Below are 57,671 nucleotides of genomic sequence, written 5' to 3'. Positions count from 1 at the left end.
CTGCCCGGCTGCCACACGCAGGCAGAGATTTTCCTCCTCGAGCACGGCATCCAGCAGGGCCTCGGTCCAGTTGGTGCCGCGGGCAAACAGCGCCGCCTCAAACGCGGCGACAGCGCCCGTCAGGGCGTCCTCATCCGCCGCCAGCGCCGCGTGCAGAGAGCGCAGCGGCTCCGCCGCCAGCAGGCCGCGGAACACCACAAGCCCATCCAAATGGGCCAGCCATTCATTACGAAGCATATTCATATTCCTTTCCCAAGAGATACACTCTTTACCACCAGTATAAACGCCGTGGCAAAAAGTTGCAAGATTTGTTGCGGAATTTTCAAACAAGTCTTGACAAATCTGCAAAAGTACGGTATAGTTTATCACACATTCAGACAATGCGTGGATGGGAAGTTAGTAACGGTCCCGCACCCTGCAGAGAGCTGCCGGTTGGTGCAAGGCAGCAGGGCAGCAGACCGCGAACTGATTCCGGAGCAGACCGTCCGAAATCACAGTAGGGCGGTACGGGCGCACCCGTTACAGTGCCGGGCCTTGTTGGAGGCCCATGAGGTGGGGGCACTGCCCCAATAAGAGTGGTACCGCAGAGCTATACACAGGCTTTGTCTCTTGGAATACAGGGGGCAAAGCCTGTTTTGTTTTATCCTTTGCCCCTCTTACGGGAGGCCGCCCTACAGACCCCCGGCAGGCCGTGCTAAAACCAGGAAGGAGCAGAAACATGAAATTGACCGGTTCACAGATCTTCGTCGAAGTGCTGGTCGAGCAGGGCGTTGACACCCTGTTCGGCTATCCCGGCGGCGCAGTGCTGAATCTGTACGATGAACTTTATAAAAACTCGGACCGCATCCGCCATGTGCTGACCGCCCATGAGCAGGGCGCGTCCCACGCGGCAGACGGCTACGCCCGCGCCACGGGCCGCACCGGCGTCGTGCTGGCCACCAGCGGCCCCGGTGCCACGAACCTCGTCACCGGCATTGCCACAGCCTACATGGACAGCGTGCCGATGGTCGCTTTCACCGGCAACGTCGCCACAACGCTGCTGGGCAAGGACTCCTTCCAGGAGGCCTACATTGAGGGCATCACGATGCCCATCACGAAGCACAACTACACGGTGCGCCGGGTCGAGGACCTGGCCGACACGATGCGCGCAGCCTTCCGCATTGCGCAGTCGGGCCGCAAGGGTCCCGTCCTCGTCGATATTCCAAAGGACATCACGGCTGCCTCCTGTGAGTTCACCCCCAAGGCGCCCGAGCTCATCCGCACCGTGACCCGGTATAATGAGGAGGACGTCAAAAAGGCCGCTCAGATGATCAACGAGTCGGAGCGCCCGATCGTCTACTTCGGCGGCGGCGTCCGCAGCGCGGCGGGCTGCCAGCCCCTGCGCGATTTGCTGGAAAAGACCGGCATGCCCGCCACCTACACCCTGATGGCCGCCGGTGTCCTCAGCTACGGTGAGCCGCACAACTTAGGGCTGCTGGGTATGCACGGCTGCTACGCCGCCAACAAAGCCATTGACGAGGCCGATTTGGTCATTGCCGTGGGCACACGGTTCAGTGACCGCGTGGCGCTGAACCCCGACAGCTTTGCCAAGCGCGCGAAAATCATCCAGATCGACATTGACCCCAGCGAGCTGGGCAAGAATGTGGACGTCGATTTAAGCCTGACCGGCGACGCCAGCTACATTTTGCAGGCCATTCTGCCCTACGTCGAAAAGACCGAGCACAAGCTCTGGATGGAGCAGATCCGCGGCTGGCAGAAGGACGACTACAAGCCTGTGGACAGCGACACCGAGCTGAAGCCGCACCAGATCATTGATGAGATCTGCAATCAGGCAGGCCCCGAGGCCGTTTACGTTACCGACGTCGGCCAGCACCAGATGTGGGCAGCGCAGTATCTGCACCACACGAAATCCCGCGGCTTCCTGACCAGCGGCGGTCTGGGCACAATGGGCTTCGGCTACGGCGCGGCCATCGGCGCACAGATGGCGCTGGGCCGTGACGCCCGCGTCATCATGCTGACGGGCGACGGCTCGTTCCACATGAACCTGAACGAGGTCTGCACTGCCGTCAGCTACGACCTGCCCATCATCACGGTAATTTTCAACAATCAGGTGCTCGGCATGGTGCGCCAGTGGCAGACGACCTTCTACGAGAAGCGCTACTCCGACACAGACCCGCACCGCAAGACCGACTTTGTCAAGCTGGCCGAGGGCTTCGGGGCCAAAGGCTACCGCGCTGCGACGCCCGCCGAGTTCAAGGCGGCGTTCGCCGACGCGATGAAGCAGAAGGGCCCGAGTTGGATCGACTGCCGCATCGGCAAGGACGAAAAGGTCCTGCCGATGATCCCCGGCGGCGGCACCGTCAACGACATCATCATGGAATGAGGTGACACGCATGGAACAGAACAACAACACCCGGCGGGTCATCAGCCTGCTGGTTGACAACAGCAACGGCGTTCTGGCGCGCATTTCCAGCCTGTTCTGCCGCCGCGGCTTCAACATCGACAGCCTGACGGTATCCGCCACGAATGACCCCTCGGTCAGCCGCATCACGGTCACACTGCGCGGCACCGAACAGGCGCTGAACCAGCTGATTTTACAGACCGAGCGCCTTGAGGTCACCCGACAGATCTTTGAGCTGGACCCCGACAAGAGCCTGCAGCGCGAACTGCTGCTTTTAAAGGTAGAGTGCGACAACCAGAACCGCGCCGAGCTGCGGGAAATTTCCAGCATTTACAAGGCAAAGATCATCGACCTGTCGCCCGACAGCATGATTTTTGAACTGACCGGCAAGCCGGATAAGATCGACGCCTTTTTGACCATGTTCAAGGGCTACAACATTCTGGAGCTCTGCCGCACCGGCGTCACCGCGCTGGAGCGCGGCGGCAAGCACGAGCACATGCAGAAGCTCGCGCAGGAGGTCGGGGAGGCGCAGCTGCCCCTGCCGGGGACGCATTGCCCACAGTGAAAGGCGGAGACCTTTCAAATAAAAAATAATAAATAAGAAATAATAAATGTGGTGGACCGCGCCACTGTCGCGCCGCTCAAAAAAATTGTTTTTGCCCTGCGGGGCAAAAACTCCACATTCTTTATTATTTATTATTTTTTATTTATTATTTGCCCAGTTTCCCATTAAAAATTTAAATATAAACTTAAAACGTCAAAAGGAGACACCACCATGGCTATCAACAAGTACTATGATTCCGACTGCAACCTCGGCGTGCTCGACGGCAAGACCGTTGCCGTTATCGGCTTCGGCTCCCAGGGCCACGCTCATTCCGAGAACCTGGCCGAGAGCGGCGTCAATGTCGTTGTCGGTCTGCGCAAGGGCTCTGCCCACTGGGAGAAGGCCTCCGAGTTCGCTGCCACCCATGAGAACTTCAAGGTCATGGAGGTCGAGGAGGCTGCCAAGGCCGGTGACGTTGTCATGATGCTGGTTCCCGACGAGCTGTGCGCCGACATCTACAACGCGCAGGTTGCCCCCTACATGACCGAGGGCAAGGCACTGGCCTTTGCCCACGGCTTCAACATCCACTTCAAGACCATCACCCCGCCGAAGAACGTTGACGTCATCATGATCGCTCCCAAGGGCCCCGGCCACATCGTCCGCCGCCTGTACACCGAGGGCGAGGGCTGCCCGTCCCTGATCTGCGTGGAGCAGGACTACACCGGCAAGGCCAAGGAGATTGCCCTGGCCTACGCCTCCGGCATCGGTGCCGGCCGCGCCGGCATCCTCGAGACGACCTTCAAGGAGGAGACCGAGACCGACCTGTTCGGTGAGCAGGCAGTGCTCTGCGGCGGCGTCTGCGAGCTGATCCAGGCTGGCTTCGACACGCTGGTCGAGGCCGGCTACGCCCCCGAGATGGCCTACTTTGAGACCTGCCACGAGATGAAGCTGATCGTTGACCTGATCAACGAGGGCGGCTTCTCCAAGATGCGTTACTCCATCTCCAACACCGCCGAGTACGGCGACTACCGCACCGGCAAGCGCCTCATCACCGAGGACACCCGCAAGGAGATGAAGCAGGTCCTGAAGGAGATCCAGGACGGCACCTTCGCCTCCGAGTTCCTGACCGAGATGAGCCCGAAGGGTGGCCGCAAGACCCACTTCCTCGCACAGCGCCGCATCGCCGCCAACCATCCCATCGAGAAGGTCGGCGCCGAGCTCCGCAAGATGATGAGCTGGCTGAAGAAGTAATTGTAAAATAGCCCCAAGCTCTGTAGGGGTCGATGCGAGCATCCACACCTACAATATTCGCATTACCGGCATCTCTGTAGGGGCCGGGCATGCCCGGCCCTCAACCTGACGGCGGCCACCCGTCACCGGATTTCTGCCGCAAGGTTGAGGGCGAGGCATGCCTCGCCCCTACTGGTGCCATGAGTTGAAAACGGAGAAAACCTATGAACAGCGATAACGTCAAAAAAGGCCCGGAGCGGGCACCAAACCGCAGCCTGTTTTATGCGCTGGGCTACACGCCGGAGGAGCTGGACCGTCCGCTGATCGGCGTCGTTTCCGCCTACAGCGAGATCGTCCCCGGCCACGCCCATCTGGATAAGATCGCCGATGCCGTCAAGGCTGGCGTGCGCATGGCAGGCGGCACCCCCATCCTCATCCCCGCCATCGGTGTCTGCGACGGCATCGCTATGGGCCATGTGGGCATGAAATACTCCCTCGCCAGCCGTGAACTGATCTGCGACAGCGTTGAGACGATGTTCATGGCCCACCAGCTGGACGGTCTGGTGCTGGTCCCCAACTGCGACAAGATCGTGCCCGGCATGGTCATGGCCGCCGTCCGCATGGATGTGCCCGCCGTGGTCTGCTCCGGCGGCCCGATGCTGGCAGGCCGCTACGGCGGCGAGGAGGTCAGCCTTTCTAAAATGTTCGAGGCTGTCGGCGCGTACAAGGCCGGTATGATCGACGACGCTCAGCTTGAGGACTGCACCTGCAACTGCTGCCCGGGCTGCGGCTCCTGCTCCGGCATGTACACGGCCAACAGCATGAACTGCCTGTGCGAGGCCATCGGCATCGCGCTGCCCGGCAACGGCACGATTCCCGCCGTCTACGCCAAGCGCCTGCAGCTGGCCAAGCACGCCGGTATGGCCATCATGGACCTGGTCAGCCGCGGCGTGACCGCGCGCCAGATCATCAACGAGCGCTCCATCCGCAACGCCCTGACCTGCGACATGGCGCTGGGCTGCTCCACCAACACGGTGCTGCACCTGCTGGCGATTGCGCAGGAGGCAGGCTGCCCGATTGACCTGAAGCTCTTTAACGAGATTTCCGCCAGAACGCCGAATCTCTGCCATCTGGCCCCCGCCGGCCCCACCCACATGCCCGACCTGTATGAGGCGGGCGGCATCCCGGCGGTGCAGGCTGAACTGGCGAAGAAGAACCTGCTCGACCTCGATGTTCCCACCGTCACCGGCAAAACGCTGGGAGAGAACATCCGCGGTGCGAAAATTCTCAACGACAAGGCGATCCGCTCCATCGACAACCCGTACAGTCAGACCGGCGGTCTGCAGATTCTGTGGGGCAACATTGCGCCGGACGGCTGCGTCGTCAAGCGCAGCGCCGTTGCGCCCGAAATGCAGGTCCACAGCGGCCCCGCGCGCGTCTTTGACAGCGAGGACACCGCGATTGCGGCTATCTACGCAGGTGACATCCACCCCGGCGACGTAGTGGTCATCCGCTACGAGGGCCCCAAGGGCGGCCCCGGTATGCGCGAGATGCTCAACCCCACCAGCGCACTGGCGGGCATGAAGCTGGATACCACGGTGGCACTCATCACGGATGGCCGCTTCTCCGGTGCGTCCCGCGGCGCGGCCATCGGCCACGTCAGCCCCGAGGCAGCCTCCGGCGGCCCCATCGGTCTGGTCAGGGAAGGGGACACCATCGAGATCGACATTCCGAATGCGTCCATCCACCTGGCCGTCAGCGACGACGAGCTTGCCGCCCGCAAGGCCGCCTACGTCCAGCCCGAGCCGAACATCAAGACCGGCTGGCTGGCACGGTACGCAAGGTTGGTCACCAGCGCCAATCTGGGTGCGGTGCTGAAGTAAATTCCAAAATAAAAAAGTGCTGCTTTCCGCAATGGATTGCAGCACTTTTTTGTTGCCCTGTAGGGGCGGCATATATGCCGCCCGCGGCCTTGCCTTAACCGCCCGTTTGCCTTACACGCCCCTTTAACGGTTCACACTGTAGGGAGGGGTGTGGGCACCCCGCCCTACAGTTCTCCCGTTCACCTTACTCGCTCATCTCTCCCGGGACACGTGCGCCGCCTGCGGGGCGTCGGGAACGCCGCCCCCTACAACCATCCGGAGAACAGGCAATGACGGCAAGGCCCCGCGGCGGCCAGAGGGCTGGCCGCCCTACGTCTCCGGCAAAAGCGCATACCGCGGTTATTTTGCCTCTGCGTGCGCCCTCGCCAATTCCAGATATTCTTCTTCGTTGGCCTTGATGGCGGCAGCCTGTGCCGCGCTGACGGGCCGCACGACCTTGCCGGGTATGCCGATGACAAGGCTCCCCGCGGGCACCTGCATGTTCTCCGGCACAAGCGCCCCCGCGGCGATCAGGCAGCCGTCCCCGATGACCGCGCCGTTCAAAATCGTCGCGTGCATCCCAATCAGGCAGCCGTCGCCCACCGTGCAGCCGTGCACAACGGCCCCGTGCCCGACGGACGTTCCGCGCCCCACCGTCACATCCAGCCCGGGGCCGGTGTGCAGCACGGCGTTGTCCTGCACGTTGGAGTTTTCCCCAATGGCAATGCGCCCGGTGTCCGCCCGCAGCACCGCGCCGTACCAGACGCTGCTGTTTTTCTCAAGCCGCACGCTGCCCGCCAGTGTGGCGTTTTCGGCCACAAACGCCGCGCCGTTGTCGGCAGGGGCATGGTGGTTTATTGTGATGAAAGCCATACTATTGCATCTCCGTTCTTTTCGCGCATTTCCGCACGTTGTAGGGGTCGGCGTCCTCGACGACCCGGGCCGTTCACGGCCACCGTCAGGTTTCGCGGGCGAGCACTGCTCACCCCTACGAATTTATTATAACGCACCCAAACAAAATTGCAAACACCCTGCCAAATGTGCTACAATATTCCCGTAACCACAAAGGAGTTGTATTATGGCAATCAAAATGATCTGCAGCGACATTGACGGTACGCTGCTGCAATATGGCCGCAAAAAGCTGGAGGGCGAAATTTTCGACCAGATTCGCGCCCTGCATGACCGCGGCATCCTGTTCTGCCCGGCATCCGGGCGGCAGTACACCAGCCTGCGCCTGCTGTTTGCGCCGGTGGCCGACTGCTGTGTTTTCCTGTGCGAGAACGGCGGCGTGCTGTTCAAGGACGAGCACTGCATTGCCGAGAACCCAATGCCCCGCGCACTGGCGGAGGAAATCGCCCACGACCTGTGGGACCGCAGCGACGGCCAGGGCGAGGTCATGCTCTCGGGCCAGAACTGCGCCTATCTGATGGAGCGCGGCCTCGGTATGCTGGACCGCATCCAATTTATCGGCAACCGTTACAAGGTCATCTCCGACCCGTCCGAGATCCCCGAGGAGATCGTCAAGGTGTCGGTCTACCTGCATGAGGGCGTGGAAAAGTACACGAACCGCTTTGTGCCGCGCTGGCAGCAGGCCAACTGCGCCGTGGCGGGCCCGTACTGGATCGACACGACCACCGCCAACAAGGGTGTCGGCGTCGAGTCGCTCTGCCGCGTGCTGGGCTTCGCCCATGACGAGGTCATGGCCTTCGGCGACAACTACAACGATGTGGCGATGCTTGACCTTGTCGGCACGCCTTACATCATGGACGGTGCCGCCGCGCCGCTGCGCGCACGCTACCCGCTGCACACGCCCCGCCCGGAGGATGTGCTGCGGGAATTTCTCCGGAAATGATGATTCAACCCATTTATGGACGAATCGTACACATTCCACACAATTTTTTATTCGAAATAACCAAAGATTCAGCTCGTTTTTGGAGCTTTTTCCGTTGACGTTGGCGGCAGAGTATGTTATTATAATAACAGCTTAATTATTTGCGCTGCGCCCTACCGCACCGCATCTATGGGAGGAAAAAGCTATGAAAGAATTCACCTATACAATCAAAGAGCCCGTTGGCATCCACGCACGTCCCGCCGGCATGCTGGCCAAGGAGGCCAAGACCTGCCAGAGCACCGTCACCATTGTTGACAAGAACGGCAAGTCCGTTGACGCCACCCGTCTCATGGCTCTGATGGGCATGGGCATCAAGTGCGGCGACACCGTCACCGTCAAGATCGAGGGTGCCGACGAGGACACCGCCGCCCCCGCTCTGGAGAAGTTCTTCAACGAGCATCTGTAATTCCGGCATCATGTACGGCCGCGGCCGCCGCAGCAAGACGGCAGCCGCGGTTTTGATTTGAAGGAGGCTCCCCAATGATCACGATTCAAGGCAAGGGCGTTTCCGCCGGTGTCGGCGTTGGCCCGCTTTACTTTTACCGCCGTGCCACGGCGGAGATCAAGCGCTACACGGTGGAGGATACCGACGCCGAGTGGCACCGCTTCAAGGGTGCGCAGACCGGCGCAATCGAGCAGCTGGGCGTGCTGGCCGAGCAGGCCCGCAAGGAGGCCGGCGACGAGGCCGCCATGCTGTTTGAGACCCACCAGATGATGGCCGAGGACCTCGACTTCGAGGAGGCCATTGAGGATCGCATCGTCAACCAGAAAATGAACGCCGAGGCCGCCGTCTCCGACACGTCAGAGCAGTTTGCCGAGATGTTTGCCTCGATGGACGACGCCTATATGCAGGCCCGCGCCGCCGACGTCAAGGATGTCAGCCAGCGCATTCTGGGCATCCTGTGCGGCATCGTGCAGGGCGGCATTGCGTCCGATGTGCCGGTGCTGCTCTGCGCTGACGACCTGGCCCCGTCCGAGACGATCCAGCTGGACAAGTCCAAGGTCCTGGGCTTCATCACGGCGGGCGGCTCCGGTTCGAGCCACACGGCCATTCTGGCCCGCACGCTGGGCATTCCCGCCATCGTCGGCATGGGCGACGCGCTCAAGCCCGAGCTGGAGGGCCGCGCCGCCATCGCGGACGGCAGCACCGGTGCGCTGGTCATCGACCCCGACGACGACACCCGTGACCGCCTGCTGAAAAAGCGCGACGAGCAGCTGCGCCTGCAGCGCCTGCTGGAAACGCTCAAGGGCCAGGCCAACGTAACGAAGGACGGCAAGACCATCCGCATCTACTGCAACATCGGCTCGCCCGAGGATGTGCATGCCGTGCAGGTCAACGACGGCGGCGGCATCGGCCTGTTCCGCTCCGAGTTCCTCTACCTGAACACGACGGACTATCCCACCGAGGATCAGCAGTTTGAAGCCTACAAGCAGGTGCTGTCTGACATGGACGGCAAGGAGGTCATCATCCGCACGCTGGACATCGGCGCGGACAAGCAGATCGGCTACTTTGACCTGCCTAAGGAGGATAACCCCGCCATGGGTATGCGCGCGCTGCGCATCTGCCTGACCCGGCCCGAGATCTTCAAGACCCAGCTGCGCGCCCTGTTCCGCGCGTCCGCATTCGGCAAGCTGGGCATTATGTTCCCGATGGTCACCTCCGTCTGGGAGGTCCGTGAGGCCAAGCGCATGTGCGAGGAGGTCCGCCGCGAGCTGAAAAACGAGGGCATCCCCTACAGCGAGGATGTGCAGATCGGCATTATGATCGAGACGCCCGCCGCGGCCATCAACAGTGACCGTCTGGCAAAGGAGGTCGACTTCTTCAGCATCGGCACGAACGATCTGACCCAGTACACGCTGGCCTGTGACCGTCAGAACAACGACCTGGGCCGCTTCTACGACCCGCATCACCCCGCGGTGCTGCGCCTGATCCGCCTTGTGACCGAGAACGCCCACAAGAACGGCATCTGGGTCGGCATCTGCGGTGAGCTGGGCGCAGACCTGACTCTGACCGAGACCTTCCTCGCCTTCGGCGTGGACGAGCTCTCCGTCACGCCGCGCTCCGTTCTGCCCCTGCGCAACGCCGTCCGCATGACGGACACCCGCGAGAGCAGCGAGCGGATTCTGTCTGACCTTGATTCGGATTATACGGCACGATAAAACGACAAAAGCTATAAATAGCGCGGACACCCGATGGAAATTGGGTGTCCGCGTTTTTATGTTATGCTTGTGGTAAACGGGCAAAGCCCCTCAGGCCTCGCAGGCTCGGCCAGCTCCCCGCATAGCGGGGAGCCTTTTTGCGCGGGCCTTGCCCGCGAGAAAGCCGCCCCACACAGTGGGGAGGTGGTCGAGCGCCAGCGATGACCGGAGGGGCTCTGGCCGTGTGCCTTTAGTATCGGTCAACCTTACTCCAGCTCAAAATCCCCAACTACCAGCAGTTCCAGGCTTGCGTCCGGGTCGGCAACAAGCCGCTTGGACTGGTTCAGAATGGCCTTTTCCAGCGTGTTGCGGGCCATGCGTCCGTTGCCGTTCGTGGCGGCGTCCTCGGCCTGCTTGCGGTCAAAGTAGGTGACCAGCGGCAGCTCACAGGCAGCGTCCAGCGTGTAGCCCTTGGATCTTGCAATCGAGCACAGAATCTTATACAGCTCCGCGCCCGTGTAGTCCGGGAACTCGATCTGATTCGGGAAACGGCTGGCCAGGCCGGAGTTCGCGCTCAAAAACAGCTGCATCTCCTTCGTGTAGCCCGCCAGAATCACGACGAGGTCGTCGCGGTGGTCCTCGATCCCCTTGACCAGCGTGTCAATCGCCTCAAGGCCGAAGCTGTCCTCACCGCCGCGGTAGAGGGCGTAGGCCTCGTCAATGAACAGCACGCCGCCCAGTGCGCTCTGGATGACCGAGTTCGTCAGCGGGGCCGTGTGGCCGACATAGCGGCCCACCAGATCGGCGCGGGTGACCTCCACGAGCTGGCCGCCGCGCAGTGCACCGATGGCCTTCAGGTACTTGGCCAGTATGCGGGCAATCGTCGTCTTGCCGGTGCCGGGGTTTCCGGTAAAGATCATGTGCATGTTGACCTCGGCAACCTTCAGGCCCTGGGCCTTGCGGCGCTGCTGGGCCTGCACGTTTTTAGCGATGTCACGCACATAACTCTTGATTTCATCCAGACCGATGATGCCGTCCAGCTCAGCCTCCACCGCGTCCACATCGCCGCGGTACTGCTGGGGCAGCAGCGCCAGCAGGTCAAAGGAGTCGCCGCCGTTCACGGCCATGCACAGCCTGCCGTTCTCCGCCGTCAGCGCGGCGGGCGTGCCGTCGGCGGGCGTCTCGTCGGCATCCAGCACGTACTCGGCAATCGCGCGGTAGACTGTCTCGCAGTAGTCGCGCATAGCCTGCATACCGCTGGTCTTGCCGTACTGCGACGCCAGCAGGTCGCGCACATCTGCGCCCATGGTCAGCGCCAGTCCGCACTGCCTGCGGGTGCGCTGGGCCAGATAATTCAGCTCCCGCGCGGCCACGGCGGCCAGCGCCTCGGGGGTGAACGCCTCGGTGCGGCAGATGTCGCCCGCAACGGCGTCCACAAACTTTGCCCCAAAGTGATCGGCCAGCGCGGTCTCGCCCTTGTTGGAGTAGAACACAAAATACTTGCCGCCGGCCTGCAGCTCGCCGATGGCTCCGGGGGCCAGCGCCGTGCCGACATCCACGAGGATGCCGCGCTGCAAAACGTACCGGCTCGACAATGCCAGCGTACCGTCCATCGCCAGCGTCGCCAGCATATTCAGGTAGTTGGCGGCACAGCTCTCGTAATGCTCAAAGGTCAGCACCTCGGCGTCGGACTGCAGCGCCGCGTAAAGGTCCTGCAAAAACAGCTTCTCCTGCGCGGGGCCGGGGTAGAGCGCCAGATCCAGCGTCTCCACGGCAGCGCTGTGCAGCACACCGCGGGCGGCCAGCTCGTCCACCACGCATTGCAGCGCATAGTGGCGGCCCGTGCCGTTGGGGCCGCAGAGCAGCATCACGCTGCGGGCGTGAGCAGTGTCGTCCGCCGTGCCCAGCACAAACGGGCGGCGGAACGCCTTGACCAGCGCCGAGACAAAGGCATCCTGCCCCAGCACCTGGGCCTTGATCTTTTCGGTCACTCCGGCAAAATCCGCCTTGGCGGGCACAGCCGGGGCAGGGGAGGGCGCGGCCACGGTGCCGCCCAGCAGACCGTCCTGCTTGAGCGACTTCGTCAGCTCGCTGCTCATCCTGCGCACGCTCTCCGCCGTGGCGGCCCCTGCCTTCTGCACGGCGTTCAGTGCGCTGCCCGCGGCAGTCTGGCGCTTCTGGGCCTCGGTCAGGGCGTCCAGCTGGGCCTGCATCTGCTGCACGGCGTCGTTGGCGTCCTCAGCCTGCTTCGGGGTCGCGGCGTACCTGCCGCCGCCCATCAGGCCGCGGACCCAGGCATCGTATTGGTCTTCCAGGCTCATCGTTTATCCTCGGTTTCCGGGCCGATGCAAGCATCGGCCCCTACAGATTTTTTAGGGAGCTTCACGGTGTAAAAATCCTTGACGCTGCACCCGGCGCGCCCGCCGCCTGCACAGGCGCAGGCACACGCGCAGCTGGACGCACACGCGCAGGCACAGCTGCTGGCACAGCCGGAATGGTTGCTGTGGTGGCGGCTCACACCGCCGCCGCGGGTCTTGCCGCCGCCCGCCCTGAACTCCGGCGGCGGGTCCGTGCGGTGGTAGCCGCTGGGCGGGGGTGCGGAGCGGGCGCAGCGGATCGTGTGAACGCCGTTCGTGTACCAGAACCAGTCGTCGGGGTCGATCCCGCTGCCGAAGCCGCCGCCCCACTCGGGGGACTGGGAGGCTATCGCAATGATGATGATGGCAATTGCCAGCAGGATGACGATCACCGTTGCCAGCACCCCGATGATCTCGTCCAGGTCCTCGCCGCTGTCATAGTCGTCGGTGGTCATGGCTGCGCCGGGGTCAAACGCCGCGGCGTTCGTGACAGGCACCGTCACATGCACCATGGCCTGCTGGCCGTGGCCCATCGCGCCGAAATCCCAGGTCAGGTAATCGCCGTCCACGCCGGTGTTATCGGCGACAAAGCCGTCGTAATTGTGCCAGCGCACCTGCATATTTTCAACGCTCAGGTCGTCGAACCAGCCGGGTGTAAACGCGAAGTTTGCCGTACCGTCATCGTTTTTTGTGAACAAATGGCTCTGGTGCACGCTGAATGCAAAATGTACGCTGCTCTCCCCGCCGTTGGCGGCGGCCACATCGGGCGCGTAGTAACGGTGACGGAACACGACCTTGGCGTAGCTGCCGCCGTCGCTCGTGTACTGTAAATCAGAGATCGTATCGGTCAGCGGGGTCAGCTCGTCCACGCTGGAATTGGCCAGGCCGATCTTGACCCAGCTCAAATAATCGGTCTTATCGCCGTCGATGACCTGCCAGTCGATGTCGTAGGTGATGTCGACGGAGCCGTCCTCCCGCGGGTCAACGGTCACAACATAGCTGCGGATGTAGTCCATGTCGCCGTCCTCGGCATAGGGGGCATCAGCCTCCGCGGCAGCGGCGGGCAGGGCCAGCAGCATACCGCAGGTCAGCACCGCGCACAAAAGCGCCAACCGGCGCAGAAAGTTCATCTTCATCAGCAGCCCTCCTGCATCGGGGTGGCCCCCAGCTGGCAGCGGCGCTCCATTTTGGCGCTCTCGCCGCGGATGGCGCGGCAGGCACCGCTGTGCCAGATGCGCGGCCAAGGGGTGCGCAGCATATTGCCCAGTCCCTTGCCGGTCAGCCAGCTCTGGCAGGGCAGCACCGTGCCGTCCGGCGCCACGGCCATGTTGGACAGACAGGCGCCGCAGCTGGGGATCTGGGTAAAGCCCAGCGTGCGCAGCGTCTCCTCGGGCAGCCAGCCGGGGCTTGTAAAGTTGATTTCCATGCCGTTTGCGGCGGCGTACTCCATGGCGGGGCGCAGTACATCCTCCAGCTCGGCGGGAGTCAGGCGCACGGCGCGGCTGGCGTCGCTTTCGGCATTGCCAGCAGGGATCAGCCCGCTGCAAGTCAGGTAGCGGACGCCCAGCTCATGCGCGAACCTGACCACCGACAGGTAGTCCCTGTTCAGGCTGCAAAGCGGTGTGTTCAGGCTGACGTTCAGGTCCGCAGCCAGCGCATTTTTGATGCCGTTCACCGTGTCGGTGTAGCCGTCCACGCCGACCAACGCGTTGTGGATGTCGGCATCGGCGGAGTAGAACGTGATCTGCACCGCGTCCAGGCTGGCGGCGTGCAGGTCCTTGCACATCATGCTGGTCAGCATCCGGCCATTGGTGTTCAGGCGGGTGACAAACCACTGTGCCGCCTGCACGAGCTTGACCAGATCGTGGCGCAGCGTCGGTTCGCCGCCCGTAAAGGTCAGCTGCGGAATGCCGGCGTTGCGGCATTTTTCAATGACGGCCAGCCACTGGTCGGTGTCCAACTCCGGCACGGCGGAAAGCGGCTGGTTGGCGGCGTAGCAGTGCAGGCATTTCTGGTTGCAGTGCCACGCGCCGTCCTTGACCATCGAGCTGACCATCAGGTCCATGCGGTGGGGCGCGGCCATCCGCGGTGCATAATCGGCCAGACTGACCGGTTCAATCGAGAGCGGCGGCTCGCCGCCGCGGGCAATCGTGCACAGGCAGTCCACAAGCGTTTTCAGGTCGCTCTCGATCTGCGCGTACTCGGTCTTGCGGTAAATCTTGCGGGTCGCAGCCACGGCCTGCGCGTTGATGGCGCTCCACTCCTCCGGGCGTATCTCCTTCCCGGTGTAGGGCTTTAAAGCCTCGATGAAGTTGGTCAGCAGAATGGCCCAGCTGACGTTGAGCGGCAGGATGTCCTGCCCATTCAGAATGGCCGTGAACGGCGTCTCGCGGTCCGGCTTATGGCAGGGCACAAGATGGATGCGCACAACGCCCGGCCCATCCGGGTCGAGCGTGATATGCCGCACCCGGTTCAGCCGCGCCCGCAGGAACATACGTTCCGCGTAGGTAAGGTGTTTTGAATATCTCATAAAGAGGTTCCCCTCGTAAATTTTGTTTGTAAGCAGCATGGTGATACTTATAGAAAGTATACCATATTTACGGAGTGATTACAACTGTATGCACAGAAAAAGCACCCGCCCAAAAGAGGACGGGTGCGATGCAAAGGCTTCCCCCGCGCAGGGGGAAGCTGTCCGCAAAGTGGACTGATGAGGGCCGGGTTTGCCGCAATTGCCCGATAGCGGGGTTGCTGCTTCGTAGGGGCCGGGTATGCCCGGCCCGCGGCCTTCTCGCGGAGGGCCTTGGCCCCCTCTGCGAGGGGGCTCCGCCCGCAGGCGGTGGGGGAGAGAGCCTCGCGGAAATCCGAAATATTTCGGGTAATGGTAAGGTTCTCTCCCTCCGGCCCTGCGGGGCCACCTCCCTCGCAGAGGGAGGCAAGGATTTTTCAAATTGCCCGGAAGCCCTTGCCCACGATCTCGCTGCTGTTCACAATCGTGATAAAGGCGTGGTCGTCCAGACCGCGGACGTGCAGGCGGAGCTTCTGGGCCTGGCCGCGGGTCAGGACTGTGGTCAGCACCCATTTTTCATCGTGGGTGTAGGCACCCTCGGCCTGTTCCATCGTGGCGGAACGGTGCAGGTCGTTCACGATAAAATCGCGCACCGGCTGCGGGTTGGAGGTGACCACCGTGCAGACCTTGCGCAGATTGATACTTTCAATCGCGCTGTCCGCGACGGTACTTTTCAAGATCATGCCCAGGATGCAGTACAGCCCTGTGGCAGGCCCGTAGAGATACGCGCCCACCAGCACAATACCAAGGTCACTGACCATCAGCGCGCGGCCAACGGGCATACTTGTGTACTTGTTCAGGATCATCGCCACAATATCTGTTCCGCCCGTGGACGCGCCGATGTTGAACACGATGGCCGCACCGACGGCGGACAGGATTACCGCGAAGCAGAGCTCCAGAAACGCATCGCTCGTCAGCGGCGCGGAAAGGGGGCAGACCCGCTCACACAGGCTGACGTAGAACGACAGCGCGAACGACGAGTAGATCGTCCACCCCATGGACCTGACGCCCAGAAAGACGAACCCCAGCACGACGAGCGCCGCGTTGATGAACCACATGAACGCGCCGACATTCCACCGCGGGAACAGCGTCGCCAGCACAATGGAGAGACCCGATGTGCCGCCGAACGCAAAGTGATTGGGCGTTTTGAAAACGGCGATGCCCACCGCCGTGGCGACCAGCCCCAGATTCAGCAGGAAGAAGAATTTCGCATCCTCCCACAGTTCGTGCAGGGTCAGGTGCTTTTTCAGCTGCGCCAGCATTGGAAACGCCTCCCCTTAAAATGTCAGGTTGCCGAACTCGGAGAGCTTGAGCGCTTCATTGTGCTGCTCGGCCCAGTTGATGCTCCACGGGCTGCCAAAGAGCAGCAGCGGGTTGCCCTTCATATCCTCGATGGCGCGGGTGTCGCTGGTCACGTCCAGATGCTTGATGTCCAGCTCCTCCGGGTCGTTCAGCACCCAGCGCAGATGCTCGTAGGGCAGGGTCTGCATACGGATGTCTACATTGTACTCGTTTTTCAGGCGGTACTCCAAAACCTCCAGCTGCAAAACGCCGACGACGCCGACAATGACCTCCTCCATGCCGGAGCCGAGGTCGCGGAAGATCTGGATCGCGCCCTCCTGGGCGATCTGCTCCATGCCCTTGACGAACTGCTTGCGCTTCATCGTATCGACCTGGGTCACACGGGCGAAGTGCTCGGGGGCGAACGTCGGGATGCCCGCAAACTGCACATGCTTTTTGCCGGTGCAGAGTGTGTCGCCGATGGAGAAGATGCCCGGGTCGAACAGGCCGATAATATCGCCCGCGTAGGCCTCGCTGACGATGGCGCGGTCATCGGCCATCAGGCTCGTGCCGGTGGCCAGCTTGATGTTCTTGCCCTCCTGCACGTGGAACGCCTCCATGCCGCGCTCAAACTTGCCGGAGCAGATGCGCAGGAACGCAATGCGGTCACGGTGGTTCTTGTTCATGTTGGCCTGGATCTTGAAGATAAAGCCGCTGAACTGCTCGCTGCACGGCTCGACCAGCTCACCGCTCTGCGCGTCCTTGCGGGGCAGCGGGGTGGGGGTCAGACGCAGGAACTCCTTCAAGAACGGCTCGACGCCGAAGTTCGTCAAAGCGGAACCGAAGAACACGGGGGACAGCTCGCCGTGCTGCACGGCGTCGAGGTCAAACTCCTCGGCAGCGCCGTCCAGCAGCTCGATGTCCTCGGCCAGCTTTTCATGGTTGGCAGCGCCGATCAGGTCGTCCAGGCGGGCGTCGCCCAGCTCGGCCTCGACCTCCTCGACCATCTTGACGCCGTTGGCGCGGCCATCGCTCTCAAAGGCCAGCACGCGCTTAGCATTGCGGTCATAGACGCCCTTGAAGTCCTTGCCGCAGCTGATGGGCCAGTTCATCGGGTAGGTCTTGATGCCGAGGATTTCTTCAATGTTCTCCATCAGCTCAAACGGGTCGCGGGCCTCGCGGTCCATCTTGTTGATGAAGGTGAAAATCGGGATGTGGCGCAGCGTGCAGACCTTGAACAGCTTGATGGTCTGGGCCTCAACGCCCTTGGCGGCGTCAATGACCATGACGGCGGAGTCCGCCGCCATCAGGGTGCGGTAGGTATCCTCACTGAAGTCCTGGTGGCCGGGCGTGTCCAGAATGTTGATGCACTTGCCCTGATAGTTGAACTGCAGAACAGACGAGGTAACGGAAATACCGCGCTGCTTTTCAATGTCCATCCAGTCGGACACCGCATGCTTGGCGCTCTGCTTGCCCTTGACCGAACCCGCGGTCTGGATGGCCCCACCGTAGAGCAGGAGCTTTTCGGTGAGTGTGGTTTTACCGGCGTCGGGGTGCGAGATGATCGCAAATGTGCGCCGGGATTCGATTTCTTCGCGCAATGATGCCATGATTACTCCCTTGGTGTTAAATGGTAAAAATCAGCTTGGCCAAAAGGCAGAGAATGTAGGGGCGAGCATTGCTCGCCCGCCAGCTTGACGGACACAGCGCCTTTCCGGGAAAGTCCCTGGTCTGATAAGCGGCCAGCGGGCGAGCAATGCTCGCCCCTACAAAAATCGCATGGCCGTTTGGGGTTATACAGTTATGAGGTCGTCACATCGGGGCACACTCCTCTATAATAATCCAATAGTATATAATACACGGTTTTGCGCAGAAATGCAACGGAAATTTTGCAGAGAGACATCGTCGTTTTGTATTATACCACCACATTATACAAAACGTATTGTATTTGCCATGTATAAAGCCGCGCGGGACGTCCACACTAACGGCATACACAACACCTTCACAAGTAAAGGACGGGGGAAGATGAACCACATCAAACAGTTTTTCAGGGAAAAAGGGCTGTATCTGTTCTGTCTGGCCATGGTGTTTGCAGCCACCGCGGCGGGCATTCTGGCGCTGCGCACGGTTGTCAGCAACGTGGCCGACCTGACGCGCACCCGCAAGGAAGCGCTGCAGAATGATTCCGCCTGGACACAGCCCGACACCGCCATCGACAAGCCCGCGCAGGACGTGCCCAAGCCGACGACCACACCCGCCGCAACGGAAAAGCCCTCGGCCACCCCTGCGCCTGCTGCAGCGCAGGCCCCGAAGGCCACTGCTGCGCCGCCCGCACAGACTGTCACCAAGCCCGGTTTCTGGGACGCGAAGCCGCTGGCGGCGTTCAGCGGCAATGAACTGGTCTACAGTGCGACCTTAGGCGACTGGCGCACCCACAACGGCGCAGACTACGCCGCCCCGGCAGGGGAGAGTGTGACCGCCGCCAAGGCGGGCAAGGTCGTCTCGGTGAGTGAGGACGCGCTGTGGGGCGGTGTGGTCGAGGTCGAGGACGCAAACGGCGTGACGTGGCGGTACTGCGGCGTCGCTGCCCCCGCCGTGAAGGCAGGGGACAGCGTGACAGCCGCCGCCGCGCTGGGCACCGCCGGCAGCATTCCCGCGGAGACCAGCGGTGACGCGCACATTCATTTGGAGTGCGTGAAGGACGGCGCGTATCTTGACCCGGAGGGGCTGATGTAATGGGAAACGGGCAGGAACCCTTCCGGTCTTCGCTGGCGCTCGACCACCTCCCCTGATGGGGAGGCTTTCACGCGGGCAAAGCCCACGCTAAAAGGCGCCCCATCAGGGGAGCTGGCCGAGCTTGCGAGGCCTGAGGGGTTCCTGCCCGTTTTCCGCTGCCCGCAACCTAAAAAGGCGTGCACCCACCCACGGGCACACGCCTTTTCTATTGCAATTTTACTGATACTCTTTCACATTCAGCATCCGGGTCGCGTTCAGCACGGCCAGCACCATGACGCCGACGTCCGCAAAGACGCCCCACCACATGTTGGTGATGCCAAGCGCGGTCAGGATCAGGCAGAGCGCCTTGACCGCCAGCGCAAAGACGATGTTCTGGTAGACAATGCGCATGCACTTGCGGGAGATGCGCATGGCCAGGCTGATCTTGGCCGGGTCGTCGTCCATCAGCACGATGTCGGCGGCCTCGATTGCGGCGTCACTGCCAAGCGCGCCCATCGCAATACCGATGTCGGCACGCATCAGGACCGGCGCGTCGTTGATGCCGTCGCCCACAAAGGCAAGCTCCTTCTTCTCGGGCTTCTGGGCCAGCAGCTTTTCGACCCACGCGACCTTGTCGGCGGGCAGCAGTCCCGCGTGCACCTCGTCGATGCCCAGATCCTTTGCGACCAGCTCAGCCACAGCGGGGGCGTCACCGGTCAGCATGACGGTGCGCACGCCCTGTGCCTGCAGGCCCTGCATGGCGGTCCTGGCGGTAGGCTTTTCCTCATCGGAAATCAGGATGGAGCCAAGGAACTGCCCGTCGCGGGCGACGTAGACAATCGTGCCTGCGCCCTCGGCGGCGGTGTAGTCAATATGCTCGCTCTCCATCAGGCGGGCGTTGCCGGCCAGCACGGTGCGGCCATCCACCTGCGTTTTCACGCCGTGACCCGCGATCTCCTGCGCGTCGGACGCACGCTTGGCGTCCAGACCCGGGCAGGCCTCGCGCAGGCTCTTGCTGATGGGATGGTTCGAGAAGCTCTCGGCCAGCGCCGCACTCTCGAGCAGGTCGGCCTCGGTCACGCCGTCGGCGGGGGTGGTGTGCGTGACCTTGAAAACTCCCTTCGTCAGGGTGCCGGTCTTGTCAAACACGGCCACGCCGGTCTTGGACAGGGCCTCGAGATAGTTGCCGCCCTTGACGAGGATACCGCACTTGGACGCGCCGCCGATACCGCCGAAGAAGGTCAGCGGGATCGAGATGACCAGTGCGCAGGGGCAGCTGATGACCAGGAAGGTCAGTGCGCGCATGAGCCAGTCAAGCCAGTTGCCCAGCAACAGCGGCGGCACAACCGCCAGCACCAGTGCGCCGATGCAGACAGCGGGGGTGTAGCAGCGGGCGAACTTCGTGATGAAGTTTTCAACCGGCGCTTTCTTCAGGCTGGAATTTTCCACCAGGTCAAGGATTTTTGCAACGGTGGACTCCCCATAAATCTTCGTGGTCCGGATGCGCAGCACACCGTCGGCGTTCACACAGCCGCTGATGACCTCATCCCCGGGGCGTACGGTGCGCGGGCGGCTCTCGCCGGTCAGAGCTGCGGTATTCAGGGTGGACTCACCGGTCAGGACCACGCCGTCCAGCGGGATCTTCTCACCGGGCTTGACGACGATGGTCGCGCCAATGGGCACATCATCGGGGTCAACGACGGAGACGCTGCCGTCCCCGGCCTCCAAATTCGCGCTGTCGGGACGGATGTCCATCAGCGCGGTGATGCTCGAACGGCTCTTGCCGACGGCGTAGGACTGGAACAACTCGCCGATCTGGTAGAACAGCATAACGGCCACGCCCTCGGCATACTCGCCGCAGCCGATGGCGCCGACCGTGGCGACGGCCATCAGGAAGTTTTCGTCAAAAACTTCGCCGTTCTTGATGCCCATGAACGCCTTGCGCAGGACATCATGGCCAATGACTAAATAGGGCACAAGCCACAGCACAAGCTGAACGAACCAGGGCAGCTCCACAAAATGGAACAGCAGTGCCAGCAGCACCGTGAGTACCGCCGCAGCGATAATGCGCTTCAGCGTCTTTTTCTGTTTCTTTGTCATGAGGGTAGCCTCCGTTTGGGGTATAAAAAGCGCCCATCGGCAGGATGGGCTGCTTTATGGCAGAACTTACAGCTCGATCTCGAAATCGGGCTCGACCTTCTTGGCGGTCTTGACGGCATCCTTCAGCACGGCGTCGAACTTGTCGTCGTCGGCCTCCAGCAGCAGCTTCTGGGCCATGAAGCTGACGCTGGCATTCTTGACGCCGGGCAGTGCCTTGATGGCGGTCTCAATTTTGGCGGCGCAGTTCGCGCAGTCGACTTCGATCTTGAATTTCTTCTGCATGGTGGCAGTCTCCTTTATATATAGTAATTTTTAATATGGGGTAACGTAGTTTGAAGGCTTCTCCCCGGGGGGGGAAGCTTTCAACAATTTTATTCCTCCGTATGCTCCATGCCCAGGGCGATCATGCTGCGGACGTGGTCATCGTCGAGGGAGTAGTACATGGCCTTGCCCTCGCGGCGGAACTTGACGAGCTTGCTGGTTTTCAGCAGCCGCAGCTGGTGGCTGACGGCACTCTGGGAGATGCCCACGACCTGGGCAATATCGTTGACGCAGAGTTTGCTCTCAAACAGCGCATACAAAATTTTGATGCGGGTGGAATCGCCAAAGACGCGGAACAGCTCGGCCAAATCATAAAGCACCTCGTCGTCGGGCAGGTCGTCCTGCAAACGGCGGATGGCGGCCTCGTCCAGCTGGGCGGACTCGGGGGAGCGTTCGGGCGTTTTTTCGCTCTCTGCCAATGTCATCATCCTTTCATATGTTTATTTGTTCATATGATACATCCTGAAATAGGTTTTGTCAAGCGAAAAACGCAAAAAAAATCCCCCGGATGCGAAAATTCTCGCATCCGGGGGGGTGCTTAGTCGGTAATGGGGGTAAAGCCTGGCTCGCCGGGCAAAATCATGGCGTTGTCTGCCAGCATTTTGCGGAATTCTTCTTCCGGGAAGTCGAACACGACTTCTTTGATCATGCTCGGCTCATGGACGAGGATCTTCCACGGTGCGCCGTCCGGCTGCTGCAAAAACAGGATGCCGGACACGCCGTCCAGGCTTTGGACGCCCTCGTCCGCCCAGAAGGCAGGGGAGGGGGTGACAAAATAGTGGTCGACCATTCGTCCGCCGGGGAAATCATGCTCAATGACCGCCGGGACCTCGCCCTCGGCCTGTTCGGCCTTGTATTGAAGATGCAGGTTGGAAAAGTCAGCAGCAGTCATAAGGTATTCCTTTCCGTTTCCTTGCCTCCCTCTGCGAGACAGACTCCCCCGACACGGGGGAGGTGGCGCTTGCGCCAGAAGGGGAGCGGTGGCCCCGCAGGGCCGGAGGAAGAGAGCTTCGCCATTGCCCGAAATATTTCGGACTGCCGCAAGGTTCTCTCCCCCACCCGCTGCGGCGGGAGCCCCCTCGCAGAGGGGGCCAAGGAGAGCACTATTTATCAAACACGCAGGCTGGCGCTCTCCGGCTCGTTGCTGCCCTCGTCGAACTCGTAGTCGTTGCCGGGCAGGATAGCGTTCAGCAGGATACCGGCGATGGCGGCGATGGCCAGACCGGACAGGTTGATGTTAACGCCCGCAATCGCAAACGTGATGCCGCCCACCGAGTTGAAGCCCAGGGCGCAGACCAGAATGACCGCGGCAATGATCAGGTTGCGGGAGTTGGTGAAGTCGACCTTGTTCTCGACAACGTTGCGCACGCCGATGGCGGAGATCATGCCGTACAGCACAAAGCTGATGCCGCCGACGATGCCGGAGGGGATCGTGTTGATAACGGCCTCAAACTTCGGGCAGAAGCTCAGGATCAGCGCAAACACAGCAGCAATGCGGATGACGAGGGGATCATAAATCTTCGTCAGGGCCAGAACGCCGGTGTTCTCGCCGTAGGTGGTGTTGGCGGGGCCGCCCAGCAGACCGGCCATGGCGGTAGCCAGACCGTCGCCCAGCAGGGTCTTGTTCAGGCCCGGGTCACGGATGTAGTTCTTGCCGGTGGTGGCGGAGATAGCGGCGATGTCGCCGATATGCTCCATCATGGTTGCCAGCGCGATGGGCACGATGGTGAACACAGCGCTGATGAAGGTCTCGCTGCCGTCAATAGCGAACAGCCCCATGGAATCCTTATGCAGGGGGATGCCGAACCAGGCCGCCGCACCGATGGTCTGGAAGTCAACAGCGCCGGTCACGAGCGCAACCGCGTAGGAGACCAGCACACCGATCAGGATGGGCAGGATCTTGACCATGCCCTTGCCCCAGATGTTGCAGACGATGACGGTAGCCAGCGCCACAAAGGCCAGCAGCCAGTTGGACTGGCAGTTGGAGATAGCACTCGGGGCCAGGATCAAGCCGATGGAGATGATGATGGGGCCGGTGACAACAGGCGGGAAGAAGCGCATCATCTTGCGGATGCCGAACGCGGTGATCAGGCCGCTGAACAGCACGTAGACCAGGCCGGACAGCGCCACAGCCGCACAGGCGTAGGGCAGATTCTCGGGATTGGCACCGCCGTTCGTCACGATGGTGAAGCCGCCCAGATACGCAAAGCTGGAGCCCAGGAACGCGGGCACCTTGCCCTTGCACAGGAAGTGGAACAGCAGCGTGCCCAGACCTGCGCAGAGCAGTGTGGTGCTGACGCTCAGGCCGGTCAGCAGAGGCACCAGCACGGTTGCGCCGAACATTGCAAACATGTGCTGTGCGCCGAGGATCAACAGCTTGGGCGTGCCCAGCTGTTTGGCATCATAGATGCCTTTCGAGTAATCGATTTTTTCTGCCATGAATGAAATCCTCCTCATAATGGCCGCAAAAAAAGGGGAGACCGCCGGTTTATCTTCAAACGCTACAGCCTCCCTTGCTTATCCTTAATAGTATAGCGGACTTGAGGGGAAAGTGCAAGATGCTGGGAAAAATTTGTCGCTTTGTTCGTGGGGACCGCCATGTAGGGGCCGCACGTGTGCGGCCCCTACTATCTTTTTGCCTAGAAGTATGCTATATTATAAATAAAAACCAATTTAGGAGAATGTTATATGCTGACCCCCGGCATCAAAGGACACGCGGCGCTGCGTGTCACCACCGAAAACACCGCGCTGGCCATGGGCAGCGGTGAGCTGCCCGTGCTGGCCACACCCGCCGTGGCGGCCCTGATCGAAAGGGCCTGCTGGCAGTCCGTTGCGGCAGAGCTGGAGCTTGACCAGGGCACCGTCGGCACGGCGCTGACGCTGGCCCACACAGCCCCCACGCCCGTGGGCATGGTCGTACACTGCGACTGCGAGCTGACCGCCGTCGAGGACCGCCGCCTGCACTTCACCGCCCGCGTCTACGACGACGTGACCGAAATCGCCGCCGCGACCCATGAGCGGTATATTGTGGACAACGAGCGCTTCACCCGCAAGGCCAACAGCAAGCTGACGGCACAGTCCTAAAGCCTTCCCCCGAGGGGCTGCGCCCGCAGGCGCGTGTCGGAGCGCAACCGCCGTAGACGGCTCTTGGCGCGTAGACTGAAGGTGGCCCCGCAGGGCCGGATGAGAGGTAAGCTCACCATAGCCGCCTTTTATAAGGAATGCCGCCGCGTAGGGGCCGGGCATGCCCGGCCCTCAGCAAAAAGGCAAAATCGCGTCTGTGGGAAGGCCGCGGGCCGGGCATGCCCGGCCCCTACCGTGCGGCCATTCGGCAAACGGGCTATACTGGCGCACCTGCCCCTCATCAGTCAGTGGTCGGGGCCACTGACAGCTTCCCCCAAGGGGGAAGCCGCCCTCAATAAATTGCCTCCTCCCGCCACTTTACCAGCTCTTTCACCGTCTCCTCACTCTCCACCCAGCCCTGTTCCGGGTCGGCGTGGGCGTCGGGGGCGTAGCGCTGCATCGTGCCGGGGCTGCGGCCCTGCAGATATTCCTGTGCCTGCTTCTGGCGGCTGGGTGCGGTGCGGCGCAGCAGCGTCTCTTTTTCAGCCTTGTTCATACAAATCACCTCTTTCGTCACTATTTTGCCCGGGGCTGCCGCTGGTCAAACCCGGAAAATCGTGGTATAGTATTTTATATTGCCATTTTTAAGGAGCTATCATTCTATGGAAGTCAAAATCAATCAGGTCGTTCTGCATCTGCTGGACCCCGGCGCATCGGAGCCGGTTCTGTCGGACCGCGCCATGGACATGGACGCTGACCTGTACGAGTATTACACCGCCACGCTTGAGCGCGCGTTCGCCAGCGACGAGGTAAAGAACTGCCGGTTCCTGCCGGACTCCGCTTTTGCCGCGGAGATGGCGCAGAATCAGGATTTCATCGACCTGTCCCGCCGCATTGCGGGCGTCATCTTTGAGCAGATGCTGCAATATCAGGCCATCCCGGCGGGCGATCTGGCCGTCGTGGACTTTACCGCCGACGGCGTGCCGTTCTACGGCGTGCTCAAGCTCAACTACCGCCCCGGCTACACCCACCACACCGAGCTGATGGGCAATGGCCGGTTCAGCAGCATGGTGCCGCAGCGCACGCTGCTGCCCGGCACGCCCAAGGCCGACGAAGCCGCGCTCATTGACCGCGCCAACGGCACGGTGCGTTTGATCGAGAAGAAGTTCACGCTGGACGACAGGAAGGACTTTTACCTGTCCACCCGCGTGTTCGGCTGCACGGAGGCTTTGCAGGAGAAAGCCAAGCTCAAGGCCGTCTGCGAGACCGCCGTGGCCGCCGTGAAGGAGGCCTACCCCGAGCCGGAGGCGCTGGACGATGTGCCCCCGTTTGACGGCGGCACCGAGACTGCCGTCGAGCTGCTGGTGCGCAACCAGGCCGTGGACAACCAGATCTCCGTCGAGGACGTGCGCGAGCGCATCCGGGAGAATTTTCCCCTGGCCGCCCCCAGGTTTGAGGAGGCGCTGGCCGAGACCGGCGTGCAGGAGAATGACCGCGTGACCGTGACCCCCGCGCGCATCAAAAAACTGGAAAGCCGCAGCTTCAAGACCGAGTCCGGCATTGAGATCAGGATTCCCGCCGAGCTGTGCAGCTCGGACGACGCCGTGGAGTTTATCCATTCGGCAACCGGCGGGCTGAGCTTATTGATTAAGGACGTATTGGTGTAAACATACGGCACTTTGCGGGCGGATATGGAATCCGCCCCTACGAATCACACCCGCAGGGGCGCATTCTATAGGCACCCGCACTCTGCCGCTCAGGATATGGGTATAGAGAAAGCAAACTATGGAAACAAAACAAAAAACGACCCTGACCCAGGGCAGTGTTGCCAGGGGAATGCTGCTGTTTGCGCTGCCGATTTTTATCAGCAACCTGTTCCAGCAGCTGTATAATGCCGCCGACTCGCTGATCGTCGGCAACTTTCTGGGCGGCGAGGCGCTCGCCGCTGTCGGCTCGTCAGGCAGCCTGATTTTTCTGCTGACCGGCTTTGTCAACGGTGTATCGTTGGGCGCGGGCGTCGTGGTCGCGCGGTATTTTGGCGCCAAGGACTGGGACAGAATGCGCCGCACGATCCACACCACCGTGGCGCTGGGCCTGGTGGCCGGTGTCGGGCTGACGGTGATCGGCGTGATCTTAACGCCGCAGATCCTGCGCTGGATGGGCACGCCGGACGACGTGCTCGTCAACTCCATCGCCTACTTCCGTATGTACTTCATCGGCTCAATTGCCGTTGTCATGTATAACGTAGGTGCAAGTATTCTGCAATCCGTCGGCGACAGCAAGAGCCCGATGCGGTATTTAATTGCTGCCTCTCTCATCAACATCGTGCTCGATCTGATCCTCGTCGGCTGGCTGCGCATGGGCGTGGCCGCGGCGGCGTTCGCAACGATTGCCTCCCAGACGGTCAGCGCCGTTCTGGCATTTGCCAAGCTGACGCGCTCCCAAGAGGCGTGGGCCGTGCATTGGAGCGAGGTAAAATTTGACGGTCCGTCGCTAAAGGCTGTCATCGTGCAGGGCCTGCCGTCCGGCATCCAGAACTCGGTCATCTCGATTGCCAACGTCATTGTGCAGTCCAACATCAACTCGTTCGGTGCACAGGCCATGGCCGGGTGCGGCGCGTACAGCAAGGTGGAGGGCTTCGCCTTCCTGCCCGTGACCTGCTTTGCCATGGCACTGGCGACGTTCGTCAGCCAGAACGTCGGCGCGGGCCAGCCGGACCGCGTGAAGAAGGGCATGAAGTTCGGGTGTCTGTGCTCGGTGCTCATGGCCGAGGTCGTCGGCGCCACCATCTACGCTGCGTCGCCGTGGCTCATCGGTGCTTTCAGCCGCGAGGCCGACGTCATCGCGTTCGGCGTGCGGCAGGCCCACACCATCACGCTGTTCTACTGCCTGCTGGCGTTCAGCCATTGCTGCGCGGGCATCCTGCGCGGTCTGGGCCGCCCCGTCGTGCCAATGATGGTCATGCTGGCGGTCTGGTGTCTGCTACGCATCACCTACATCACGGTCACGCTGCACTTCATCCGCAACATCGGCGTTGTGTTCTGGGCCTATCCGCTGACCTGGAGCATCTCGTCCGTGCTGTTTGCATGGTATATCCTCCATTGCCCCATCCCCAAGCTGGGCGGCGGCGCACCGGAGGTCAAGGCGTAAATTCTGTTTATAGAATAAAGATACCCCCGTCAGGTATGTGCGCCTGACGGGGGTATCCTTTGTTATTGCGGCGAACGGGCAAAGCCCCTCCGGTCATCGCTGCGCTTGACCACCTCCCCTGTAAGGGGAGGCTTTCCCGCGGGCAGGGCCCGCGCAAAAAGGCGCCCCTTACAGGGGAGCTGGCCGAGCCTGCGAGGCCTGAGGGGCTCTGCCCGCTTGCCTTAACGTACAGCCTTTACTTTTTGATCACAAAGCACGGCAGCGGCGCTGTCTGCGCCCAGTTTGCAAACTCGCAGACCAGCACGGTATACTGCGTCAGCGGCAGGGCCTTAAAAAACGCCAGCGCGGCCTGCTTCTCGGCGTCACCGATGACCTTTCCGCTGTAGAGCACCGCGGCCAGCACGCCGCCGGGGCGCAGAGCCTCCAGCGCCGCACGCATGGCGGGCACACTGCCGTCCGCCGTGGAATGCACATCATGCTCCGCACCCGGCAGCCAGCCGAAGTTGAACAGCACGCAGTCCGCCGTGCCGGGCTGCACCAGCTCAGCCAGGCGGGCGTGGTCGTGCAGCACCGCACGCCCCACTGCGCCATAGCCTGCCGCTGCCAGCCGCGCGTTTGTGTTATCAACGGCCTGCTGTTGAATATCCAGTCCCAGCACGTGCCCTGCCGGGCCAGCCAGCGTACACAGGAACTGCGTGTCGTGGCCGTTGCCGCAGGTGGCATCCACGTACAGCCCGCCGGGGGCGAGCCGTGTGGTCAAAAACGCATGGCAGAGCTGCACGGCGGACAGGTCGGGCACGCGGCGGCGCACCAGCTGGCTGCCGTCCGGGGCAAAGCCATATTTTTGCGCCAGCGCCCTGCCCGCGGCATCCCGGGGCAGGGGAGCCGTGAACCGCGTGGCCTGCTTTGGGTCCAGTCCGCCGTTTTGGCGCAGAAGCTCTTTCAACAGATAACTGCCGTAGCCGCGCCCGCGCCACCGGGGCACGACCTCCAACCGCAGGATGGTCGTGCCGTCCACGACGGCTGTGCCGATGGCCTCGTTTTCCTTATATAGAGTGTAGCAGCCTTTTTCCTGCCTGATCTGCATAGCATTACCCGTCGATTTCGTTGGTGTTCAGGTCGTAGTGTATCACGTCGCCCCATTTGCGGCGGATGACGATCTGCGCGGTCAGGTCGGTGTCGTCATAGACCAGCGACCACTGGGTGTTGCTGGTCACATCGTTGGGGCTGGGGTCCTGGGCGGCTGCCTGCAACGCCTTCCATGCGATATCCGCAGGAATATCCCCGTCGGGATCGCGCATTGCCAGCACTTCCATAATAGCGTCATAGCGCTCTTTTCCGTGGCCGTAGATGCCATTTCTCTGGTTTGGCTGCACCATGTAGGCATAGCAGCCGTAAAAATTCGTGATGGCCTGCATCGCCGTCCAGCGCAGCGGGCGGCCCTCCTGCTCCGGGTCATATTCCAGCACGCGGGCATCGCCGCTTGCATCAACGACAAAGAAGTGGTAGTCCCGCCCGGAGGTCGCAAACATATCGTAGCTGTCCAGCAGGTCAACGGCCTCCTGCGTCGTGGCGGCGCGGTCCAGCACCAGACGGATAGCAAGGGTGGTAAAAATCTTCTGCTTGCCGGTGCTCTGGTTGACCGGCTCGCTGTCCAGCGTCAGCACCGCGATGGAAACACCCTTTTCATTCATGCCGTCCAGACAGATGAACGGAGCGGTCAGGCAGGCGAGCTTTTTCGCCATGGATATGTCCGGCTGGTTGGCCGAGATATTATCCAGCGCGGCCAGCGCCACGGATTTGTAGCCGTCCTTCGGCGTACAATAAACCAGCATGGCCGAGGTGTCGCGCTTGAAATCATAGTTGCGGCCCATCAGGATATTCCCATCGGACACTGTCGCAAAGGCGCTGCATCCATAGTTCGGGGCTTTCATGCGGACCGGCAGCAGGGGAAGCGTTTCCTTTAAAATCGCGTCGATCATCGACTGGTTGTCGGTGATGCCGTAGTTGATGACATCGTCGATGGAATAATCATACGTGACATCCATGCGGTAAAGGTTATAGTCGTCATACGCGGTGATCTGCTCTATGCTGTTTACCGTGCGCAGCCGCCCGGCGTACAGCACGCCGAAGCCCGCCACTGCCAGCAGGATCAATACCAGAAGCACAACCAAAATACGCTTTAACATCCTTTTCATAGAAAACGCCTCCTTTATATGTGTTTTATGATTTGATTATATCATATTTTATTGTGCGGCGCAACGCTGCAAATTGTCATAATCTTCACCGTTTTTCACATACTTTTCACTCTCTGACGAAACCTATTTCACAATTAGCCTGTATACTGTAGGCATAGAAAGCGAAAGGAGACGACCACTATGAGCAACGAATACGATTACTCCGGTCTCTATAACAATACATCCGGCAGCGGTCAGCCGAACGGCCAGAACCCGCAGCCCGAGCAGAGCGCCCCCGCGCAGAACCAGCAGCCCCAACAGAGCAGCTACCCCAACGTAGGCTCCAGCGGTGCCAACACTGCCAACACGGCGCGCACAGATTATTCTTCCTACAATTCCGGCAGCACGTCCGGCCAGAATCCCCAGCAGGATTCCAACGGCTACACCAGCAGCTTCAGCGGCGGCAATGGCAATAACGGCGGCTACAACGGCTACAGCTATTCCAGCGCCCCGCAGCAGCCCCCCGTGCCCCAGAAGAAAAAGGGCAGCAAGGTCCTGCTCCGCGTGCTGGCCTGCGTCGGCGTGGCTGCGCTGGGCTTCGGCGGCGGTCTGGGCGGCGCTGTGGTCGCCAGCCGTGCGGGCCTGACAGGCAACCAGGTGGTCGTCCAGCAGGTAGAGCGCAGCACGGATGCCACCGCCGCAGGCAGCACCGATGGCACAAGCATGAGCGTGCAGCAGATCGCGTCTGTCGTCTCGCCCAGCGTTGTCGCCATCACCACCGAGCAGATGAGCAGCAGCCAGACCTGGTTCGGCGGCTACTACGTCCAGAGCGGTGCCGGTTCCGGCGTCATCATCAGCCAGGACGGCTACATCCTGACCTGCGCCCACGTCGTCAGCGGCGCGACCAGCGTAAAGGTGCAGCTGAACGGCAGCGACGAGAGCTACGACGCCACCGTCGTCGGTCAGGATTCCACCTCCGACATCGCGGTGCTGAAAATTGATGCTACGGGCCTGACCCCGGCAGTCATCGGCGACAGTGACGCCCTGGCCGTGGGCGAGGTCGCCGTCGCCGTCGGCAACCCGCTGGGCACGCTGTCCAACACTGTCACCGATGGCATCGTCAGTGCGCTGAACCGTCAGGTCACCGTGCAAAACAACGATATGACGCTGATTCAGACCGATGCGTCCATCAGTCCGGGCAACTCCGGCGGCGGCCTGTTCAATGCGAACGGCGAGCTGATCGGCATTGTCAATGCCAAGTCCAGCTACAGTGAGGCCGAGGGCATCGGCTTTGCGATCCCCATCAACACAGCCATGGAGATCGGCCGGCAGCTGATCGAGAACGGCAGCGTGGCTCGTCCCGCGCTGGGCGTCAAGATCATGGATGTGACCGACGCCCAGACCGCCCAGCAGCTGGGTGTCTCCACAATGGGCGTCTACGTTGTCGAAGTCACAAAGGGCAGCGGTGCCGACGCCGCCGGTGTACAGGCGGGTGACCGCGTGCTGGCCGTCGATGACACCGCCGTCAGTGATTCCTCCGCGTTGAAGAATTACCTGAAGGACAAGAGCATCAGCGACACCGTCAACCTCCAGGTCGAGCGCGACGGCAAGGTGCTGACGCTGGCTGTTACGCTTGGGTCCAGCGCACAGTAAAAACAATATAGAAACAGGGATGCAGACCGAAATCTGCATCCCTGTTTTTTGTTTGAATGGCTTCCCCCTCGGGGGAAGCTGTCAGCGGCCCCGCCCGCTGACTGATGAGGGGAAACCGTGCCATTATGGCCCGGCAGCGGGTTGCCGCCGGAAGTCTGCCCCTCTCAGGGGGGCGGCGTCCGCTCCTGACTCCTCACTCAGTTCTGATCTTTACTTTTTCCCACCAGTGCAGCCAGCACGCCAAAAATCAGGCTGGCCGCTATGCCGCCGGACGCCGCCGTCAGGCCGCCGGTAAACGCACCGGGCAGGCCGCACTCGTCCACGGCATTCTGCACGCCCTGGGCCAATAAATGCCCGAACCCCAGCAGCGGCACGCTGGCCCCCGCCCCGGCAAAATCCGCCAGCGGCTTGTACAGCCCGACAGCGCTTAAGATTACGCCCGCCACGACATACCCGGTCAGGATCCGGGCAGGGGAGAGCTTCGTGTAATCAATAAAAAGCTGCCCTACGACGCAGATCGCGCCGCCGACCACAAACGCCCAGACGTAACTCATACCGCACCTCCCAGCTCGACACAGTGGGCGATGCCCGGGATGCTCTCCCCCTGCAAAAACGTGGTCTGGCTCATCAGCGCACCCGTTGCCAGAAACAGCACGCGGCGCAGCTGCCCCGCGGCCAGCATCGGCAGGATCTTCCCGCACAGCACCGCCGCACTGCATCCAGCCCCGCTGCCGCCCGCCTGTACATTCTGACTGTTTGTATCATATAATAAGCAGCCGCAGTCCTTATGGTTGTCCAGCGGCAGCCCCTCTTTGGCCATCTGCTCATGCAGAAGTGCCGTACCGACCTCGCCCAAATCGCCCGTAAAGATCGCGTCAAAGTCCTGCGGGCTTGTCCCTGTGGCCGAAAAATAGCGCAGCAGCGTCGAGGCTGCCGCAGGCATCATCGCCGCACCCATGTTGTTGATGTCATGCACCGCAAAATCCTGCACGCGGCCAAACGTCACCGACAGCACCGGCACGCCCGCGCTGCCGTGCGCCCGCACCAGGCAGGCCCCCGCGGCGGTGGCTGTCCACTGGGCCGTGGGGGTGCGCTTGGCACCGTACTCCAGCGGCGTGCGGAATTGTCGCTCTGCCGCGCAAAAATGGCTGCTTGTCAGCGCCAGGACCCGCTCGGCCATGCCGCCCGCCGCAAACACCGCGGCAAGGCCCAGCGTCTCCGCCATGGTCGAGCACGCGCCGTAGATGCCCGCAAACGGGATGCCCAGTTCCCGCATCGTGTAGTTGCTGGCCGTACACTGGGCCTGCAGGTCGCCCGCAAACGCAATATCGACTTTGGAACGCGGAATATCCGCCTTGCGCAGACAGAGCTCCACGGCCTTGCGCTGCAAGAGGCTTTCGGCCTGCTCCCAGTTTTCGCAGCCCTGCTCGCCAAAAGCCGCGTCCTGCGTCACAAAGTCAAAGGCCGACGCCAGCGGGCCCTCGCTCTCCTTTTTGCCGCCTGCCGCGGCCCAGGCCGCCACGGTGGGCGGCGCGTCAAACAGCAGGGTATCGCCTCTGCGCGTCATCGGTCACCCCACCTTTCCCAGCAGCCAGTAGAGCACGCCCCACACAAAGCTGGCCAGCGTCCCAAACGCGATGACCGGCCCCGCGATACCGAAAATCCTCGCGCCTACACCGGTCACCCAGCCCTCGGCCTTGAATTCAATCGCCGGGCTGACGACGGAGTTTGCAAACCCTGTAATGGGCACCAGCGTCCCCGCGCCCGCCTTGGCGGCCAGCTTTTGGTACCAGCCCGGCAGTGTGAAAATGGCGGACAGAAAAATCAGCGCAATGCTCGTCAGCGTGCCCGCCAGCGTTTTGTCGTACCAAATCAGGAAAAATTGCCGCAGTGCCTCGCCGAGGGTGCAGATGGCCCCGCCGACCAAAAACGCCCACGCGCAGTCCCGCACCACGGGCGACGGCGGCGACGCGCGGCTGACCATCTCATCATATTGCCTGGGATCCAGTTTCACATTTCATTCCTCCCCTTTTTGGGGGTAGTATGTGCCTAGCTGCCGTAAAATATGACCTGCCCGCGATAATACGGGTGCGGCACCATGACCTTGTACAGCGTGCGCAGCTCTTTGCAAAGCACCGCGTCGGGGACCGTACCACCGCAGGGCAGGGCCAGCACGGCGTACCGCGTGCCGAACACCCGGCTTTCCAGCGCCGTGGCCCGCGCGCCTGCCCGCAGGTAAAACCCAATGCGCCGCCGCGCGGTGGACGGGTCGGGAGCCTCGGCGGGGTGCTCACATTCCAGCACCAGGTCGTGTACCCGCATGGCATCGTAGTCCCGGACCAGCCCCAGCGCCGCCGTGCCCACGCCGCTGCCGCGCAGGTCGTACCGCACGGCAAAGTAGTCCAGCAGCGCCGTGCGCTGGCCCGGCAGCACGACCTGCCACGCATAGGCCAGCCGTGCGCCCGCGTCATCGGTCAGAAGGAGCGGCTCGTAGACGCCGGACTCCAGCAGGCGTTGGATCTCGGCAAACGGCTTCAGCTCGGCGGCAGGGAAATCCCGCGGCAGGGCAGAGCGGTAGAGGTCCTCACATTCAGCAGCAGACAAGCGTGTGATTTGCATAGGGATTTCTCCTTTCTGTGATTGAATTATGGGGGAAAATACGGTATAATAGGTAAAAATGGGGTTATGGCGCAGTTCTCGGGCGGATATGGGATCCGCCCCTACGGGCATGTAGGGGCGGGCATTGCCCGCCCGCAGGCACATTGCGGCAGCCACCGCGTTCCGCGGGCGGCCATTGGCCGCCCCTGCAACGCGCCCGTTATTCGTAGGGGCGCATTCCGTATGCGCCCGCAAGCAATTTATAAAGGAGCCACCCACATGGAATGGACTGACATCAGCATCACCGTCGCCAAGCGCGACGCCGACACTGCCGAAGCCATCGCAACGATGGTTGCCAACGGCGGCATTTATATTGAGGACTACAGCGACCTGGAGCAGCAGGCGTGGGAGATCGCCCACGTTGATTTAATTGAACAAGACCTGCTGGACAAACCGCGTGACATCGTGATCGTACACATGTACCTTGCCCCTGACGAGAACCCCGCCGAGGTGCTGCCCCTGTTTGAGGAGCGGCTGAAAAACAGCGGCATCGGCTACCAGCTCAACACCACCGGCGTCGAGCAGGAGGACTGGCAGAACGCCTGGAAGAAGTACTACCACGCCATGGACATCGGCGAGCGCCTCGCCATCGTGCCCGGCTGGGAGGATTACCGGACGGACCGCATCAGGATCGTCATGGACCCCGGCATGGCCTTTGGCACCGGCACGCATGAGACGACCTCGCTCTGCCTCGAGACGCTGGACAGCCTTGTCAAGGGCGGGGAGCGCGTGCTCGACATCGGCACCGGCTCCGGCATTCTGGCCATTGCCGCGCTGAAATTAGGCGCAGACTCCGCCGAGGGCGTGGACATCGACCCCATGTGCGTGCGCACCGCGGGCGAGAACGCCGCGCGCAACGGCGTGGCGGACCGTTTTAAAGTCCTCGTCGGCGACCTGTCCGACAAGGCCAGCGGCCAGTACAACATCATCACGGCCAACATCGTGGCGGCTGCCATCCTGTCGCTGGCCCCGCATGTGCCGGTGCTCATGGCCCCGGGCGCACGGTTCATCGCCAGCGGCATCATCGACGAGCGCAAGGACGAGGTGCTGGCCGGGCTGAAGGCCGCAGGTCTCGAGCCTGTCGAGGTCAAGGAGAAGCGCGGCTGGGTCTGCATCATCTGCGAAAAGAAAGAGGCTTGATCTATGCCGCATCGTTATTTTACGCGGGAGCTGGCCGATGGCCGCGCCGCGCTGACCGGCAGCGACGCCCACCATCTGGCCGACGTCATGCGCGCCAGAATCGGTGAGGAGGTCGTGCTCTGCGGGCCGGACGGGCTGGAATACCTCGGCACGGTCACGGCCATCGAGCCGGGGCGGGTGGAGTTTTCCGTCACCGACGGCACGACGAGCAAGGCCGAGCCGGACTGCGCCGTGACGCTGTTTGCGGGCTACCCCAAGGCGGGCAAGCTGGAGGAGGTCATCCGCCACAGCGTCGAGCTGGGCGTGACCGAGGTCGTGCCGTTTTTCAGCCGGTATTGCGTAGCCACGCCAAAAAAAGAGGATGTCAAGAACGAGCGCTACAACCGCATTGCCGCCGAGGCCGCCAAGCAGGCGGGCCGCGCCATGCTGCCCCACGTGGCCCTGCCGTTGAACGATTTTGCCGCGGTTTGCAAAGCATTTGCGGATTTCGACGTTGTGCTGTTCTTTTACGAGGGTGGCGGCGCACCCCTGCGGGAGGTGCTGCACCCCGGGCAGTACAAGCGCGTTGCCATCGTGACCGGCAGCGAGGGCGGCTTCTCCGTCGAGGAGGCCGAGGCCGCGAAGGCCGCCGGGGCTGTGACCGTAGGGTTAGGCCCCCGCATTTTGCGCTGCGAGACCGCACCGTTAGCCGCGTTGACCTCTGTCATGCTGCTGACCGGGAATTTGGAATAACCGCAGCAAGCCATACTATGTAAAAAAGAACAGGAGCGTCACCGTGCGTGGTGATGCTCCTGTTTTTGTTGGTTGTATTGTAGGGGCCGGGCATGCCCGACCCGGGACGTATAAGGCAGGCGGGCGTTTGCGGGATGGCTTGTAGGGGCGGCATATATGCCGCCCGCGGCTTTCCTGGAACGGGTGCTGACGGGCAGGCTGCGGGCCGCACATGTGCGGCCCCTACGGCTCTATTGCCTTTTTACGGGCGCTAAGCGAACACGGGCGCGGAGGGGTCAAGACCCCTCCCTACGGAATGCCGTTCACGGCCGGTTTGTAGGGAGCGGTCTTGACCGCTCCGGGGAGGTGTGTGGCTGGCGCACAGCCCACGGGAGGTCATACATAGCGGCAAACGAGCAGAGCCCGCGAAAAAAGGCGCCCCACGAAGTGGGGAGCTGGCCGAGCCCGCGAGGTCTGAGGGGCTCTGGCCGTTCATGGCCATGAGAAACTCACCCTCACTTCGCCTTCACATACGCCCCGAACGCATTCGGCACGGGGTACACCTCTGCCAAATCCTCCGGCGCGGCCCAGACATACCCGTCGGGCAGAGCACAGGCAGGGGCGGTGCCCTTCCAGCCGCCGAGTTCCCAAATCTTGTGCGTAAATACGTGCTTTGCGGGGGGCAGAGGCTCGTCCAGCGCGGCCTGCACACCGATGCCCGCCAGTGCGGCGGTCAGCTCGTCCCGCGTCAGCGCTTTTTCCCACGCTGCGGGCTGCCACAATCCGGCCAGCAGTCCCCGTGCGGGGCGGCGCTGCAAAAGCAATCCCTGCTCACTTTCAATCAACGCCACCGTCACGGGCACCTTGCCCTTGGCCTTGGGCGCGGGCTTCACAGGCAGCTGGTCCGCCCGGCCAGCCGCATAGCCCCGGCACAAATCGGCCAGCGGGCATTCTTCACAGTGGGGCGTGCCGGGGATGCAGACCAGCGCACCCAGCTCCATCAGGGCCTCGTTGTAGGGGCCGGGCGTGGCCTTGGGCATCTGGTCCAGCACCCGCACGGTAAAGGCTTTCTTCGTTGCCGGGGCCATGACGTCCGCGTCGTCGTTGTACAGCCGCGCAAAAACGCGCAGGACGTTGCCGTCCACCGCGGGGACGGGGATGCCAAACGCAATGCTGGCCACCGCGCCCGCCGTGTAGTCACCGATGCCCGGCAGACTGCGCAGGGCGTCGTAGTCGGCGGGCAGGTCGCCGCCGTACTGCTCGCAGACGATGCGGGCAGCCTTCTGCATATTGTTGACGCGGTTGTAGTAGCCCAGCCCCTGCCACAGCTTGCGCAGGGCGTCCGGCTCACAGGCCGCCAGCGCGGCGGGGTCCGGCAAAGCCGCGATAAAGCGTTCATAATAGGGGATGGCCGCTGCCACGCGGGTCTGTTGGAGCATGATCTCGCTGACCCAGATATGGTACGCAGAAGGCTCCTGCCGGAAAGGCAGGAGCCTCTTGTTTGCGTCAAACCATTGCAGCAGCGGTGCGGCAATGGGCTGCATCAAAAACCACCGCAGGTACGGGGGAAGGGGATGACGTCGCGGATGTTGGGGATGCCGGTGACGTACATCAGCAGGCGCTCAAAGCCCAGTCCGTAGCCCGCATGCTTGACGCTGCCGTAGCGGCGCAGGTCGAGATACCAGTCGTAGTCGGCGGTGTTCAGGCCCAGCTCCTTCATGCGGGCTTCCAGCACATCGAGGCGCTCCTCACGCTGAGAGCCGCCGATCAGCTCACCGATGCCGGGAACCAGCATATCGGCGGCGGCCACGGTCTTGCCGTCCTCGTTCTGGCGCATGTAGAATGCCTTGATTTCCTTCGGGTAGTCGGTGACGAACACGGGCTTCTTGAAGATCTGCTCGGTCAGGTAGCGCTCGTGCTCGGTCTGCAGGTCGGTGCCCCACTCGACTTTATACTGGAAGTTGTCGTTGTTCTTCTTCAGCAGCTCGATGGCGTCGGTGTAGGTCACGCGGGCAAAGTCGCTGGATGCGACCAGCTCGAGGCGCTCGATCAGGCCCTTGTCAAAGAACTGGTTGAAGAAGGCCAGCTCGTCGGGGCAGTTGTCCAGCAGGTAGCGGATGACGTAGCGGGTCATGGCCTCGGCGGTCTCGAGATAGGTGTTCAGGTCGGCGAAGGCCATCTCGGGCTCGATCATCCAGAACTCGGCGGCATGGCGGGTGTCGTAGCTCTTCTCGGCGCGGAAGGTGGGGCCGAACGTGTAGACGTTGCCCAGCGCCATGGCCATGGCCTCGGCCTCCAGCTGGCCGGAAACGGTCAGGTTGACAGGACGCTTGAAGAAGTCCTTCGTGTAGTCAACGCCGCCCTCGTCGTTGCGGGGGATATCGTTGAGGTCAAGGGTGGTCACTTGGAACATCTCACCGGCACCTTCACAGTCAGAGCCTGTGAAAATCGGCGTATGCACGTAGGTAAAGCCGTGCTCATGGAAGAACTGGTGCAGGGCGAACGCCGCCTGGCCGCGCACGCGGAACGCAGCGTTGAAGGTGTTGGTGCGGGGGCGCAGGTGGGTCATGGTGCGCAGGTAGTCCATGCCCATCTTCTTTTTCTGCAGCGGATAGTCGCCGCCGCAGGGGCCGAGCACGGTGATTTCATCCGCATTGATCTCAAAGGGCTGCTTGGCACCCGGGGTCACAACAACGCTGCCGGTGACCTCAAAGCTCGTGTACAGACCGCACTTGGCGATCTCGGCATAGTTGGCGAGCTTGTCGGCCTGAAAAACGATCTGGACGGGCTTATAGCAGCTGCCGTCGGACAGCGAGATAAAGCCGATATTTTTAGAATCGCGCACAGTCTTGGCCCAGCCGCAGACGGTGACCTTGGTGCCGTCTGCAGGGGTGGCCTTGTACAGCGATGCAAGTTCCGTTCTCTGCATGGATAGTCCACTCCTCTTTATATATGAATGTTCCTATTGTAACAGGTATTTTATAAAAAGTAAAGAGCCGATATTTGCAGAGTTGCAGGGTTGCAGGGGTTGTAGGGGCCGGGCATGCCCGGCCCGGAGGTATCCCGCGGGCAGGCGTTTATGGGAAGGTGCAGGGCCGGACATGTCCGGCCCCTACCGCGCGGCGATGATGTTACGTTTGCGATGCTATGAAGGTCTGCGGGGCGTCGGGGACGCCGATTCCTACCGTAGGGGCGGATTCCATATCCGCCCGTGGGAGTGTGCGGCGGCGCAAGCTGCCCGGGAGGGATGAATCCCGCCCCTTGATTAAAACTGTAATAAGAGATTTTGAGATTTACCCTCCCAGCACCGCCGCCAGCGCCTTGGCGGCGTACTCTCCGGCGCGGAGGGCCTCGTCCAGCGTGTTCGCGTGGCCGCCGATCTCTATTAAAAGACTGCCTGTCGTTAAATCCTGATTGTAAAACCGATACCCGCACAGCACGGGGCGGGTCAGGCCCGGGTAGGCACTTTCCATAGCGGCCTCCCATTCGGCGGCAAAACGCAGATTGAGCCGCCAGTTAGGCAGGGCAATGCTGCTGCCGTTGCCGCACCCGGCAATGACCATGACCTGCGCCGTGCTCTCGCCGTCGATCTCGCACACGGGCTTGACCCGCGTGCCGTCGCTGTCCTCGATGGCATCGCGGTGGACATCCAGCACGACCTTTATAGAAGGGTAGCGCTCCAGATACGTCTGCACGCCCGCGCGGCTGCGCTTATAGCTGTCAGTGTAGCCGGGCGCGTCGTAGAGCGTTTCGTCGTGCAGCGTGCGGATGCCCGCCGCGTTGAGCACCTGCGCCATTTTCTCTCCGACGGCACACATATTCAGCGCCGTGCTTTTGCTGCGGGCCGTGTAGCCGGGGTCAAACACGGGATCCGGCCAGGTCTGGTAGCTCTCGGTGGCATGGGTGTGCATGATGAGCACCTGCGGCAGGGCACTATTCTTTTCAACGGCAAACGGTAAATTTTGCGTCGTCACGGCGGCGCGCAGGTCAGCGTCGGTGTGTTCGGTGCTGTTTCGGATGCTGCCTGCGGCCAGTGCCACATAACCGTCGCCGCTGCCCTGCCTGAGTGTCACGCTGCGGATGCGGCCCGCGTCGTCCAGCTCCGGCGCGGCGCTGGGCAGCGGCGTGGAAACGGGGGACGGCTCCGGCGTGGGCGTTGCCGCAGCTGTCGGAGCCGGGGAGGGCGTCGCCGTGGGCACGGGCGTGGGGCGGCGGTCCGGCTTCTGGGGCTTGTAGGCGGCCCGGGCGGCATCCGCTGGCCAGGCGATGGCCGCAGCCGCCGCGGGGTCCTGCAAAAACAGCGCCCCGCGCACGATCCACGCCCGCCCGGGGCAGACCGCACACGCGGCCAGAACCGCCGTCGCACTGCCCGCAAATGCGGCCCCGCACAGTGCAGCCGCCGCCCACCGGCGCAGCTTTTGCATGGCACACACCCCCTTGTACCAGAATTTTATGCGATTTTTTTGGTTTCTATGAAGTTTTTTTCAAAAAGCCCTTGCAACTTTGCAAAAAGTGTGGTAGGATAACTTGTACTGTTATGGGGAACCAAGGAGGTGGAACGAATGCCTAATATTAAATCTCAGAAGGATCGTGTTGTTCAGGCCAAGAAAGAGGCTCTGCACAACAAGGTCGTCAAGTCCAACCTGAAAACAGTGGTCAAGAAGGCAAACGCTGCCATCGACAGCAATGCTGCTGACAAGGAGACCGTCGTTAAGGTTGCTGTCTCTGCCATCGACTCTGCTAAGAGCAAGGGTGTTATCCATAAGAACACCGCTGCCCGCAAGATCAGCCGCATGGCTAAGCGCGCCAACAAGGCTGCCGCTCAGTAATTGATCGCATGAACAATGCCCGCCGTGGAAACACGGCGGGCATTTTCATTTTTTAAGTAGTAGGGGAGGGATTCATCCCTCCCGGGGCGTTTGGTGCTGCCGGTAGGTACACGGGAGGCATGAATGCCTCCCCCACAAGCTGCCGGTAGGGGCCGCACATGTGCGGCCCTGCACCTCGCGAAATCGCCCTGCTTATGGGAAGCCTGCGGGCCGGGCATGCCCGGCCCCTACAGCGCTACTGCGTCAGCTCCTGCTCCATCAGCAGCTTCTTCAGCGGCAATAGCGCCGCGGGCTCGGCGCTGAAGGTGCGGATGCCGAGCTTTAAATAGGCCGGCATGGCATCCACGGCGGCCACGGTGATACCGCAGAGGTAGACCTGTGCGCCGTGCTCCTGCGCCTGCTCCAGAATGCCGCTGACAAGGCGCAGCACGGCGGGGTTCGTCAGCTGGTTCACGGCGGCGGTGGGGTTCTGCACAAGGCCCAGCGTGTAGCGGGTCAGGTCCTCAATATCCACAGCCATCAGCTGCGCGCCGTGCTCCATCATATCCCCGGCCATGACCGCGGCGGACGGCATGTCCACAACGCAGCCCAGCATCATCGGGCCGGTCTCGCGGCCCTCGGCCAGCAGCTCGTCGCGGCAGGTGTTGACCTCCTTCACGCAGCGATCCCAGTCGGCCACATCTTTTATCATCGGGAACACGACCCGCAGGTCGCCGTCCGTGGCGGCGCGCAGCAGCGCCCGGATCTGCGGCTTGAACAGTCGGTTGCCGCGCAGGCGGTCCTGTGTCTCCCCGGCCCAGGGGGCGTCGTCGGCGGCGCGGGTATCGCAGGTGCGCAGCAGCACAGGCACGCCCTCGGCGCTTTTCAGCAGCTCGCGCAGACGGGTGGTCTGCACCTCGTCGCTCTGGTCGTACAGAATCGCGGTCTCGGTGCGCACAAGGCCGATGCCCGCCGCACCGCGCGTATGGGGCACGTCGCTGTCGCTGATGTTGCAGGTCGGCATCAGGCGGAAGGCCGTGCCGTCCTTCGTCAGGCAGGGCAGGGCGGCCACGGGGTCGGGCTTCTGGCCGTGCAGGCGGCTCAATGCAATTTTACAGTCCGCCTGGGCGATCTGCGTACCGTCCGGCTCCACAATAAGCGTGCCGTTGTCGGCGTCAAGGATCGCACGGTGGCCCACGGCCATGGCCGCAGTGCCGCCGCCCAGCTGTACCACCGCCGGGATGCCCATGCTGCGGGCCATGATGGCGGCATGGCTGACCGTGCTGTCCTGGTCGCTGGCCAGGCCCAGCACCATGCGGCGGTCCAGACTGAACAGGTCACTGGGGAAGAAGCGGTCCGCCACCAGGATGCTGGGGCGCTTCAGATGCAGGCGGCGGCGCGGGCGTCCGTCCAGAATATCCACCACGCGGCGGCAGACGTCGCAGACATCGACGCTGCGCTCCCGGATGTACTCATCATCGACGTTTTTCAGGCGGCCCGCAAAAATCTGCTCGGCGCGCTCGACGGCGGCAGCCCCGCCCGCACCGGCGGCGATATAGTCACCGATCTCGTTCGTGAAGGACTCGTCCTCCAGCAGGGCGATCTGGAACAGCAGAATATCCGCGTCCGGCCCCTTGGCGCGCTGGCTCAAACGGCGCAGCTCATCCTTGGCCAGCACGACGGCGACGTCGTAGAGGGCACGCTCCCGGAACGGGTCGCAGACGATGCGGTGCAGGCCGGTGGTGCCGTGGTCTATCTGCTCAACCGGGCCGACCACAATGCCGGTGGACGCCGGTACGCCGGTATAGGTGTGCATAGGATGCCTCCTTTTTTCTTCTTGGCCCCTCCGGGATGGGCTCCCGCAGGGTCGGATGAGGGGCGGGTTCGCCGCAGACACCCGTTAAAGGCTTACCGCCCGGTAGGGGCCGCACATGTGCGGCCCGCAGCTTTACGGCGGGCGCTCCTCTGCCATACACGCGCGGGGCTCCAAGGGGGAAGCCTTTTTACAAAATCGGCAGCTCGCCCAGGGTCTTGCTGACCAGGGCGGTCACGAATTCCTCGGGCACGGCGGCGGCGATGGCACGCTCGGTCACGAGGGTGTTGTCCCTGCCGTCCAGCAGGGCGGGGAAGCGGTCTGCCGGGTCCTTGTCAAAGCTGCCCATGAAGGTCGCGGCCAGCAGCTTCGGCGTGTAGGGCACATCCTCGGGCACGCCGACGCGCTCGGCGGCCAGCTCCAGCGGGGCCAGTGCGCCGCGGGTGGGCGCACTCGGGTTCGGTGCATAGGGCGCCGGGTAGTTTGCGCGCAGCCGCGCGTTTTTCTCCACAAGGTCAATTTCCGGTGCGCGGGCGCAGACCTCGGCCAGCAGCTTTTGGTATTGCTCGGCAAAGCGAGCCAGAAATTCCTCATTGTCGGGCAGCATGGCGTAGGCCGTGCCGCCACAGCGGCCAAACAGCCGCAGCGTGTCAAAGTAGCCCAGCGCAATGTTGCGCCCGGCGCGGGCGGGGTCAAAGTCCAGCGTCGGGCCCAGATCCCAATGGCTGCGCACGATGCGCGTCGGCAGGCCGGTGGTGTTGGGGCGTACAATGCCGATGCCGTCCACATCGACGCCGAGCAGCTCCGCTGCGCCCATTTTTGCGGCCAGATCCAGCGGCATATTGTCGCGCCAGCCGCCGTCAATGTACTTTACACCGTCAATTTCCCGCGGGCGCAGGGCCGGGAAGCAGGCACTGGACGCCAGCATATAGTCCTTTAACTGCCCTTCGGGGATGTCCTCGATGGGGCACTGCACGCTGCGCAGGCTGCCCAGCTCGGTCATGACAAGGCCGAAGTGGATAGGCGATGTGCGCACGGCGTCCTCGTCGATCAGACGGTCGATCATCTCGGCCAGCGGTTCAACGTTCAGTCCGCCGCTGCGGATGATGTCGAGGAAGAACGCGCGCAGCTCCTCGGGCTTGAGCGTTGCGGGGACTTCGAGAACATCGTGAATTTCCAGGCTGCGCCACAGGTCCTCGGCCTCCTGGATCTTGCCCATCGTGAACAGGCAGCCGTTCAGCGTGCCGACGCTTGCGCCCGTGATGATGTCAGGCGTCCAGTCCAGCTCCTGCAGAGCGCGCCAGACGCCGATCTGATAGCTGCCCTTGGCCCCGCCGCCAGCCAGCACCAGCGCACGTTTTCCGGTATGTTCCATCGGAAAAAAGCCCTCCTGTTTTGTAGTTTTATTCATTATAGCATTTTCTGTTTTAAGTTGCCATAGCAAACCGGGTCACAATCTGCGGAAATTGCGCAGTTTTTTCTAATTTTATAAGGTGCTTGCAATAGCAGGAGAAATGGAGTAAACTTAAAATACGCCCGTAGGGGAGGGATTCATCCCTCCCGTGGACTTAGCGACGCGGCACACGTCCCGGAGGGGTCAAGACCCCTCCCTACAGAATGACGTTTACGGGTGCTTTGTAGGGAGCGGTCTTGACCGCTCCGCAGGTACGCCGCGGCAGCCGCTGAATACCCGGGAGGGATGAATCCCTCCCCTACAAATATTGGGAGAGTGCAAACTATGCAGACCAAACCGATCCTCGTTGTCATGGCCGCCGGTATGGGCAGCCGCTACGGCGGACTCAAACAGATCGACCCCGTCGGCCCGTCCGGCGAGGCCATCCTCGACTACAGCCTGTACGATGCCCGCCGCGCCGGGTTCAAGACCGTCGTCTTTATCATCAAGCATGAGATCGAGCAGGCGTTTAAAGAGGCCGTCGGTGCCCGTGCCGTGCGCGCCGGGTTCGAGGTCCGCTACGCCTACCAGCAGCTGGAAAAGCTGCCCGAGGGCTTCACCGTGCCGGAGGGCCGCGTCAAGCCCTGGGGCACCGCCCATGCCATCCTCGTGGCCGAGGAGGCCATCGGCGACGCGCCGTTTGCGGTCATCAACGCCGACGACTACTACGGCCCGCAGGGCTTCAAGCTCATCTACGACTACCTGAGCACCCACGCCGACGGGGACCGCTACGCCTGGGCCATGGTCGGCTTCCTGCTGGGCAACACGGTCAGCACCAACGGCAGTGTCAGCCGCGGCGTCTGCGTGACCGACGAGAGCCGCAACCTCGTCAGCGTGACCGAGCGCACCTGCATCGAGCCCTACGCCGACGGCATCCATTACAGCGAGGACGGCGGCAAGAGCTGGGCCGACCTGCCCGCCGACTGTGTTGTCTCGATGAACCTGTGGGGCTTCACCCCCGCCTACGTGCAGGAGGCCAAGGCCGGTTTTGCCGCGTTCCTGCAGGCCAGCCTGCCCGTCAACCCGATGAAGTGCGAATATTACCTGCCCACCGTCGTGACGAACGCGCTGGAGGCCGGTAAGGCGGACGTCCATGTGCTGACCAGTGCCGACAAATGGCACGGCATCACCTACCGCGAGGACAAGCCCGAGCTGGTCGAAGCCCTGAAAAAGATGAGCGAGGATGGGCTGTACCCGGTGGATAGGCTGTTCTGAAAATCGTATAAAAATGCGGCCTCCTGCGCGGAGACCGCATTTTTGTTTTGCGTAGGGGAGGATTTATCCCTCCCGTGGAGTGGATGGCAGCCGCACACTTCCCCGGAGCGGTCAAGACCGCTCCCTACAAAGCACCCGTGAACGGCACATCGTAGGGAGGGGTCTTGACCCCTCCGTGAGGGTTTCCGGCCACGCAAACATTCCGGGCGGGATAAATCCCTCCCCTACAACCTTCCCATATACCTCATGCCGCCCTTGGCTCAAATGTACCCTTTGTCCTGCAGCAATCCGCGTAAAAACAGCAAAAAAATACCTTTAATATTTTACAAATGTTCGGGTTGTAATTGCCCTCTGCGTCGGGTATAATAAGGTTAGCACTATTGCTTTGTATGCACGCCCGCTGCGGCGTTTTTCACGAAAGATGCGTTGCAGCGCAGCATTTGCAAAAGGAGAACTACTATGATGAAGAAAACCACCTTCGGTGCCGTTCTGGCGTTCCTGTTTGCCGCTGCCGGTGCCCTGACCGCCGCCGCTCTCTATCTCTACCACCGTGAAAAGGAACTGGACGAGTACGAGCGCCTGCTGTTCAGCGACGACTACGAGGATGACGATTACGACGACGAGGATTCCACCACCTACGAGAACATCCCCTCCGCCCCCGCAGAGGAGAAGGAGTAAATGATCCTCAAGGCTTCCCCCGCGTGGGAAGCCTTTCTGCCACCACAACCCGGCTGGGCACCGACCTGACGGCGTCCGGCTTTTTGGCAATGCCATACTGCCACGGAGAAAACACAATATGCGTAAACTGCTGCTTTGGCTTGTGATGGTCGCCGTTATGATTGCCGCCATCCTGGGCGGAACGGCGGCTTTTCTTTACAGCCGCACCGGGACGGACGCCCTGCCGCAGGAGGCTGTCACCTTCGGTGAGCAGACCCTCGAGCCCAACGGCTGGAGCTGGGTCATCCCGGTGCTGGGCGATAAGGTCAACAAAACCTACGAAAGCCCGACGAATCTGACCGTGCAGAAGCTGGGCACCTTCACCGATACCGTGCCGCAGCTCGTCCTGCCCGACTGGGTCACCGCTGCCGAGCTTCAGATCACCGCGCCCGACGGCACGGTCTGGACCGGCGCACTGGCCGACTGCAATACCTATACCTATACACAAAACGGGGACTATCAGATCATCGTGACCGCGCACCACAGCAGTGCGGACAACCCCGGCGACCCCGTGGGCTGGTACGCCTACCGCGCCGGCTACACGATGGCGATGAACCCCAAGGTCACCCTGAGCACCGAGCGCGCGCCGCAGGGCAGCATCGTGGCTGTGCAGCTGTCCGGCATTCTGGACGGCGAGCCGAGCCTGGAGACCGATCTTGGCACCGTCTGGTTCCGCAAGACCGCCAGCGGCTACATGGGCTATATTCCCGTGACCTACAACGCCGAGGGCGGCGACCATACGCTGCACCTGACCTGCGGGAGTCTGGAAAAGGACATCACCCTGACCGTCACCCGCACCATGTATGATACGGTCACCGTCCCCGCCGAGGAGGACACCGGCGGCGGGGAGGAGTTCCGCAACGCTATATGGCCGCTGTACACAACGGGCAGCTCCGCCAAGCTCTGGAATGGCCGCTTTGAGGCCCCCAGCGCGGGCGCTGTCGCCATGGAGTACGGTGTCACCCAGATGGTGGACGGCCAGCGCAGCGGCCAGGCCACCGGCCTGACCTATGCCGCCGCGGACGGCGAGACCGTCACCGCCCCGCAGGCAGGCAACGTTGTCTTTGCGGGCACACTGACCCTGACCGGCGGCACGGTGGTCATCGACCACGGCTGCGGCGTAAAGAGCTACCTGTACGGGCTGGAGACTGTCGGCGTGGAGCGCGGGCAGAGTGTGTCCGCCGGCGACCCGCTGGGCACCGCCGGGACGGCCCACAACCTGATCTACGAGCTGCGCATCGGCAGCAAATCCACTGACCCGCAGACCGCGCTGGACGGAAACAGTGGTCTGCAATTCCGCGAGGCTGAATAAAATAGCTGCACACGGCACACCCGGCCTGCCGTGCCGCTGCCGTTTTGCCGGGCATCCATAAAGGTCCCTAAAAGAGTGAGTGTGAGTATGGAAGAAGATAAGAAATCCACTGCGGTACAGCCGGAGGAGGCCCCCAAGCCGAAGCCCCGGCGCCGCAAGGCAGCCAGCCCCCAGTCTGCCGCCGACACGCCCCCTGCGCCGACGGACAGCGCCGAGCTGCCCGCCGCAGACGGGCAGACCACGAAAAAGCCTGCCGCGTCCCCCAAGAAGCCGCGGGCCAAAAAAAACACAAAGACAACAAAAACCGCAAAGTCCAAGACGCCGAAGGCTGCTAAGACGGCGAAAAAAGCCCCGGCTGACGAGACCCCGGAGCACAAGGCTCCCGCACAGGACAGCCCCGTTCCCGCCGCGCCGGAGCTTGCCGAGCCCAAATCCGAAAGCAAGCCCGAACCGCCGGAGACCCCCGCCCGGGAGGACGCTGCCGCACCCACCGTGCCCGACGTCCCGAGTACCCCGGAGCTGCCCGAGCCTGCGGAAAAGGCCGAGCCCGCCGGGACGGAGCCCGAACCGACAGCGGACGCCCCTGCCGCCGACGATACGCCTGCGGCAGAAGCGCCCCCCGAGGCCGCCGCGGCAGACACAGCCGTCACCGACACGCCCGAGCAAACCGGGGACGTCCCCGCGGAGGACGCTGCCGAGCCGTCCGGCCTTGTTTTCAGCGATGACCTTGCCAACGATAAAGCCCTTGCCGCCGAGGCCGCCCGCATGGCGAACATCTCCCGCACGGCGCAGCTTTCGATTGCGCAGATCATGGCCGGGCTGGAGGAGGACCCCGCGCCGTCTGCGGGGCCTGCCCCGGCGCCCGAGGCACCGCAGCATGACAGCGCCGCCGCCGACGAGGACGACGAGCCGCAGGATACGATCCCGCAGGCCCTCGGGCGCGGTGTGTTCGGCATGTTCAAGTGGTTGCTCCTCGTTGTGCTGTTCGTGCTCATCATCGCAGGCGGCGGCGTAGCATGGCTTTACCGCAGCGCCACGCCTGACATGCTGCCCGAAGTCAAGGTCACCTTTGACGGCCAGGAGCTTGCTCCCACGGCCTACAAGTGGCACGTGCCGGTGGTCGGCAGCTTTTTCAGACGCACCTACGCCGAAACGCTCAATTCCTCTCCCGTTGTGCTCGAGGATGCCATATCCGACGCATCGCCGGATATTATCGTGACGCCGTCCGACTACAGCACCCAGCTGACCATCACCGACGCCGACAAGGAGACCGTGTACGAGGGCAGCGTCACCGGCTTCCGCAGTTATCTGTTTGCGGAGAACGGCACGTTTGACGCCAAGCTCGTCGTCACCGCGTCTGACAGCGCCGCCGAGGACCGCTCCAGCGTCACCGGCACCGAGACCTGGCAGTTCCGCTTCACCGTCGGCATCAAGCCGTCCGTCACGCTCTGCACACCGACGGTGCAGCAGGGCAGCGTGGCCGCCGTGCGTGTCGGCAGCACCATGAGCCGGACCGAACCGACGCTGACGGGCCCGCTGGAAAGCACAGGCTTCGTCAGGGCCGCCAACGGCTGGATCTGCTACCTGCCCATCCCGTGGAACGCCGAGACCGGAAACACCGAGCTGACCGTAACTGCCGACGGCTATACCGAAACGCTGACGCTGTCGGTCCGCGCGGCCTCCTACTCCTATAAGGATTACAGCGCCAAGTCCCAGCTGATGTCGCCCTACATCGGCGCGGACGACGCCCCCGATGCCGTCCGCAGGCTGCTGACGAATGACGGCGGCGAGATCCAGTGGGCCACGGGCGGCTTTGTGCAGCCGTTCCTGGACAGCTTTGACACGCCGCTGCTCTACGGCATGACCGAGTACGTGGGCCGTTCCTACAGCGAGCGCAGCACGAACTACGGCTACGGCGGGCGCACCTCGACAAATGTCGTCATCAAGCCGAAGAAGTCGAAGGATTCTATGATCGTGCCCGCCAGCGGCCATGTGCTGCTGGCCGAGGACCTTGGCGGCAGCTACGGCTACACCGTCGTCATCGACCACGGCGCGGGCCTCAGGAGCATCTTCTACGGCCTGACCGCACTGGACGTCGAGGCCGGGGACGATGTCAAGCAGGGCCAGCTGCTGGGCACCAGCGGCAGGACCGTTGTGGCCGAGCTGCGCATCGGCACCGTGCCCATCAACCCGCTCCTCGTCTGGCGCGGCCAGTGCGACGGGCTGAAATATTATTGAGTAAAAAGGCATCCATCTTTTAAGAAAAGGTGGGTGCCTTTTTTGCGTGCCGTGGCTTCCCCCTCGGGGGAAGCTGTCGCTGAAAGCGACTGATGAGGGCAGAGCCGCCGCAATTGCCCGTGAATTGGCAATAGGGCATACTCTGCCCTCATCCGGCCCTGCGGGCCACCTTCCCCCGACGGGGAAGGCAGAAGGCACAGGTACACGCGCCCCGGCATAGTATGGCGCAAATCAAACCGAGGTGAGCGCCTATGCCGAAAACATTTTGCGTGGTCGGGCACGATGCCCGCCAGCAGGCGGCGGCGCGCGTGCTGCGCCGTGCGGGTTACGGCGTGACCGCCGCCGACAATGCCGCCGCAGCCGATTACATTTTGCTGCCCATGTCCCAAGGCCGCGTCAGTGACGAGGTCGCCCGCGCACTGCAGGGTGCGGGGCAGGGGACGCTGATCTTAGCTGGCCGCCCCGGGATGCCGGTGCGGATGGCCGCGCGGGAGGCCGGGCTGCCGCTGATCGACTATTTTCTGCGGCCCGAGCTGGAATGCCTGAACGCCGTGCCCACCGCCGAGGGCTGTCTTGAGCTGCTGCTCCGCCTGCGGGAGCGCACGATCTGGGAGAGCGGCTTTCTCGTGCTGGGCTATGGCCGCGTCGGGCGTGCCGTAGCACGGCGGCTGGTGCTGCTGGGCGGGCGCGTCACCGTGGCCGCCCGCAGCCCCGAGCAGCGCGCCAATGCCCGCTGTGCCGGGTGCCGCGCCGCGCCTCTGACGGCCCTGCCCACACTGCTGCCCAGCTTTGACGCCGTCATCAACACGATCCCCGCGCCGGTGCTGCCCCGGGCCCTTCTGCAGCAGCTGCCGGGCGGGGCGCTCATCATTGACCTGGCCAGTCTGCCCGGCGGCACCGACTTTGCCGCCGCCGAGGAACTGGGTCTGCACGCCGAGCACGCCCTGGCCCTGCCGGGCCGCTGCGCGCCGCAGACAGCCGGGGCACTGATTGCACAGACCGTGCTGGCGATCCTGGAAGAACGTGATCCCGACGAAAGGAGCACCGCCCCATGACCACCCAATCCAAACGCACCATCGCCTTTGCGCTGTGCGGCAGCTTTTGCAGCTTTGCTGCGGTGCTGCCCCAGCTGCGTGTCCTGACTGCCCGCGGGTGGGACGTCCTGCCTGTTTTGAGTGCCAGCGCCGCCGGGCTGGATACCCGCTTCGGCACCGCGTCGGCCCTGCGGCAGACCTTATATGAAGTGACCGGCCACAGACCGCTGACGACCCTGCAGGCCGTTGAGCCGCTCGGCCCGCAGCGGCTTGCCGAGGCGCTCATCATCGCCCCGGCCACCGGCACCACGATGGCGCTGCTGGCCGCAGGCATCAGCTCGACCCCCGTGACGCTGGCCGCAAAAAGCCTTTTGCGCGGCGGACGGCCCGTGATTATCGCGCCGTCCACGAACGATGGGCTTTCGGGCAGTGCCCCGGCGCTGGGCCAGCTTTTGCAGCGGCGCAGCTACTATTTTGTGCCCTTCGGCCAGGACGACAGCTACAAAAAGCCGTGCAGCCTGAAAAGCGATTTCACGCTCCTGCCCGACACATTAGAGGCCGCGCTGCGCGGCGTGCAGATCCAGCCGCTGCTGCTGTAATAAGAGGGAGGGAGCGCGGCATATAACGGGGTAGAGATACCCCTTGCCTTCCCCCTTGGGGGAAGGTAGCCCCGCAGGGCCGGATGAGGGGAGAGTATGCGGCGGCCCGTTGACTGACAATGCCGCCCGGCCCGCGCGTGTAAGGCAGCCGGCTGTCTGCCGGAAGGCTGCGGGCCGCCTATATGCGGCCCCTACCGCGCATCCTCCCGCTTTCTGGCAATATCATAGGTTTAGGAGGCCCCGCTCATGCAGACGATCACCATCCACGGCAGACGCACCCTGCACGGCAGCATCCGGCCTGCCGCCGCCAAAAACAGCACCCTGCCGCTGCTGGCGGCGACGCTGCTCTGCGACGGCCCCTGCCGCCTGCAGGACGTCCCGCGTCTGGCCGACGTGGACACCAGCCTGGCGCTGCTGGACGCAGTCGGAGCCCGGGTGCGGTGCTGCGGGGCGGACCTCTGCACCCGTCCCGCGGACCGTCTCTGCGGTGACATCCCGGAGCATCTGGCCGGGGCCATGCGCAGCTCGGTATTTTATCTCGCGCCGCTGCTCTGCCGCGTCGGCTATGTGCGCCTGCCGCTGCCCGGGGGCTGCCGCCTCGGCCCGCGGCCCGTGGACATCCACCTGGCCGGGCTGGCCGCCATGGGGGCCGAGGTCGAATTGGAGGGCATTGCCGTCACGCTGCGGCGCACGGGGCCGCTGCATGGGGTGGATTTTACACTGCGGCTGCCCAGCGTCGGGGCCACAATGACCCTGCTGATGGCCGCCTGCTGCGCCGCGGGGCAGACCGTGCTGCGCGGCGCTGCGCAGGAGCCGGAGATCGGCGACATGATCGCGTTTCTGTCTGCCTGCGGGGCGGATATTCAGGGCGCGGGCACGCCGGTGCTGACCGTGCAGGGCGGCAGACCGCTGGGCGGAGCCTTTCACCGCCCGCTGCCGGACCGCATCGCCGCCGCGACCTACGCCGCCGCACTGGCGTGCGCGGGCGGACAGATCGAAATTGCGGGCTGCGACCCGGCCAGCTATGACTCGTTTCTGCGCTTTCTGGCCGGGACCGGCGTGCAGGTCAGCCGGGTCGGAGACTGCGTGCGGCTGGCCCGTGACCCCGCCGCGCCGCTGCGGGGCGGGGCGCACCTGCGGGCCGACGCCTGGCCCGCCTTTGCCACCGACACTGCGCCGCTGGCCGCCGCCGTGCTGCTGACGGCAGCGGGGGAGAGCGAAATTTACGACAGCCTGTTTGCCAACCGCTTTGCCTGTGCCGCGGGCTTTGCCGCCATGGGCGCGGCCTGCACGGTCAGGGGGCGGCAGCTGACGCTCCCGGGCGGGGCCGTCCTGCACGGGACGGACGTCACCGCGCCAGACCTGCGCGGCGGAGCGGCGCTTCTGGCGGCGGCACTGGCCGCGGACGGTGAGACCCGCCTGCGCGACCCCGGGCACATCCCCCGCGGGTATGAAAATTTACCCGCCGCACTGCGCGGGCTGGGGGCGGAGATCTCCTGAGACTGCCCGCAGACTGCCGCTCACGTTACACCACCGGGCCGGGCATGCCCGGCCCCTACGGGGGAGCCGCCCCGGCACATGGCCGATCACAGCAGCTCCGCTTCTCAATTTTTTCACATCCTTACACAAAGTATGTAGCTTTGCACTAAAAATACAGTCTCTATCGCGGTCTGCGTTGTCCAAAAGGGCAGGGCAGGCCGTATTTTTTTATGAATTTCTCGCTAAGGTATTGAAATTGCGCGGAAAATTTGCTATTCTTATAAACAGTTATATGTAAAAAATCACGGATTAGTGTGCCCATGCGTGGGTGCACCCCAGGAATCCGGTTTCACAACATCACTTTTAGGGGGATACACTCATGGCATTCGTTCTCGACGAAGAAATGCAAAATGTAACCAATATCAAGGTTATCGGCGTAGGTGGCGGCGGCGGCAACGCCGTCAACCGCATGGTGGAGTCCGGTCTGTCCGGGGTCGAGTTCGTCGCGATGAACACCGACCAGCAGGCTTTGCTCAACTCCAAGGCCACCCAGAAGGTCCAGCTTGGTGCCAAGCTGACCAAGGGCCGCGGTGCCGGTGCTGACCCGGAGATCGGCCAGCGCGCCGCCGAGGAGAGCAAGGACGAGATCACCAACGCGCTGAAGGGTGCGCAGATGGTCTTTATCACCGCCGGCATGGGCGGCGGCACCGGCACGGGCGCTGCCCCTGTCGTGGCCGAGACGGCCCATGACCTGGGTATCCTGACCGTCGGCATCGTCACGAAGCCCTTCGCCTTTGAGGGCAAGCGCAAGATGGCGCAGGCCGAGCAGGGCATCGCTTCCCTGATGATGCACGTTGACTCCCTGATCGTCATTCCCAACGAGCGCCTGAAGCTCATCAGCCAGGAGAAGATCACCCTGATGAACGCCTTCGAGGCCGCTGACAACGTGCTGCGCCAGGGCGTTGAGAGCATCTCCAGCCTGATCAACATTCCTGCCTTCATCAACCTGGACTTCGCGGACGTCCGCTCTATCATGAAGGACGCCGGCTTTGCCCACATGGGCGTCGGCGTTGCCAAGGGCGCCGGCAAGGCCGAGAACGCCGCCAAGGCTGCCATCTCCAGCCCGCTGCTGGAGACCAGCATTGCCGGTGCACGCGGCGTCATCATCAACATCACCTCCAGCCCCGACATCGGCCTGGAGGATGTCGAGACCGCTGCCAGCATGATCACCCAGAGCGCGCATCCCGATGCCAACATCATCTGGGGTACTGCGTTCGACGAGCGCCTGAGCGACGAGATGAGCATTACCGTCGTTGCCACAGGTTTCGAGAGCACGCCCGAGGTCGACGAGCCCATTCAGGCCCATGTTGACGCCAAGCGTGCCGCACAGGCCGCTACCCAGCCCGCCGCACAGCCTGCCGCTGCTCCGGTCCAGCCCGTGCAGCCTGTCCAGCCGCAGGTCAACCCCGTCATGCCCAACCCGATCTTCACCCAGTCCTTCAGCACCGGCATGGACACGCCTGTGGCCGCACAGCCCGCAGCCCCTGCCGAGGAAGAGGATGACGGCGATTACTTTGACGACCTGCTCAGCATCCTGAACAAGCGTTCTTAATGATTTTTTTGCGAGAGGATGTAAAAAGCCATGCCGTCTGAACCGATGAACATTCAGGAACAGGGTTTTCGTTCCAGCTTGTTCGGCTTTGATAAAAATGACGTGCTGGCTTACATGAACGCACTGGCCAACGAGGCCCAGCAGCACGAGCTGGAGTACAACCGCCAGCTGCAGCAGCTGCAGTCCAAGCTGGACGAGCTGCGCAGCGAGCGGGGCACCGCCGACAGCCGCATGGAGGCCCTGAAGGCCGAGCTGGCTGCCGCGACCCAGCGTGCAGACACGGCCGAGGCCAAGCGCCGCGAGGCGGACGAGCAGCTGGAGACCATCAAGAAAAAGACGGCCTCCTTCCAGTCCACCCAGCGGGAATCCCAGAAAAACGCCAACATCTGGCAGCTGAAATGCCACGATCTGCAGCAGCAGGTGGACGAGCTGCAAAAGCAGCTGACCGCCGCGCGTGCGCTGAACACTGCCGCCGCCCCGGCTGCCCCCACATCCGATCTGGTGCGGGAGGCCAAGCTCGAGGCCGGTAAGATCCTGGCCGATGCCCGCCTGTACGCCGAGAGCGCAGAGCGGGAGCTCAAGCAGCAGGCCGAGACCCAGAAGAACCGCATGGCGGAGAATGCCCGCAGCATTGCGTCGGGCGTCATGCTGGTGCGGGAGCGTCTGGCCCGCGTGGACGAGCGCCTGAGCGCCGCCACGCTGGATTTAGACGGCCTGACGCAGGCCATCTATCAGGCGCTTGACCAGACCGAGGCCGAGCTGAAGGATCTGGGCACCGATATGCGCAGCTTTGCACAGGGCACACCGGAAACGGATATTCCCGAACCGGTGCCGCCGCGCCCCGCCGCCAAGCCTGCCGCCCCGTCTCCCGAAAAGCCCGCCGAGCGTCTGCGCGTCAAGGCCAAGGCACAGCCCGTGCACCACACGGCCCCTGCCGCCCCGGTCCACCGTCTGCGCAACACCCGCCGCCCGATCTCCCAGCTTTTGCAGGATCAGATCGACAAATTGGGCCGGGAGGAGCAATAAGTTTGTACATAGCCACTCGGTTTTGCGCCGGGTGGTTTTTGTTTAGAGCGGCTCCCCCTGGGGGAAGGCTTGGTTTGTTCACAAACCCTTCTTAATTTGTTGAATTTTCCTTCACGACTTTAACACAAATGGCGGGTATACTATAAGTGTTCTCAGGAAGGGAGCAGGGACCCGGGCCTGAGAACAGAACCCCAAGTTTTTCATCCATACTCCTCTTTTCTTTTGATGCCGAAGCGGTGCAGGACTTTCCTGCACCGCTTCGGTGTTTTTTTTAGGACAGATTTCTGCATTTGACAACGTGTTTTCCTGCACCGTACTCTTGCCGAATCGTGCAGAACCCTGTATAATATAATCTGATATTGTATCGCCGCGGGGCAGACCCGGCGCACATATCCCGCAATTTCACTCCATCCGCAGGAGGCAAAATCCTATGAGAGTTGGTCTGGACATTGGTTCCACCACCATTAAATGTGTTGTGCTGAACGACGCTGGGCAGATCGTCTATTCGACCTACGAGCGCCATTTCAGCCATATTTTAGAGAAGGGCAGGGCGCTGCTTGAGAAGGTTGCCGCCGAATATCTGCCCGATGGCCGCGCCTACTTAGCCATCTCCGGCTCCGCCGGTATGGGCCTGGCTGACAGCTGCAAGGTCCCCTTCGTGCAAGAGGTCTTTGCCACCCGTGTGGCCGCCAACCGGCTGGCCCCCGGCACCGACTGCATCATCGAGCTGGGCGGCGAGGACGCCAAAATCCTTTTCCTGACAAACGGCACCGAGGTCCGCATGAACGGCAGCTGCGCCGGCGGCACGGGCGCGTTCATTGACCAGATGGCGACCCTGCTGAAGATGGGCGCCGACGAGATGGACAAGGCCGCGCAGGCCGCGACCCGCACCTACACCATCGCCAGCCGCTGCGGCGTTTTTGCCAAAAGCGACATCCAGCCCCTCATCAACCAGGGCGCACAGGCGGGCGACATCGCGGCGTCGATCTATCAGGCCGTTGTCAACCAGACCATTGCAGGTCTGGCACAGGGCCGCCCCATCAAGGGCAATATCCTGTATCTCGGCGGCCCGCTGACCTTCTCCGAGACGCTGCGCCGGAGCTTTGACAAGACTCTGGGTGTCACCGGCACCCTGCCGGAGAACAGCCTGCTCTTCGTTGCGATGGGCGCGGCGTTCTATGCCGACGAGGAATCCGACCTGCGCGAGGTTGCCAAGCGCCTCGACGACTACAGCGCCACAGCGACCTACGTCAGCCTGCCGCCGCTGTTCGCAAACAAACAGGAGTACGAGGACTTCCACGCCCGCCACTTAAAGGCCACCGTGCCCTGCCTGCCCTTTGGCGCAGACTGCGGGCCGGTACATATCGGCATCGACTCCGGCTCCACCACCATCAAGCTCGTCGTCATCGACAACGACGCGAACATTCTGTTCGAACGCTACCGTCCGAACCTCGGCAACCCGATCCCGCTCGTCAGGGAGACGCTGCTTGGTCTCTACAGGGATCACCCGGGCCTGCAGATCGCCAGCGTGACCACCACCGGCTACGGCGAGGAGCTCGTCAAAAATGCGTTCCACTGTGACCGCGGTCTTGTCGAGACTGTCGCGCACTTTACCGCCGCCAAGCACTTTTTGCCCGACGTGGATTTCATCATCGACATCGGCGGTCAGGACATGAAGTGCTTCAAAATTGAGGACGGTGCGATCAGCAACATCTTCCTGAACGAAGCCTGCTCCTCCGGCTGCGGCAGCTTTTTGCAGACGTTCGCCCAGGCGCTGGGCTACGATGTGAAGGAGTTTGCCGCGCTGGGCCTGTTTGCCGACAAGCCCGTTGACCTTGGCAGCCGCTGCACTGTGTTCATGAACTCGTCTGTCAAGCAGGCGCAGAAGGACGGTGCCTCGATTGAAAATATCAGCGCCGGTCTGTCCATCTCCGTCGTCAAGAACGCGCTGTACAAGGTCATCCGTGCGTCCAGCCCCGAGGAGCTGGGCCGCAACATCGTGGTACAGGGCGGCACCTTCTACAATGAGGCTGTGCTCCGCGCCTTTGAGAAGGAGATGGGCGTCAACGTCATCCGTCCCGACATTGCGGGCCTGATGGGCGCTTACGGCGCGGCCCTGTACGGCAAGGCCAAGGCAGGCGCGCACGCCCGCAGCACCGTGCTGACCCAGCTGGAGCTGGAGCATTTCAGCCAGAAGGTCAACACCGTGCAGTGTCAGGGGTGCGGCAACCACTGCCAGCTGACCGTCAACGTTTTTGCCGATGGCAAGCGCTTTATCTCCGGCAACCGGTGCGACAAGCCCGTGACCGGCAAGGCCAACAACGAGGACCTGGACCTCTACGCCTACAAGCTCAAGCTGCTGGACGGCTACCGCAAGGCAGCAGCCCCCGCGAACAGCCGCGGCAA

The 57,671-nt window shown here is 62.7% G+C and carries 49 protein-coding genes and 1 other annotated feature (2 of these 50 cut by a window edge); of the genes, 25 read left to right on the top strand and 24 right to left on the bottom strand.

Annotated features, from left to right (window positions below):
• Window positions 1-237: the beginning of an ATP-binding protein gene (locus B5D32_RS01325; RefSeq protein ID WP_078783275.1), read on the bottom strand. 939 nt of this gene lie to the left of the window's left edge; 237 of the gene's 1,176 nt are visible here — the first part of the coding sequence; the start codon lies at window positions 235-237; the stop codon falls past the left edge of the window.
• Window positions 238-376: 139 nt separating this feature from the next.
• Window positions 377-613 (top strand) — a binding site (T-box leader).
• Window positions 614-718: 105 nt separating this feature from the next.
• Between B5D32_RS01325 and ilvB the strand changes: the two genes are divergently transcribed.
• From ilvB to ilvD, 4 genes are all read left to right on the top strand, one after another.
• Window positions 719-2,383: a biosynthetic-type acetolactate synthase large subunit gene (gene ilvB, locus B5D32_RS01320; RefSeq protein ID WP_078783274.1), complete on the top strand. Its 1,665-nt coding sequence runs from the start codon at window positions 719-721 to the stop codon at window positions 2,381-2,383.
• A gap of 10 nt (window positions 2,384-2,393) precedes the next feature.
• The gene (gene ilvN / locus B5D32_RS01315) at window positions 2,394-2,966 is read left to right on the top strand and encodes an acetolactate synthase small subunit (protein WP_078783273.1); all 573 of its coding nucleotides are present in this window, start codon (window positions 2,394-2,396) and stop codon (window positions 2,964-2,966) included.
• Between the two features lie 210 nt (window positions 2,967-3,176).
• Window positions 3,177-4,196 carry a ketol-acid reductoisomerase gene (ilvC, locus tag B5D32_RS01310; RefSeq protein WP_078783272.1) on the top strand — a complete coding sequence of 340 codons (1,020 nt, stop codon included), beginning with the start codon at window positions 3,177-3,179 and terminating at the stop codon, window positions 4,194-4,196.
• A 203-nt stretch (window positions 4,197-4,399) separates the two neighbouring features.
• Window positions 4,400-6,058 (top strand): dihydroxy-acid dehydratase, encoded by a 1,659-nt coding sequence (gene ilvD / locus B5D32_RS01305; protein WP_078783271.1) that lies wholly within the window; start codon window positions 4,400-4,402, stop codon window positions 6,056-6,058.
• A 339-nt stretch (window positions 6,059-6,397) separates the two neighbouring features.
• On the opposite strand, the gene B5D32_RS01300 is transcribed toward ilvD, so the two are convergent.
• Entirely contained in the window at window positions 6,398-6,910 is a 513-nt protein-coding gene (locus B5D32_RS01300) for a gamma carbonic anhydrase family protein (RefSeq protein WP_078783270.1), read from the bottom strand.
• 205 nt (window positions 6,911-7,115) lie between these two features.
• On the opposite strand from B5D32_RS01300, the gene B5D32_RS01295 reads away from it, so the two are divergent.
• The 3 genes from B5D32_RS01295 to ptsP all read left to right on the top strand — a co-directional run bounded on the left by B5D32_RS01295 (window position 7,116) and on the right by ptsP (window position 10,088).
• Entirely contained in the window at window positions 7,116-7,889 is a 774-nt protein-coding gene (locus B5D32_RS01295) for an HAD family hydrolase (RefSeq protein ID WP_078783269.1), read from the top strand.
• Window positions 7,890-8,073: 184 nt separating this feature from the next.
• Complete coding sequence (locus B5D32_RS01290) at window positions 8,074-8,334, top strand: HPr family phosphocarrier protein (RefSeq protein ID WP_078783268.1); 261 nt, start codon at window positions 8,074-8,076, stop codon at window positions 8,332-8,334.
• 74 nt (window positions 8,335-8,408) lie between these two features.
• Entirely contained in the window at window positions 8,409-10,088 is a 1,680-nt protein-coding gene (gene ptsP / locus B5D32_RS01285; RefSeq protein WP_078783267.1) for a phosphoenolpyruvate--protein phosphotransferase, read from the top strand.
• Between the two features lie 245 nt (window positions 10,089-10,333).
• On the opposite strand, the gene B5D32_RS01280 is transcribed toward ptsP, so the two are convergent.
• The 5 genes from B5D32_RS01280 to B5D32_RS01260 all read right to left on the bottom strand — a co-directional run bounded on the left by B5D32_RS01280 (window position 10,334) and on the right by B5D32_RS01260 (window position 17,881).
• Window positions 10,334-12,388, bottom strand: a complete 2,055-nt coding sequence (locus B5D32_RS01280; RefSeq protein ID WP_078783266.1) for an AAA family ATPase — start codon at window positions 12,386-12,388, stop codon at window positions 10,334-10,336.
• Complete coding sequence (locus B5D32_RS01275; RefSeq protein ID WP_078783265.1) at window positions 12,385-13,560, bottom strand: hypothetical protein; 1,176 nt, start codon at window positions 13,558-13,560, stop codon at window positions 12,385-12,387. Before B5D32_RS01275 ends, B5D32_RS01280 begins: the two co-directional genes overlap by 4 nt.
• On the bottom strand, window positions 13,560-14,954 hold the full coding sequence (locus B5D32_RS01270) for a radical SAM protein (protein WP_078783264.1): 1,395 nt from the start codon (window positions 14,952-14,954) through the stop codon (window positions 13,560-13,562). The genes B5D32_RS01275 and B5D32_RS01270 overlap by 1 nt, the downstream gene beginning before the upstream one ends.
• 413 nt (window positions 14,955-15,367) lie before the next feature.
• Window positions 15,368-16,252 (bottom strand): YitT family protein, encoded by an 885-nt coding sequence (locus tag B5D32_RS01265; RefSeq protein WP_078783263.1) that lies wholly within the window; start codon window positions 16,250-16,252, stop codon window positions 15,368-15,370.
• A gap of 15 nt (window positions 16,253-16,267) precedes the next feature.
• Window positions 16,268-17,881: a peptide chain release factor 3 gene (locus B5D32_RS01260; protein ID WP_078783262.1), complete on the bottom strand. Its 1,614-nt coding sequence runs from the start codon at window positions 17,879-17,881 to the stop codon at window positions 16,268-16,270.
• A gap of 415 nt (window positions 17,882-18,296) precedes the next feature.
• Here B5D32_RS01260 and B5D32_RS01255 point away from each other — a divergent pair, with 415 nt between their 5' ends.
• Window positions 18,297-19,007, top strand: a complete 711-nt coding sequence (locus B5D32_RS01255; RefSeq protein WP_159446953.1) for a M23 family metallopeptidase — start codon at window positions 18,297-18,299, stop codon at window positions 19,005-19,007.
• Between the two features lie 216 nt (window positions 19,008-19,223).
• On the opposite strand, the gene B5D32_RS01250 is transcribed toward B5D32_RS01255, so the two are convergent.
• From B5D32_RS01250 to B5D32_RS01230, 5 genes are all read right to left on the bottom strand, one after another.
• Window positions 19,224-21,086, bottom strand: coding sequence for a heavy metal translocating P-type ATPase (locus tag B5D32_RS01250; protein WP_078783260.1), 1,863 nt, complete (start codon window positions 21,084-21,086; stop codon window positions 19,224-19,226).
• Window positions 21,087-21,152: 66 nt separating this feature from the next.
• Window positions 21,153-21,368: a cation transporter gene (locus tag B5D32_RS01245; RefSeq protein ID WP_078783259.1), complete on the bottom strand. Its 216-nt coding sequence runs from the start codon at window positions 21,366-21,368 to the stop codon at window positions 21,153-21,155.
• Between the two features lie 89 nt (window positions 21,369-21,457).
• Window positions 21,458-21,778 (bottom strand): ArsR/SmtB family transcription factor, encoded by a 321-nt coding sequence (locus tag B5D32_RS01240; RefSeq protein ID WP_420896753.1) that lies wholly within the window; start codon window positions 21,776-21,778, stop codon window positions 21,458-21,460.
• Between the two features lie 167 nt (window positions 21,779-21,945).
• Entirely contained in the window at window positions 21,946-22,299 is a 354-nt protein-coding gene (locus tag B5D32_RS01235) for a hypothetical protein (protein WP_078783257.1), read from the bottom strand.
• 218 nt (window positions 22,300-22,517) lie between these two features.
• A complete protein-coding gene (locus B5D32_RS01230; protein WP_078783256.1) occupies window positions 22,518-23,846 on the bottom strand; it encodes a uracil-xanthine permease family protein in 1,329 nt (442 codons plus the stop codon).
• A 249-nt stretch (window positions 23,847-24,095) separates the two neighbouring features.
• On the opposite strand from B5D32_RS01230, the gene B5D32_RS01225 reads away from it, so the two are divergent.
• Window positions 24,096-24,491 carry a thioesterase family protein gene (locus B5D32_RS01225; RefSeq protein ID WP_078783255.1) on the top strand — a complete coding sequence of 132 codons (396 nt, stop codon included), beginning with the start codon at window positions 24,096-24,098 and terminating at the stop codon, window positions 24,489-24,491.
• A gap of 331 nt (window positions 24,492-24,822) precedes the next feature.
• Here B5D32_RS01225 and B5D32_RS01220 read toward each other — a convergent pair whose 3' ends face one another.
• Window positions 24,823-25,026 (bottom strand): hypothetical protein, encoded by a 204-nt coding sequence (locus B5D32_RS01220; RefSeq protein ID WP_078783254.1) that lies wholly within the window; start codon window positions 25,024-25,026, stop codon window positions 24,823-24,825.
• A 106-nt stretch (window positions 25,027-25,132) separates the two neighbouring features.
• Here B5D32_RS01220 and B5D32_RS01215 point away from each other — a divergent pair, with 106 nt between their 5' ends.
• Window positions 25,133-26,137 carry a nucleoid-associated protein gene (locus B5D32_RS01215; RefSeq protein WP_078783253.1) on the top strand — a complete coding sequence of 335 codons (1,005 nt, stop codon included), beginning with the start codon at window positions 25,133-25,135 and terminating at the stop codon, window positions 26,135-26,137.
• A 118-nt stretch (window positions 26,138-26,255) separates the two neighbouring features.
• A complete protein-coding gene (locus B5D32_RS01210) occupies window positions 26,256-27,620 on the top strand; it encodes an MATE family efflux transporter (RefSeq protein WP_078783252.1) in 1,365 nt (454 codons plus the stop codon).
• Window positions 27,621-27,855: 235 nt separating this feature from the next.
• On the opposite strand, the gene mnmM is transcribed toward B5D32_RS01210, so the two are convergent.
• The gene (mnmM, locus tag B5D32_RS01205) at window positions 27,856-28,707 is read right to left on the bottom strand and encodes a tRNA 5-(aminomethyl)-2-thiouridylate-methyltransferase MnmM (RefSeq protein WP_078783251.1); all 852 of its coding nucleotides are present in this window, start codon (window positions 28,705-28,707) and stop codon (window positions 27,856-27,858) included.
• Between the two features lie 4 nt (window positions 28,708-28,711).
• Window positions 28,712-29,818 carry a carcinine hydrolase/isopenicillin-N N-acyltransferase family protein gene (locus B5D32_RS01200; protein WP_078783250.1) on the bottom strand — a complete coding sequence of 369 codons (1,107 nt, stop codon included), beginning with the start codon at window positions 29,816-29,818 and terminating at the stop codon, window positions 28,712-28,714.
• A gap of 180 nt (window positions 29,819-29,998) precedes the next feature.
• Between B5D32_RS01200 and B5D32_RS01195 the strand changes: the two genes are divergently transcribed.
• The gene (locus B5D32_RS01195) at window positions 29,999-31,450 is read left to right on the top strand and encodes a S1C family serine protease (RefSeq protein ID WP_078783249.1); all 1,452 of its coding nucleotides are present in this window, start codon (window positions 29,999-30,001) and stop codon (window positions 31,448-31,450) included.
• 197 nt (window positions 31,451-31,647) lie between these two features.
• On the opposite strand, the gene spoVAE is transcribed toward B5D32_RS01195, so the two are convergent.
• The 4 genes from spoVAE to B5D32_RS01175 are packed head-to-tail and all read right to left on the bottom strand — an operon-like array spanning window position 31,648 to window position 34,069.
• Window positions 31,648-32,004: a stage V sporulation protein AE gene (gene spoVAE / locus B5D32_RS01190; RefSeq protein WP_078783248.1), complete on the bottom strand. Its 357-nt coding sequence runs from the start codon at window positions 32,002-32,004 to the stop codon at window positions 31,648-31,650.
• Window positions 32,001-33,017 (bottom strand): stage V sporulation protein AD, encoded by a 1,017-nt coding sequence (locus B5D32_RS01185; protein ID WP_078783247.1) that lies wholly within the window; start codon window positions 33,015-33,017, stop codon window positions 32,001-32,003. The genes spoVAE and B5D32_RS01185 overlap by 4 nt, the downstream gene beginning before the upstream one ends.
• A 3-nt stretch (window positions 33,018-33,020) precedes the next feature.
• Window positions 33,021-33,464, bottom strand: a complete 444-nt coding sequence (locus B5D32_RS01180) for a SpoVA/SpoVAEb family sporulation membrane protein (RefSeq protein WP_078783246.1) — start codon at window positions 33,462-33,464, stop codon at window positions 33,021-33,023.
• Window positions 33,465-33,499: 35 nt separating this feature from the next.
• Window positions 33,500-34,069, bottom strand: coding sequence for a hypothetical protein (locus B5D32_RS01175; protein WP_078783245.1), 570 nt, complete (start codon window positions 34,067-34,069; stop codon window positions 33,500-33,502).
• Between the two features lie 258 nt (window positions 34,070-34,327).
• Between B5D32_RS01175 and prmA the strand changes: the two genes are divergently transcribed.
• Window positions 34,328-35,248 carry a 50S ribosomal protein L11 methyltransferase gene (gene prmA, locus B5D32_RS01170; RefSeq protein ID WP_078783244.1) on the top strand — a complete coding sequence of 307 codons (921 nt, stop codon included), beginning with the start codon at window positions 34,328-34,330 and terminating at the stop codon, window positions 35,246-35,248.
• 3 nt (window positions 35,249-35,251) lie between these two features.
• Window positions 35,252-35,980 (top strand): RsmE family RNA methyltransferase, encoded by a 729-nt coding sequence (locus B5D32_RS01165; protein WP_078783243.1) that lies wholly within the window; start codon window positions 35,252-35,254, stop codon window positions 35,978-35,980.
• A gap of 494 nt (window positions 35,981-36,474) precedes the next feature.
• Here the strand turns inward: B5D32_RS01165 and B5D32_RS01160 are convergent, their stop codons facing one another.
• The 3 genes from B5D32_RS01160 to spoIIP all read right to left on the bottom strand — a co-directional run bounded on the left by B5D32_RS01160 (window position 36,475) and on the right by spoIIP (window position 40,383).
• On the bottom strand, window positions 36,475-37,503 hold the full coding sequence (locus B5D32_RS01160; RefSeq protein ID WP_200805157.1) for an A/G-specific adenine glycosylase: 1,029 nt from the start codon (window positions 37,501-37,503) through the stop codon (window positions 36,475-36,477).
• Complete coding sequence (asnS, locus tag B5D32_RS01155) at window positions 37,503-38,888, bottom strand: asparagine--tRNA ligase (RefSeq protein ID WP_078783241.1); 1,386 nt, start codon at window positions 38,886-38,888, stop codon at window positions 37,503-37,505. The genes B5D32_RS01160 and asnS overlap by 1 nt, the downstream gene beginning before the upstream one ends.
• Window positions 38,889-39,252: 364 nt before the next feature.
• Window positions 39,253-40,383, bottom strand: a complete 1,131-nt coding sequence (spoIIP, locus tag B5D32_RS01150; RefSeq protein WP_078783240.1) for a stage II sporulation protein P — start codon at window positions 40,381-40,383, stop codon at window positions 39,253-39,255.
• Between the two features lie 138 nt (window positions 40,384-40,521).
• Here spoIIP and rpsT point away from each other — a divergent pair, with 138 nt between their 5' ends.
• Window positions 40,522-40,788, top strand: a complete 267-nt coding sequence (gene rpsT / locus B5D32_RS01145) for a 30S ribosomal protein S20 (RefSeq protein ID WP_078783239.1) — start codon at window positions 40,522-40,524, stop codon at window positions 40,786-40,788.
• A 235-nt stretch (window positions 40,789-41,023) separates the two neighbouring features.
• Here rpsT and B5D32_RS01140 read toward each other — a convergent pair whose 3' ends face one another.
• Both B5D32_RS01140 and B5D32_RS01135 read right to left on the bottom strand, forming a co-directional pair.
• Window positions 41,024-42,583 (bottom strand): putative PEP-binding protein, encoded by a 1,560-nt coding sequence (locus tag B5D32_RS01140; protein WP_078783238.1) that lies wholly within the window; start codon window positions 42,581-42,583, stop codon window positions 41,024-41,026.
• Between the two features lie 187 nt (window positions 42,584-42,770).
• Window positions 42,771-43,955, bottom strand: a complete 1,185-nt coding sequence (locus B5D32_RS01135; RefSeq protein ID WP_159446952.1) for a patatin-like phospholipase family protein — start codon at window positions 43,953-43,955, stop codon at window positions 42,771-42,773.
• Window positions 43,956-44,318: 363 nt separating this feature from the next.
• Between B5D32_RS01135 and B5D32_RS01130 the strand changes: the two genes are divergently transcribed.
• The 10 genes from B5D32_RS01130 to B5D32_RS01085 all read left to right on the top strand — a co-directional run.
• Window positions 44,319-45,248, top strand: coding sequence for a nucleotidyltransferase family protein (locus B5D32_RS01130; protein WP_078783236.1), 930 nt, complete (start codon window positions 44,319-44,321; stop codon window positions 45,246-45,248).
• Window positions 45,249-45,707: 459 nt separating this feature from the next.
• Window positions 45,708-45,926, top strand: a complete 219-nt coding sequence (locus B5D32_RS01125; protein ID WP_242943373.1) for a phosphatase — start codon at window positions 45,708-45,710, stop codon at window positions 45,924-45,926.
• 118 nt (window positions 45,927-46,044) lie between these two features.
• Window positions 46,045-47,277, top strand: coding sequence for a murein hydrolase activator EnvC family protein (locus tag B5D32_RS01120; protein WP_078783235.1), 1,233 nt, complete (start codon window positions 46,045-46,047; stop codon window positions 47,275-47,277).
• A gap of 87 nt (window positions 47,278-47,364) precedes the next feature.
• The gene (locus tag B5D32_RS01115) at window positions 47,365-49,515 is read left to right on the top strand and encodes a M23 family metallopeptidase (RefSeq protein WP_078783234.1); all 2,151 of its coding nucleotides are present in this window, start codon (window positions 47,365-47,367) and stop codon (window positions 49,513-49,515) included.
• A gap of 251 nt (window positions 49,516-49,766) precedes the next feature.
• On the top strand, window positions 49,767-50,570 hold the full coding sequence (locus tag B5D32_RS01110) for an NAD(P)-dependent oxidoreductase (RefSeq protein WP_078783233.1): 804 nt from the start codon (window positions 49,767-49,769) through the stop codon (window positions 50,568-50,570).
• Window positions 50,567-51,148 (top strand): dipicolinate synthase subunit B, encoded by a 582-nt coding sequence (locus B5D32_RS01105; RefSeq protein WP_078783232.1) that lies wholly within the window; start codon window positions 50,567-50,569, stop codon window positions 51,146-51,148. The genes B5D32_RS01110 and B5D32_RS01105 overlap by 4 nt, the downstream gene beginning before the upstream one ends.
• Before the next feature lie 246 nt (window positions 51,149-51,394).
• Window positions 51,395-52,648, top strand: coding sequence for a UDP-N-acetylglucosamine 1-carboxyvinyltransferase (locus B5D32_RS01100; RefSeq protein WP_078783231.1), 1,254 nt, complete (start codon window positions 51,395-51,397; stop codon window positions 52,646-52,648).
• Window positions 52,649-53,006: 358 nt separating this feature from the next.
• A complete protein-coding gene (gene ftsZ, locus B5D32_RS01095; protein WP_078783230.1) occupies window positions 53,007-54,239 on the top strand; it encodes a cell division protein FtsZ in 1,233 nt (410 codons plus the stop codon).
• A 30-nt stretch (window positions 54,240-54,269) separates the two neighbouring features.
• Window positions 54,270-55,265, top strand: coding sequence for a coiled-coil domain-containing protein (locus B5D32_RS01090; protein WP_078783229.1), 996 nt, complete (start codon window positions 54,270-54,272; stop codon window positions 55,263-55,265).
• Window positions 55,266-55,695: 430 nt separating this feature from the next.
• Window positions 55,696-57,671, top strand: the 5' portion of a protein-coding gene (locus tag B5D32_RS01085; RefSeq protein ID WP_078783228.1) for an acyl-CoA dehydratase activase. Its footprint extends 952 nt past the window's final position; 1,976 of the gene's 2,928 nt are visible here — the first part of the coding sequence; its start codon is at window positions 55,696-55,698; its stop codon lies off the right edge, out of view.

Origin of the sequence: Gemmiger formicilis (genome assembly GCF_900167555.1) — a bacterium.
GTDB classification, from domain to species: domain Bacteria; phylum Bacillota; class Clostridia; order Oscillospirales; family Ruminococcaceae; genus Gemmiger; species Gemmiger formicilis.
This window is presented reverse-complemented; position numbering and strand designations above follow the sequence as displayed.

Coding starts and splice junctions, on each gene's coding strand:
- B5D32_RS01260 (WP_078783262.1), bottom strand. CDS start 17,881: ATGGCATCATTGCGCGAAGAAATCGAATCCCGGCGCACATTTGCGATC.
- B5D32_RS01210 (WP_078783252.1), top strand. CDS start 26,256: ATGGAAACAAAACAAAAAACGACCCTGACCCAGGGCAGTGTTGCCAGG.
- ptsP (WP_078783267.1), top strand. CDS start 8,409: ATGATCACGATTCAAGGCAAGGGCGTTTCCGCCGGTGTCGGCGTTGGC.
- B5D32_RS01230 (WP_078783256.1), bottom strand. CDS start 23,846: ATGGCAGAAAAAATCGATTACTCGAAAGGCATCTATGATGCCAAACAG.
- B5D32_RS01220 (WP_078783254.1), bottom strand. CDS start 25,026: ATGAACAAGGCTGAAAAAGAGACGCTGCTGCGCCGCACCGCACCCAGC.
- B5D32_RS01215 (WP_078783253.1), top strand. CDS start 25,133: ATGGAAGTCAAAATCAATCAGGTCGTTCTGCATCTGCTGGACCCCGGC.
- B5D32_RS01250 (WP_078783260.1), bottom strand. CDS start 21,086: ATGACAAAGAAACAGAAAAAGACGCTGAAGCGCATTATCGCTGCGGCG.
- spoVAE (WP_078783248.1), bottom strand. CDS start 32,004: ATGAGTTACGTCTGGGCGTTTGTGGTCGGCGGCGCGATCTGCGTCGTA.
- B5D32_RS01235 (WP_078783257.1), bottom strand. CDS start 22,299: ATGACTGCTGCTGACTTTTCCAACCTGCATCTTCAATACAAGGCCGAA.
- asnS (WP_078783241.1), bottom strand. CDS start 38,888: ATGCAGAGAACGGAACTTGCATCGCTGTACAAGGCCACCCCTGCAGAC.
- B5D32_RS01225 (WP_078783255.1), top strand. CDS start 24,096: ATGCTGACCCCCGGCATCAAAGGACACGCGGCGCTGCGTGTCACCACC.
- B5D32_RS01265 (WP_078783263.1), bottom strand. CDS start 16,252: ATGCTGGCGCAGCTGAAAAAGCACCTGACCCTGCACGAACTGTGGGAG.
- B5D32_RS01175 (WP_078783245.1), bottom strand. CDS start 34,069: ATGCAAATCACACGCTTGTCTGCTGCTGAATGTGAGGACCTCTACCGC.
- B5D32_RS01295 (WP_078783269.1), top strand. CDS start 7,116: ATGGCAATCAAAATGATCTGCAGCGACATTGACGGTACGCTGCTGCAA.
- B5D32_RS01270 (WP_078783264.1), bottom strand. CDS start 14,954: ATGAGATATTCAAAACACCTTACCTACGCGGAACGTATGTTCCTGCGG.
- rpsT (WP_078783239.1), top strand. CDS start 40,522: ATGCCTAATATTAAATCTCAGAAGGATCGTGTTGTTCAGGCCAAGAAA.
- prmA (WP_078783244.1), top strand. CDS start 34,328: ATGGAATGGACTGACATCAGCATCACCGTCGCCAAGCGCGACGCCGAC.
- B5D32_RS01125 (WP_242943373.1), top strand. CDS start 45,708: ATGATGAAGAAAACCACCTTCGGTGCCGTTCTGGCGTTCCTGTTTGCC.
- ftsZ (WP_078783230.1), top strand. CDS start 53,007: ATGGCATTCGTTCTCGACGAAGAAATGCAAAATGTAACCAATATCAAG.
- ilvN (WP_078783273.1), top strand. CDS start 2,394: ATGGAACAGAACAACAACACCCGGCGGGTCATCAGCCTGCTGGTTGAC.
- B5D32_RS01110 (WP_078783233.1), top strand. CDS start 49,767: ATGCCGAAAACATTTTGCGTGGTCGGGCACGATGCCCGCCAGCAGGCG.
- B5D32_RS01195 (WP_078783249.1), top strand. CDS start 29,999: ATGAGCAACGAATACGATTACTCCGGTCTCTATAACAATACATCCGGC.
- B5D32_RS01120 (WP_078783235.1), top strand. CDS start 46,045: ATGCGTAAACTGCTGCTTTGGCTTGTGATGGTCGCCGTTATGATTGCC.
- spoIIP (WP_078783240.1), bottom strand. CDS start 40,383: ATGCAAAAGCTGCGCCGGTGGGCGGCGGCTGCACTGTGCGGGGCCGCA.
- B5D32_RS01160 (WP_200805157.1), bottom strand. CDS start 37,503: ATGCAGCCCATTGCCGCACCGCTGCTGCAATGGTTTGACGCAAACAAG.
- ilvD (WP_078783271.1), top strand. CDS start 4,400: ATGAACAGCGATAACGTCAAAAAAGGCCCGGAGCGGGCACCAAACCGC.
- B5D32_RS01130 (WP_078783236.1), top strand. CDS start 44,319: ATGCAGACCAAACCGATCCTCGTTGTCATGGCCGCCGGTATGGGCAGC.
- B5D32_RS01280 (WP_078783266.1), bottom strand. CDS start 12,388: ATGAGCCTGGAAGACCAATACGATGCCTGGGTCCGCGGCCTGATGGGC.
- B5D32_RS01100 (WP_078783231.1), top strand. CDS start 51,395: ATGCAGACGATCACCATCCACGGCAGACGCACCCTGCACGGCAGCATC.
- B5D32_RS01290 (WP_078783268.1), top strand. CDS start 8,074: ATGAAAGAATTCACCTATACAATCAAAGAGCCCGTTGGCATCCACGCA.
- B5D32_RS01300 (WP_078783270.1), bottom strand. CDS start 6,910: ATGGCTTTCATCACAATAAACCACCATGCCCCTGCCGACAACGGCGCG.
- B5D32_RS01255 (WP_159446953.1), top strand. CDS start 18,297: ATGAACCACATCAAACAGTTTTTCAGGGAAAAAGGGCTGTATCTGTTC.
- B5D32_RS01165 (WP_078783243.1), top strand. CDS start 35,252: ATGCCGCATCGTTATTTTACGCGGGAGCTGGCCGATGGCCGCGCCGCG.
- ilvC (WP_078783272.1), top strand. CDS start 3,177: ATGGCTATCAACAAGTACTATGATTCCGACTGCAACCTCGGCGTGCTC.
- B5D32_RS01135 (WP_159446952.1), bottom strand. CDS start 43,955: ATGGAACATACCGGAAAACGTGCGCTGGTGCTGGCTGGCGGCGGGGCC.
- mnmM (WP_078783251.1), bottom strand. CDS start 28,707: ATGCAGATCAGGCAGGAAAAAGGCTGCTACACTCTATATAAGGAAAAC.
- B5D32_RS01245 (WP_078783259.1), bottom strand. CDS start 21,368: ATGCAGAAGAAATTCAAGATCGAAGTCGACTGCGCGAACTGCGCCGCC.
- ilvB (WP_078783274.1), top strand. CDS start 719: ATGAAATTGACCGGTTCACAGATCTTCGTCGAAGTGCTGGTCGAGCAG.
- B5D32_RS01090 (WP_078783229.1), top strand. CDS start 54,270: ATGCCGTCTGAACCGATGAACATTCAGGAACAGGGTTTTCGTTCCAGC.
- B5D32_RS01185 (WP_078783247.1), bottom strand. CDS start 33,017: ATGACGCGCAGAGGCGATACCCTGCTGTTTGACGCGCCGCCCACCGTG.
- B5D32_RS01105 (WP_078783232.1), top strand. CDS start 50,567: ATGACCACCCAATCCAAACGCACCATCGCCTTTGCGCTGTGCGGCAGC.
- B5D32_RS01200 (WP_078783250.1), bottom strand. CDS start 29,818: ATGAAAAGGATGTTAAAGCGTATTTTGGTTGTGCTTCTGGTATTGATC.
- B5D32_RS01115 (WP_078783234.1), top strand. CDS start 47,365: ATGGAAGAAGATAAGAAATCCACTGCGGTACAGCCGGAGGAGGCCCCC.
- B5D32_RS01140 (WP_078783238.1), bottom strand. CDS start 42,583: ATGCACACCTATACCGGCGTACCGGCGTCCACCGGCATTGTGGTCGGC.
- B5D32_RS01275 (WP_078783265.1), bottom strand. CDS start 13,560: ATGAAGATGAACTTTCTGCGCCGGTTGGCGCTTTTGTGCGCGGTGCTG.